This is a genomic window from Pseudomonas sp. 05N36 (genome assembly GCF_056397385.1).
Window position 1 is genome coordinate 1 of the sequence record NZ_JBFTNH010000012.1, and the last position, 57,671, is coordinate 57,671.

A 57,671-nucleotide genomic window follows, 5' to 3' on the forward strand; every position below is an offset into this window, starting at 1 on the left:
CTGATCCCATCCCGAACTCAGCAGTGAAACGATGCATCGCCGATGGTAGTGTGGGGTTTCCCCATGTGAGAGTAGGTCATCGTCAAGATTAAATTCCGAAACCCCAATTGCGAAAGCAGTTGGGGTTTTGTTTTGCCTGCGAGAAAGTTCGTACGGCAACATCGGACAGCTCCCGGCTGTCACAGTCACCTGACAATGCTAAGGTTCGGCCCTAGCTTTTGCATTTCTCCAAGGAAGCCCTTATGGCGGACGCCTCGTTCCTCAGTGCTGGTTTTATGGTGGTTCACGGCAACCGCCTGGACGAACTGCGTAGCCTGGTGGTCAGCTGGATGCGGCGTTATCCGCTTGCCCCCCTGGAAAATGAAATCGCTCTGGTGCAGAGCAATGGTATTGCCCAATGGCTGAAGCTGGCATTGGCCGAAGACCCTGAAGATGACGACATGGGCGGCTGTGGCATCGCTGCGGCCATTGATGTGCAGTTACCCGGCAGCTTTATGTGGCAACTTTATCGATCAGTGCTCGGGCGTGATGAAATTCCAGCGAAATCATTGCTGGACAAAGCCCCTCTAACCTGGCGATTGATGCGCCTGTTACCAGAGCTGATCGATCAACCACATTTCGAACCACTGCAACGCTTCCTGACTCACGATACCGACCTGCGTAAACGCTATCAGCTCGCTGAGCGGCTTGCGGATCTGTTTGACCAGTATCAAGTGTACCGGGCGGACTGGCTGGAAGATTGGGCAGCGGGTCGCCATCAACTGCGTAACGGTAGAGGTGAGAGCAAACCGCTCACACCGGCCAACTGCTGGCAGGCTGAGTTGTGGCGTGCGTTGTTGCTGGATGTCGGTGAGGAAGGCATGGCGCAAAGCCGTGCAGGCGTTCACCAACGCTTTATCGAGACAATCACTGGCCTGGACACTGTACCTAAGGGATTACCTTCACGGGTGATAGTTTTTGGCATTTCTTCGCTACCTGCTCAAGCCCTGGAAGCACTCGCAGGATTGGCTCGCTTCAGCCAGGTTCTGCTCTGCGTGCACAACCCATGTCGTCACCACTGGGCCGACATCGTCGCCGATAAAGACCTTTTAAGGCATCAGTACAAGCGGCAGGCGCGCAAGACCGGCATGCCGGTCGTACTTGACCCTCAAACCCTGCATCAACATGCTCACCCGCTGCTGGCAGCCTGGGGTAAGCAAGGGCGCGACTACATCAACCTGCTCGACAGTTATGACGATCCCAACAGCTATCGATCAGCTTTTCGCGATGGACGTATCGACCTTTTCAGCGAAAGCCAGCCATCGAACATGCTCAATCAATTGCAGGACGACATCCTTGAGTTACGCCCGCTGAATGAAACCCGCCTGCTCTGGCCTGCGGTCGATCTGAAGCAGGACGAGTCGATCCGTTTTCACATTGCCCATAGCGCACAGCGTGAAGTGGAGATACTCCACGATCAGTTGCTCGCGCGCTTCAGCGCTGATCCGCAGTTACGCCCACGCGATGTGATAGTGATGGTTCCGGACATCGACAGTTACGCTCCACACATCCGCGCCGTGTTTGGTCAACTTGAGCGGGAGGATCGGCGCTTTATCCCGTTTACGCTGACCGACCAGGGCCAGCGTGGTCGTGACCCGCTGCTGATCGCGGTCGAGCATTTGCTCAAACTGCCTGACAGCCGTTTCCCGGTCAGCGAGATTCTCGATTTGCTGGACGTTCCTGCATTGCGCGCCCGATTTGGCGTAGAGGAGCGTGACCTGCCGACCTTGCATCGCTGGATCGAAGGGGCTGGCGTTCGCTGGGGTATGAACGCGCAACAGCGTGCCGGTCTTGGTTTACCTGATGAGCTTGAGCAAAACAGCTGGCGTTTTGGTTTGCGTCGCATGCTTCTGGGGTATGCCGTTGGCAGTGGTCATTCCTGCGATGGCATCGAACCTTACGATGAAATTGGCGGACTGGATGCGGCACTGATCGGCCCATTGGTAGCTTTACTCGATGCTTTGCAGATCGCTCACGCGGAACTCACGCAACCGGCATCGCCCGAGCAATGGGGCGTGCGCCTGCAAGCGTTGATGCAGTTATTTTTTCTGGCCAGTAATGAGCATGACGACTATCTGCTGGCCCAACTCGAGTTGCTCCGCGAAACCTGGCTGGAGACTTGCGAGTCGGTTGGTTTGCAGGACGAATTGCCACTGACAGTGGTCCGTGAAGCCTGGTTGGCCGGTCTCGATCAGGGGCGTTTGTCCCAGCGCTTCCTGGCCGGCGCAGTAAACTTCTGTACGTTGATGCCGATGCGGGCAATCCCGTTCAAGCTCGTTTGCCTGCTGGGTATGAACGACGGTGATTATCCGCGTGCGCAGCCGCCACTGGATTTCGATCTGATGGGCAGCGATTACCGCCCCGGTGATCGGTCTCGGCGAGAGGATGACCGCTATCTATTGCTCGAAGCCGTGCTCTCGGCGCGGGACCAGCTTTACATCAGTTGGGTCGGGCGCAGTATTCGCGACAACAGCGAGCGCCCCGCATCGGTATTGATCGGTCAGCTGCGCGACCATCTGGCTAACGGCTGGAAAAACACCGACGGCACTAAAGAACTCCTCGAGGCGATGACCCAGGAGCATCCGTTACAACCCTTCAGTGCCCGTTATTTCCACGAAGGCGATCAATTGTTCAGCTATGCCCGGGAATGGCAGCTGTTGCATGAGCAACATGACAGCACTCAAACCTTGGAGGTGCTTGATGCCTATGTTCAGGAAGAACCGCTGAGTCTTGGTCAGCTACAGGATTTCCTGCGTAATCCCGTCCGGCATTTTTTCAGTCAGCGTCTCAAGGTGTTTTTCGAAGCGGCTGAAGCGCCTTTGGCAGATGAAGAGCCCTTCGTGCTCGATGCACTGCAACGCTACAGCCTGAGCGACAGCTTGCTTGAAGCTGCGCTGGCTAGCCCCGATCAACCTGAACAAGCTCTGCATGCACAGGCCAAAAGGTTGCAGGACAGCGGCTTACTGCCGATGGCCGGTTTCGGTGAGTGCTTGCAACGCGAGTTGATCGAGCCGCTACCGGATCTGCTGCAACGTTATCAACAGTTGCTGGCATTGTGGCCAACACCGCAAAACAGTGCTTTGCCGGTGACGCTCCAATTGCAGGGAGTGAGCCTGGAAGGCTGGCTCAGCGGTCTTCATCAATGCAGCGATGGCGGGCTGCTGGCTGTCACTACGATCCCCAACAGCATTGGTTCGATCAAGACCCGCAAGTGGCATCGTTTGACTCGTCCTTGGGTTAATCACCTGGTGGCTTGCGCGAGCGGCTTGTCGATGACTACGGGGTTGGTGGCCAGTGACGATACCTTGCTGCTTGCCCCTATCGAGCAAGATGCCGCGCTGAAAACCCTGGGCAATCTGTTACAGGCCTGGCAATCAGGTATGCGCCAGCCATTGCCCGTAGCGGTAAAAACGGCTTTCGCCTGGCTGGGCCAAACTGATCCGCTCAAAGCCGAGGCTGCCGCTCGCAAGGCCTATGAGGGCGACGGTCAGACCACCGATGGCGAGCGCCGCGAAAGCCCTGCACTGGCTCGCCAGTTTGCCGACTACAACGCCTTGATTGCCGACGAAACCTTTGTCGATTGGTGTGACGCGCTCTACCGTCCGCTGATCGAAGCCCCATGGCGCTCATTGACCAGTGAGGAGTCGCACTCATGACGGCGAAAGGCCCTCTGGCATTAGCCTTCCCGCTTCGCGGTAGTCAACTGATCGAAGCCAGTGCTGGCACCGGCAAGACGTTCACTATTTCCGCCCTCTATCTGCGCCTGGTGCTTGGCCACGGTGACGAGTCTGCCGGATTTGGCCGTGAGCTCCTGCCACCGCAAATCCTCGTGGTGACCTTTACTGATGCCGCCACCAAGGAACTGCGTGAACGGATCCGCACTCGCCTTGCCGAGGCCGCGCGGTTTTTCCGCGACGAAACGCCAGCGCCCGATAGCCTGATTGCCGAGTTACGGGGGCAGTTCAGTCCCGAACAGTGGTCCGGCTGTGCGAACCGTTTGGACATCGCCGCACAGTGGATGGATGAGGCGGCCGTTTCGACGATTCACAGTTGGTGCCAACGGATGCTGCGCGAGCACGCGTTCGACAGTGGCAGTCTGTTCACCCAAACCCTGGAAGTTGATCACAGCGATCTGCTCGGTGAAGTGCTGCGCGATTACTGGCGGCTGTTTTGCTACCCGATGCAAGGTGATGCGTTGAATTGGGTTCGCAGCCATTGGGGCGGCCCGGCTGCCTTGCTGCCACGGGTACGCGGGTTGTTCGCCAGTGAGCGTGATAGCGCTGAAGGGAAAGAGCCTGCCGAGCTGATCACGGAGTGCCTGCAAGCTCGACGTGAAGCGTTGCTGGAGCTCAAGGCACCTTGGCGGCAATGGGCGCAGGAGTTGCGTGAGATCTGTCTGCAAGGCGTCGCCAGCAAGTCTGTCGACGGGCGCAAGATGCAGGCGCGTTACTTCGAACCCTGGTTCGAGAAAATCAGTGCCTGGGCCGAGGATGACAGCGTTGAGCAACTGGATATCGGCACCGGCTTCAATCGTCTGACACCCGATGGCATGGCTGAGGCCTGGAAAGGTCAGGCACCGAGTCACCCCGGCCTGGACGCCATGCCCGGCCTGAAAGCCAGTCTCGACGCATTGCCGACCCCGGACGCCGCAGTCCTGAAACATGCCGCGCAGTGGGTGGGGGCGCGTTTTGAAGAAGAGAAGCGTCGGCGTGCTGAAATGGGTTTCGACGACATGTTGCTAAGGCTCGATACTGCATTGCGAGCCGAAGGTGGCGAGCGTCTGGCGACGTTGATTCGCGAGCAGTTTCCCGTCGCATTGATCGACGAATTCCAGGACACCGACCCGGTCCAGTACCGGATCTTCGAAAGTATCTATCGTATTGAAGACAACAACCCCGAATGCGGGCTGTTTCTGATCGGCGACCCTAAACAGGCGATCTATGCCTTCCGTGGCGCCGATATCTATACCTACTTGCGCGCGCGCCAGGCAACGAGTGGTCGTTTGCATACCCTGGGCACCAACTTCCGCTCCAGTCACGGGATGGTCGATGCGGTGAACCACGTGTTCCAGCGTGCCGAAGCTCGCGAGCAGGGGCGTGGTGCGTTTCTGTTTCGTGAGAAAAACGGCGAAAACCCGGTTCCATTTCTGCCGGTTGAATCTCAAGGCCGCAAAGAGTCTTTGCAGATCAACGGTCAGGCCGTACCCGCCTTGAACATCTGGCAGCTGTCCAGCGAGCAACCATTGTCCGGTGTTGTGTACCGACAGCAACTGGCTGCGGCTTGCGCCAGTGAAATCACGGCATTGCTCAATGGTGGTCAGCAGGGGCGTGCGGGGTTTGTCCGGGATGCAGAGGATCTACAGGGGTTGCTCCCGGCAGATATCGCGATTCTGGTACGCGATGGTAAAGAGGCCCAGGCGGTACGCAACGAGTTGTCCGTGCGAGGTGTGCGCAGTGTTTATCTATCGGACAAGGACTCGGTGTTCGCGGCCCAGGAGGCTCACGACCTGTTGAGTTGGCTGAAGGCCTGCGCCGAGCCGGATGTCGAGCGACCGCTGCGTGCCGCGCTGGCCAGCATCACCCTGAACCTGTCACTGACAGAACTTGAGCGCTTGAACCAGGATGAGCTGGCCTGGGAGAAGCGCGTCATGCAGTTTCGCGAGTATCGGGTGATCTGGCGCAGTCAGGGCATTCTGCCAATGTTGCGCCGGTTGCTGCACGATTTCGAATTGCCTCAGGCCTTGATTGCTCGAAGCGATGGTGAGCGGGTCCTGACCAACTTGTTGCATCTCTCGGAGCTGTTGCAACAAGCCGCCGCCGAGCTCGATGGCGAGCAAGCCCTGATCCGTCATTTGTCCGAGCATCTCGCGCTGTCCGGGCAGGCCGGCGAAGAGCAGATTCTGCGTCTGGAAAGCGATGAGCAACTGGTCAAGGTAGTGACCATCCACAAGTCCAAAGGCCTTGAGTATCCGCTGGTTTTTCTGCCGTTCATTTGTTCGGCAAAACCGGTGGACGGCAGTCGCTTGCCGATGCACTACCACGACGCGAACGGGCAAGCCCAGATAACGTTGAGCCCAACCCCTGAGTTGATTGCCCTGGCAGACGATGAGCGCCTGGCTGAAGATTTGCGTCTGCTCTATGTGGCCTTGACCCGAGCCCAGCATGCTTGCTGGCTGGGTGTCACCGACCTCAAGCGCGGCAATAACAACAGCTCGGTGCTGCACCTGTCGGCATTGGGCTACCTGCTGGGTGGCGGCGAAAAGCTGGCCGAATCGACGGCGCTGAAGCGTTGGCTGGAAGACTTGCAGCAAAACTGCAGCACATTGAGCTATGGCGAGATGCCTGAAGCCACAACCGAACGTTTTCTCCCGCCACGCAATGAGGCAACGTTGCTCGCACCGCTGATACCGAAGCGCAAGGCGGCCGAGAACTGGTGGATCGCTTCCTACAGTGCGTTGCGCATTGGCGATAGCCTGAGCGCTGGCAGCGACGAAGCGCCGGAAAGCCCGCAAGCGCAAAAGCTTTTCGATGACGAGCGACTTGATCCCGATGCGCCACGCGAAGTGCTCGCCAGCGGTGGTGATATCCATCGCTTCCCGCGCGGGCCGAATCCCGGGACTTTTCTCCATGGATTATTGGAGTGGGCGGGCGACGAAGGTTTCGCCGCAGACCCGAAATCCATCGAAGACGCCATTGCGCGCCGCTGCAACCGCCGCGGTTGGGAGGGCTGGATCAATACCCTGCGCGACTGGCTGCAGCACTTGTTGCAAGCGCCGTTATGCATCGGTGCCGAGCAACCGCCGGTGGTGTTCGAGCAACTGACCGAGTACCGGGTCGAAATGGAATTCTGGTTTGCCAGCCATAAAGTCGATGTGTTGAAGCTCGACGAACTGGTGCGCCAATACACCCATGCCGGCGCTTCTCGTGTCGTTGCCGAGCCCGTACTGCTGAATGGCATGTTCAAAGGCTTTATCGACCTGACGTTCGAGCACGCCGGGCGTTACTACGTTGCGGATTACAAGTCCAACTGGCTCGGTGCTGACGATTCGGCCTATACCGAGCAGGCCATGGAACAGTCGATGCTCGATCATCGCTATGACCTGCAATACGTGTTGTATCTACTGGCACTGCATCGCCAGCTCAAGGCGCGACTCGCCGATTACGACTATGACCGGCACATGGGTGGCGCCTTGTACCTGTTTCTGCGCGGCACCCGGGCACCTGGCCAAGGCGTGTATTTCACCCGTCCGCCACGGGAATTGATCGAACGTCTGGACCGGTTGTTCCAGGGAAAACCAGAACCCAAGCCTGAACCGGCCTGGGAGCAGGGTGTATTGCTATGAGCCGTTCCTTTGCCGATTTGTTACCCACGCCGTTGACGGCCGAGAGCCTTGCGCAACTGACGCCGCTGAGCCGTGCCGATGACCTGCTGCTGTTGCTTGAACGCTGGGTCGAGCGTGGCTGGCTTCGAGCCTTGGACAAAGCCTTTGTCGCCTTCCTCCACGAACTGGCGCCCGATGGCGATCCGCTGGTGTTGCTGGCAGCAGCCTTGACCAGCCATCAACTGGGACACGGGCATGTGTGCCTCGATCTGTTCGAGACGCTCAAGGAGCCGGACTTCGCGCTATCCCTGCCGCCGGAAGGCGATCTGCAGACCGGAACCCTGTTGTTGCCATCACAATTGCTTGAAGCATTGGAGGGCGCTCACTGGTGCAAGGTCCTGGCATCCAGCAGTCTTGTGGCACTGGCTGCCRATGGGGGCGACGAAGCAATGCGGCGTCCGTTGGTGTTGTCCGGCAAGCGACTGTATTTACGCCGTTACTGGACGTACGAACGGCGCATCGACAGTGCGCTGCGCCAACGACTTATCGTCCATGAACCAACACCCGATGACCTGTCCGAACGCCTGAGTGGCCTGTTTGGCCAGGCCAGTTCCAGCGCGCAGATCGATTGGCAGAAACTCGCCTGTGCCCTGGCCACCCGTGGTGCATTCAGCATCGTTACGGGCGGGCCTGGAACCGGTAAAACCACCACGGTTGTGCGTTTGCTGGCGCTGCTCCAGGCGCCAGCCGTGGAGGCGGGCAAGCCACTGCGGATTCGACTTGCCGCACCCACGGGCAAGGCCGCCGCGCGGCTGACTGAATCCATCAGTCAGCAAGTTCAAACACTGCAAGTCGCCGAGAGCGTCAGGGACAAAATCCCCTCTGACGTGACCACGGTCCACCGTCTGCTCGGCAGCCGGCCGGGCACCCGGCATTTCCGCCATCACGCCGGTAATCGCCTGCCGCTGGATGTGCTGGTGGTCGACGAAGCCTCGATGATCGACCTGGAGATGATGGCCAATCTGCTTGATGCGTTGCCGACGCATGCCCGGTTGATCCTGCTCGGTGACAAGGATCAGCTGGCGTCGGTGGAAGCAGGTGCCGTACTCGGTGATCTGTGCCGCGATGCCGAGGCCGGTTGGTACAGTCCGCAGACCCGCGATTGGCTCGAGGCCGTCGGTGGCGAAAAACTTGGTTCCAGCGGTTTGCAGGAAGACACCGACGCCCGTCATCCGCTGGCCCAGCAGGTCGTGATGCTGCGTCACTCGCGGCGCTTTGGCGAAGGCAGCGGCATTGGTCAACTGGCACGCTGGGTCAATCAGCAGCAGGCCGATGAGGCCCGCAAGCTGCTGGCTGCCCGCAGTCATGCCGATCTTTTTTCGCTGGCTCTCAAGGGCGAGCAGGACAGGGCGCTGGAGCGGCTATTGCTCGAAGGCCAGGGCGAAGGTCCGCAGGGGTATCGACATTACCTGAGCCTCTTACGCAACCAGCGTCCGTCCTTCAACTCACCTCCCGACGATCCATGCTGGGTCGAGTGGGCGCGCAATGTCTTGCAAGCCTTCGACGCTTTCCAGCTGCTGTGCGCCGTGCGCAAGGGGCCATGGGGTGTCGAGGGGCTGAATCAGCGGATTACCGGTGCGTTGCTCAAGGCGCGGCTGATCGACAGTGATCAGCAATGGTACGAAGGGCGTCCGGTACTGATGACCCGCAACGATTATGGTCTGGGCCTGATGAATGGCGACATCGGTATCGCCCTGAAATTGCCTGAGCGCGATGGCCTGGAGGGCGGACGCCAGGTGCTGCGCGTCGCTTTTGCGCGTAACGATGGTCAGGGCGGCGTGAGGTTTGTACTGCCCAGCCGACTCAATGACGTGGAAACCGTCTACGCCATGACCGTGCACAAATCCCAAGGCTCCGAATTCGCCCACACGGCGTTGATCCTGCCCGATGCGCTGAACCCGGTGCTGACCAAAGAGCTGATCTACACCGGAATCACTCGCGCCAAGGACTGGTTCAGCCTGATCGAACCACGTACCGGGATTTTCGAAGAGGCCGTACGACGCAAGGTCAAGCGCTTGAGCGGGTTGATGCTGGAACTGGGGTGAGCGGGTGCAGTGCGGTGGCGAGAGGATTTGACCTTTCGCCATCAAGACCCGGCCTGCTCCGAGGTCTACTCCGCTGCCAGCGCCATTTCGGTCTGGGCGGTCAGGCCCATGAAGCGTCGAACACGTTCGCCGGTCTGCTTGTTGCGTATGGCATACGGGCTGGCATCCAGCTGAATATTCCCGTTTTCCATGAAAATCACCCGATCGGAAATCGACATCGCGAAGTCCATCTCGTGGGTCACGATCAGCATGGTCATGCCTTCTTTGGCCAAATCGCGGATCACGTTCAAAACATCGCCCACCAGTTCCGGATCAAGGGCCGAAGTAGGTTCGTCGAACAGCATGATCTTCGGCTCCATGGCCAATGCCCGGGCAATCGCTACCCGTTGTTGCTGACCGCCGGAAAGCTGATGCGGGTATTTGTGCGCGTGGGCCAGCAGTCCGACCTTGTCCAGCAGTGCATAGGCGCGTTGTTCACTCAAGGGTTTTGCGCCGCCGTGGAAGCGCGGCGCCAGAGTGATGTTGTCGAGAATGCAGCGATGGGGAAACAGATTGAAGTTCTGGAAAACCATCCCGATATGCCGCACGCCACTACGAACCCTGGCGCTGTTGGGGGTGTCGTTGGAGCCGATGAAGCTTTCGCCGAAAAGCATGATCTCGCCCTGATCAATACTTTCCAGTCCATTGATGGTGCGAATCAACGACGTTTTACCTGAGCCTGACGGGCCGATGATCGAAATCACCTGGCCACTGCCGACAGTCAGGTCGATGCCCTTGAGCACTTCGTGATTGCCATAGCGCTTGTGGATCTTCTCCAGTTGTAGCACCGGTACCGCACCGCGATTGACCGGGAGGTCGGCAGTGCTGGTCAGCGGTTGGGATTGGGCCTTGAGTTGGCTCACGGCGGTTTCGTCGAGGGTTTGCGGCTTGCGTTGGTTCAGATCCAGATGGCGTTCCAGTCTTTGCAAAAACCAGCCGAACACGCTGACGATAAACACGTAATACACCGCTACCGCTGCAAGGGTTTCCATGACCAGGAAGTTCTGCGCGTACAGGCGCTGGCCGACGGTCAGCAGTTCGGTCAGGGAGATCACCGAAATCAGCGACGTCAGTTTCACCACCGTGATGTATTCGTTGATCAAGGTCGGCAAGGAAATGCGAAAAGCCTGAGGAATCACGATCAAACGCTGCAAACCCAGGAAGCCGATACCCAGCGCGCGTCCGGCCTCTTTCTGACCCTTGGCGACCGAAATCAGGCCACCGCGATGGATCTCTGCCATATACGCCGCTTCGGTGATCACCAGCGCGAACAACCCGGAGTAGAACGGGTTGGACAGGACCGAGCCGGTCATCGGGAATAACTGCGGCAGGTTGTAGACGAAGACCACCAGCACCAGCAGCGGAATACTGCGGAAGAACCAGATATAAGCCGTCGCCGGAAGTCTGAGCCAGGCCGAAGTCGACAGTTTGGCCGAGGCCAGCACAAAGCCCAGCAGCATGCCGATGAACCAGGCCAGGGCACTGAGTTCGATTACGGTGACGCAGGCTTGCCAGAAGGCGGAGTCTGCGAACAGGGAGAAGAAATACGTCCAATCGAATTGCATAAGTACCTCGAACCGCATTGAAATCTTCGCGGGTAAGCCGCTCCCGCATAGGGAGCGGTACTTTTGTAGGCGCGTGCTGGCCCGCGAAGGGGCGTCGCCTTAGTTGGACGCTTCTTCCAGGTTGTACTTCTTCAGGATAGCTGCGTAGTCACCGCTTTTTTTCGCCTCATCAAACGCCTTGAGCAGCGCCTGATAGGTCTCGTCATTGCCTTTCTTGACGAAGATGCCGAGGGTTTGCGGATAGACCAGATGCTGGGAGGTGATCACTACACGGCCGTTGGTGTGTTCGGCGATCATCTTCGCTGCGCCGGCGATTTCCATTTGGGCCTGGATATTTTTCGATAGCAGGGCCTGGGTCACTTCCGGTGCCGACGGGAACTCGCTGACAGTGATGGCGCCCTTGTTGTTCGGCACGCAATATTCGGTCGAGAGTTTCTTCAATTGAGCGACCCAGGTGGTGCCTTGCTCCAGTCCGACTTTCAGGCCGCAGAGGTCCTCTGGGGTTTGCGCATTCAGACCGCTGTCTTTCGGTGCCATGATTGCCGCGCCCGTCACCGCGTAGCCAATGGTCATGGCTTGAGTCTGACGCTCTGGCGTGATGTACATGCCGGAGATGATCGCGTCGTAGTGCCCGGAGTTCAGGCCGGAAATCAGATTGGGGAACTTGGTATCGACGAACTCCGCCTTGGCTTGCATCTGCTTGGCCAGGGCTTGAGCCAGTTCCGGATCGGAGCCGACGATATTCTTCTGGCTGTCATAGGATTCGAACGGCGGGTAGGTGATTTCCATGCCGATTTTCAACTGACCCGGTGTGGCGGCGGAAGCCATGCTGGCAGTTGCACAAAACAGGCTGGCGGCGAGCAGGGACAAACGGGCAGCACGGTTATTTTTGTAAAGCATTTTCGGTGACTCCGATTAGAAAGTAGTGGCCGACAGCAATGATCAGGACGGTTGCGTCTGATTTTTCAGGTGCCCGAAGCTCGAAGGCTTACGCGCCTTCTCCGGCAACGTGATTTCTCCGTTTTCCACCCGCTTGCGCAGGTATTGGTAAGTCTGCAGCGCCTGGCCGTACATGTGTTCGCCAATGGCGATCTGCTCATACTCTTGCCCGGTCTTGGCGAAACCTGGCAGGGGTTTGATCTGGGTATGGAAGTCGCAGGCATAGAACAGCGGGAAGGAGTAGCGCTCTTCGCTGACACTGCGGACACGGTGAGCCGTTGCAACGAACGCACCCGCGGTCATGACTTCGAGCATGTCGCCGATGTTCACCACGAACGCCCCTGGAACAGGCGGTGCATCGATCCACTGGCCAAGATTGTTCATCACCTCCAGCCCGGGTTTGTCAGCCAGCAAAATGGTGAAGCACTCGTAGTCGGTGTGCGCACCAATCCCGGGTGCATCCTGAGCCGTGCCGTCGAACGGGTAGTGGATCAGCCGCAGCTTCGAGGGCGGCCGGGTGACCATGCTGTCGAAATAGTCTTCCTCCAGGCCCAATGCCAGGGCGAAGCCACCGAACAGCCGTCGACCGAGGGCGAAGATCGCGGCGTAGTACGCCTGTACGGCTTCCTTGAAACCTGGCAGCGACGGCCATTCATTCGGCCCGAGCAGCGGCGTGTTAGCCAGCACCAGCGGGTCGTTTTCCGGAACTTCGAAGCCGATGTCGAAAGCTTCCTTATGATCCGGTTTGCCCTTGGCGTAAACCTCTTCACCTTCCGGGACAAAGCCCTTGTGGGTCTTCGAGGTGCCGATGTAGTGCTGCATCTTGGTGTCCAGGGGCTGATCGAAATAGTCTTTGGCTGCCTGGCGCAGGTTGGTGATCAACTGCGGATCGATGCCGTGGCTGGTGATGTAGAGGAAGCCGACGTCACTGGCGGCCACCCCGAGCTGTTCTGCAACGACCAGCCGATGTTCCCGTTCGATGCTGAACAGGCCGGCGATATCCACCACCGGAATGCTCTTGAAGTTCGCTTGGGGCGTAGTGTTATTGATCTGCTCAGACATGTTGCAAGCACCTCACGCGAGGGTTGAGTAATTGAAGCGATCGAAGTGTTCGCGCTCTGTGTTGGCCATCCAGATATTCAGCGACCATAGGTCGGCGACCGGCACATTGGTGAAGGGCAAGTGGTGCAAATAGCCGTCGGCACCGAACTCAGGCGTCAGGGTGCTGACCTGATAGCCGCGAGCCTGTTGGGAGTGCCAGATGGCTTCCCAGTGCTGTTGATGGAAGGCCAGTTCCCGGGCGTATTCCGGGGCGGCGGGATGGGGAACCTGCGGGCCTTGGTCATAACCGACCCGGGCCTGGATATGGTGCACGCGCTCGACGAAGGCACTCAGGTCGTCCGCCGGATCATTCAACAACCGCTCGCACGTCACGACCCAATGGCTGATATCGCTGGTGAACCGCAGGTCGGGTAGCTGCCGGATCAGTTCAAGCGTTAGCCAAGGGTTGAACAGTGAACGTGAGCGATGGGTTTCGAAGCTGCAGAATTGCCCGTGCTTGCGTGCCAGCGCCATGGCCTGGCCGAAGAACTCCACCTGCTGCGCCAGCGGCCAACGGTCATTGCCGGCCAGGACATTGACGAAGCGTGGATTGAGCTCGGCAGCCCAAGCGAGTTTTTTGTCCAGATCAAGAAGGTGTTCGGTGGGCGGCGCTGATTGTTCCGGCAGCACGTCATAGGCGGTAAACACGGTGCTGATGTAAGCCAGTTCATTGGCCTTTAGAAAGGCGCCGAACTCGGCTCGCTCGCGGACTTCCAGCGGCAGGCGAGCTTCCATGCCATCGAAGCCGGCGTTCAACAACTCATCGAGTGCCTGGGCCTTGCTCGCGCTATAGCCCCAGAGGGTACGGAATATTTCCAGTTTCATCGGTGAACCTCCACGACGCCTTCAACTACTCAAGGCTCGACGCCGGCGCATGACCGAATCGAGCTGTTATGGCAGTAGCAAAAGGTTTTCATGAGTCGGGTCTCGGTGGATCCGTTCTCACTTACGTCGCTGTCAGCTTTTATTGTTATTAGGACCGCAGTGCGGTTACAGGTCACGTTGGTGCCGATGGTAGGCATGGGGTGAAACAGAGAAAAATAGGAAACCCCAAATTGTTACTTCAGGATTTTATAAACAAATAGGCGCCTATCAATGCTCGCTGTTTTCGTGAGCGTTTCACCGGATATGCTATCGTTGCGGCATCATCCACGACGATCAACGAGAGTTCCCGCATGAAGCTGGCTGTCTGGACGACAGAACGCATTGCTGGCTGGAAGCAGCTACTGCTGGCCGGCCTTTTCTGTTTGTGGGGCTTCCCTGTTTTCGCCGAGCCGCAGGCGCTAGTGAGCATGGCTGATCAGCGCGCCATGTCGGTCACGCAAGTGGTGTTGGGAATCCTCAGCTACGCTCGCTGGCCAGTGGAGCCAGCGCAATTGCGGTTATGCGTGGTCGGTCCCACCGAGTACACCGACGATTTGCTCAAAGGCACCACTCAAGCCACGGGGCGTCCGGTGGTCGTTCGGCGACTGTTGGCCAATTACCCGGCGATCGCCAGCGAGTGTGACGCGGTCTATATCGGCAAACTGACCAATGAAGAGCGCAGCACGCTCTTCGCTTCATTGGCAGGCCATCCGGTGCTGAGTATCAGCGAGGGCGGCGATCAATGCACGGTAGGCAGCCTCTTTTGCCTGCGGGTCAGTGACAATCAAGTCTCGTTTGAGGTCAACCTCGATTCGGTAGCCCGCAGCGGTGTACGCATTCACCCCAGCGTCTTGCAACTCTCGCGCCGTAAAGCGGCGGCCCCATGAGCCTGTTCAGGTCCGGTAACCGCCCGACTCTGCAATCGGTCATTGGCCGTGGACACCTGATTGTCGCGTTGGTTGGGGTGGCCATGGCCAGTCTGTCCCTGACCCTGCTCGGGGTACTGGCCTTGCGGGTGTATGCCGATCACAACCTGCAGCTGATTGCCCGTTCGATCAATTACACCGTGGAAGCTGCGGTGGTGTTCAACGACAGCGCGGCGGCGACCGAAGCGCTGGCGCTGATCGCATCCACAGAAGAAGTGGCCGATGCCCAGGTGTTCGATGAAAAGGGCCAACTGCTCGCTCGTTGGCAGCGACCGGAAACCGGTCTGGTTTCCGAGCTGGAAATGCAGATCGCCCGAGTACTTCTGGAAAAACCGATCAATATGCCGATCCACCATCAAGGTCAGGAAATCGGCAGCATCCTGCTGACCGGGCATGGCGGCAGCCTGATGCGCTTTTTGCTCAGCGGCCTGGCCGGAATTGTCGTGTGTACGGCAGTCAGCGCCTGGGTCGCGTTGTATCTGGCACGCCGTCAACTACGCGGGATTACCGGCCCACTGCGCAGCCTGGCCGAGGTCGCTCACGCCGCGCGCCAGGAGCGGGCCCTCGATCGTCGTGTGCCGCCAGCACGCATTGCCGAACTCGACAGCCTGGGCAACGACTTCAATGCCTTGCTCGATGAACTGGAGTCCTGGCAAACCCACCTGCAAAGCGAAAACGAAACGCTGGCCCACCAGGCCAGCCATGACAGCCTCACCGGTTTGCCGAACCGGGCGTTTTTCGAAGGTCGGCTGATCCGTGCATTGCGCAACGCCAGCAAACACGATGAACGGGTTGCCGTGCTGTTTCTCGACAGCAACCAGTTCAAGGGTATCAATGACAACTTCGGTCACGCCGCTGGCGATGCGGTGCTGATTGCCGTTGCAACCCGAGTCCGGGCGCAATTGCGTGAAGAGGATCTGGTCGCGCGCCTGGGCGGTGACGAGTTTGCTGTGCTGTTGACGCCGTTGCACAACACCGAAGACGCCGAACGAATTGCCGAAAAGATCATCGCCAGCATGGAGCTGCCGGTTCAGTTGCCGGGCGATACCCAGGTGGTGACCTCACTCAGCGTTGGCATCGCCATTTACCCCGATCATGGCGCCACGCCGGGTACACTGCTCGATGCCGCCGATGCGGCAATGTATCAAGCCAAACGTCTCGCTCGAGGCGGGCAATATACGGCAGGGTCGGAGCACCTTGTCGCCAACGTTCAAACCAGGAGTTAACAGCCTTGTTTTCACTGACCCAGCGTTCCCTGCGATTCTTTACCTTTACCTTGCTCATGGCCGTGCTGGCAGTGAGCGGTTGCCAGACCGCACCGCAAAAAGGCCTCAGCCCGGCGCAAATCGTGGTGCTTAAACAGCAGGGTTTCGAATTGACCGAGGAGGGCTGGGCCTTCGGTTTGTCGGGCAAGGTGTTGTTTGGCAGCGACGTTGATCACCTGAACCCGCAAAGCACCGAAATCGTCGAGCGAATCGGCAAGGCGCTGCACGGTGCCGGCATTGAGCGCGTGCGGGTCGATGGCCACACCGACACGTCGGGTAAAGAGGCCTATAACGAGCAACTTTCCCTTCGCCGCGCCAAGAGTGTCGGCGCGGTGCTGACCAGCGTTGGCCTGCGCGAGGAGAACATTCGGCTGCGCGGCCTGGGCAGCGCCGAACCGGTGGCATCCAACACCACCGTCGCCGGACGCACCGAGAATCGCCGGGTATCGATCGTGGTGAGCGCTGACTAGTCAGCGAAGTGCATCGTTCGGGTTTCCCCCATCAATAGCGCCTGATTCTGTTCGGTCACGGCGCGGATGCGTTTGCAGGTCATAAGCCGAGTGTGTCCCGGTTACTATCGACGTGCCTTAACTCTGATTCATTCGATAGACCATCGCGCTCCAGTAACGGTTGCCATTGCGTTTCTGGAGAGTCCATCCGGCAGCCTCCAACTGCTTGGCGATCATTCGATTCATGAAACCGTGACCGAGCAACAGGACCGGTCCTGCGCTCGCAAGGGATTGAAGTTGTTGAGCGGCCTCGGTGGCCCGAATCCTGGCCTGACGGACAGACTCGACCGTCCCTGAGAAGCCGCATAACCATGAGACTCGAAGGATAAATGCCCACGTAAACGGTGAAAGACGCAGCAGTCTCCAGCGGCCATGGGGCAGCTGCGCCTCGCAGAAAATCGCGTCTACCAATGTCGGCTGAAGGCCCAGCGCCCGAACGGATGTCAGAGCCCGAGGCGCACTGCTCGATACGACCACTTGGGCGGTAGCGGCCAGTTGCACACTCGCCTCTGGGGCGGGCTGGTCGATGATTTCGGATAGGTTGTATTGCTCGATCCAGCGTTTCATATCAAGCGCTGAAACCTTGTTGACCACGGCCAGATTCGGCTGCCCATGGCGCATCAGGATGATCTCCCTGCTCACTGTGCTTACGTCCTTGTCTTACTGCCCCAAGAGTGCAGAGAATGCACCCGGCGGGCATTTGATGTCACCAGCTGCGTACCAATCCCTGCCACAAAACCTGGCAAAGGCCTGCTGACTTCATTACGAAGGGCTGTCAGTCGGCGAAGTGCATCGTTCGGGTTTCCCCCATCAATAGCGCCTGATTCTGCTCGGTCACGGCGCGGATGTAGTCCCACAACAACGTGATTCGCTTGAGCTTGCGCAAGTCCTCGCGGCAGTACATCCAGAATTGCCGGGTGATATTGATTTCCTCCGGCAGCACCGGCAGCAATCGTGGGTCCTGAGCCGCCAGGAAACACGGCAGAATCGCCAGCGAGCGGCCTTGCTGCGCGGCGACAAATTGCGCAATGACGCTGGTGCTGCGCAGGTTGGCGCTGGCGCCGGGCAGCACATTCGCCAGGTACAGCAGCTCCGAGCTGAATGCCAGATCGTCGACATAACTGATGAACTGATGCTTGCCCAAATCTGCCGGGCGGCGGATGGGTGGGTGTTGGTCGAGGTAATCCTGGGTTGCGTACAGCTGCAGACGGTAATCACAGAGTTTGCAGCAGACGTAAGGGCCGTGCTCCGGGCGCTCCAGGGCGATGACAATGTCTGCCTCGCGCTTGGACAAGCTGATGAAGTGCGGCAGCGGCAGGATATCCACCGAAATCGCCGGATAGGCATCGACGAAGTGGCTGAGCTGCGGGGTGATGAAAAAGCTCCCGAACCCCTCGGTGCAGCCCATCCGCACATGGCCGGATAACGCCACGCCCGAGCCGGACACCTGCTCGCACGCCATGTGCAGCGTGCTTTCTATGGATTCGGCATAACCCAGCAAACGCTGGCCTTCGGCGGTCAAGACGAAGCCATTGGTCCGTGATTTTTCGAACAATAACGTCCCCAATGCGCCTTCCAGCGAACTGATCCGCCGTGACACGGTGGTGTAATCCACGGCCAGGCGTTTGGCGGCGCTGCTAGCCTTGCGGGTACGGGCGACCTCGAGGAAAAACTTCAGGTCGTCCCAGTTCAATGAGCCTAACGATGTGATGTTTTTTTGCATGTTGGACCGGATTTTATGTGCGTTCTTATTAGAAGTTTGCACATCTATACTCCAAAAACAGTCCGACAACCAATTCGCGACACACGCCTCATCACAAGGCGACTTTTCTCGCCTTGGCTCCCTGCATAACAACAAGTCCAGGAGACCGTCATGAACGCATCGCTCACGCCAGAAACCACTGTGCAAAAGGTCAAGCTGTTGATCGACGGCCAATGGGTCGAGTCCCAGACCACCGAATGGCACGACATCGTCAATCCGGCAACCCAGCAAGTGCTGGCTAAAGTACCGTTCGCTACGCCTGCGGAAGTCGACGCGGCGATCAGCGCCGCTCATCGCGCTTTTCAGACCTGGAAGCTGACACCGATCGGCGCGCGGATGCGCATCATGCTCAAGCTTCAGGCGTTGATTCGCGAGCACTCCAAGCGCATCGCCGTGGTTCTCAGCGCCGAGCAGGGCAAAACCATCGCCGATGCTGAAGGCGATATTTTCCGTGGCCTGGAAGTGGTCGAGCACGCGTGCTCCATCGGCAGCCTGCAAATGGGCGAATTCGCTGAAAACGTCGCGGGCGGTGTTGATACCTACACCCTGCGCCAACCGATCGGTGTCTGCGCCGGTATCACGCCGTTCAACTTCCCGGCGATGATCCCGCTGTGGATGTTCCCGATGGCCATCGCCTGCGGCAACACCTTTGTGCTCAAACCGTCCGAACAGGACCCGATGTCGACCATGCTGCTGGTGGAACTGGCCATCGAGGCGGGCATTCCAGCCGGCGTGCTCAACGTGGTTCACGGCGGCAAGGATGTGGTGGACGCGCTCTGCACCCACAAAGACATCAAGGCTGTTTCGTTCGTCGGTTCAACGGCAGTCGGTACTCACGTCTACGACCTGGCCGGCAAACACGGCAAACGCGTGCAATCGATGATGGGCGCCAAGAACCACGCGGTGGTGCTGCCCGATGCCAATCGTGAGCAAGCCCTCAATGCGCTGGTCGGTGCCGGTTTCGGCGCTGCAGGTCAACGCTGCATGGCCACCTCGGTGGTGGTGCTGGTGGGCGCGGCCAAGCAGTGGCTGCCAGACCTCAAGGCCCTGGCGCAAAAACTCAAAGTGAATGCCGGCAGTGAGCCGGGCACTGACGTTGGTCCGGTGATTTCGAAACGGGCCAAGGCGCGGATCCTTGATCTGATCGAAAGCGGCATCAAGGAAGGCGCAAAACTGGAGCTCGATGGTCGTGATATCACCGTCCCCGGGTACGAAAAAGGCAACTTTGTCGGCCCGACCCTGTTCTCCGGCGTGACCACCGACATGCAGATCTACACCCAGGAAATCTTCGGTCCGGTGCTGGTGGTGCTGGAAGTCGACACCCTCGATCAGGCCATTGCGCTGGTCAACGCCAACCCGTTCGGTAACGGCACCGGCCTGTTCACCCAGAGCGGTGCGGCGGCGCGTAAATTCCAGAACGAAATCGACGTTGGCCAGGTCGGCATCAACATCCCGATCCCGGTGCCGGTTCCGTTCTTCAGCTTCACCGGCTCGCGGGGCTCCAAGCTCGGCGACCTCGGTCCGTATGGCAAGCAAGTGGTGCAGTTCTACACTCAAACCAAGACCGTCACCAGTCGCTGGTTCGACGATGACAGCGTCAATGACGGTGTGAACACAACCATCAATTTGCGTTAAGGAGCCGGACATGAAAATCGCTTTTATCGGTCTCGGCAACATGGGCGCGCCGATGGCGCGCAACCTGATCAAGGCTGGCCATTCGCTGAACCTGGTCGACCTGAACAAAGCCGTACTCGCAGAACTGGCGCAACTGGGCGGCACTATCAGCGCCACGGCGCGTGAAGCAGCGCAAGGCGCAGAGCTGGTGATTACCATGCTGCCGGCCGCTGTCCATGTGCGCAGCGTCTGGCTGGGTGAAGACGGCGTGCTGGCCGGGATCGCCAAGGGCGTTCCTGCTGTGGATTGCAGCACTATCGACCCACAGACCGCCCGCGATGTCGCCGCTGCTGCGGCCAAGCAAGGTGTGGCCATGGCGGATGCGCCGGTTTCCGGTGGCACCGGCGGCGCTGCGGCCGGGACGCTGACCTTCATGGTCGGCGCCACGCCGGAGTTGTTCGCCATCCTGCAACCGGTATTGGCGCAGATGGGCCGCAACATTGTGCATTGCGGTGAAGTCGGCACCGGGCAAATCGCCAAGATCTGCAACAACCTGTTGTTGGCGATTTCCATGGTCGGCGTCAGCGAAGCGATGGCCCTTGGCGATGCCTTGGGCATCGACACTCAGGTGCTGGCGGGGATCATCAACAGTTCGACCGGTCGTTGCTGGAGTTCGGAGATGTACAACCCGTGGCCGGGCATTGTCGAAACAGCACCGGCATCGCGTGGTTATACCGGTGGTTTTGGTGCCGAATTGATGCTCAAGGACCTGGGGCTGGCGACTGAAGCTGCGCGTCAGGCGCATCAACCGGTAATGCTCGGCGCGGTGGCTCAGCAGCTGTATCAGGCGATGAGTCAGCGTGGTGAAGGCGGCAAGGATTTCTCGGCAATCATCAACAGCTATCGCAAACCCTGATAGGGGGGGCGGGACTGTGGCGAGGGAGCTTGCTCCCGCTCGGCTGCGAAGCAGTCGTCAATCCTGAACACGCGGCGTATCTGACAAGTCGCATTGGCCTCATGGGTCCGCTTCGCGAACCAGCGGGAGCAAGCTCCCTCGCCACAAAAGCCGCGCTCGCCACAAATATGGCGTAATCCGTCGATACTTTCCGAGAGCCCACGTCGGGTGGACTCTCGGTTTTTTATTGCTGAATCAGGCGAAAACGAAGTACTTGCGTACGGTCTCGACCACTTCCCACGTACCTTTCATGCCCGGCTCAATGACGAAAATATCGCCCGCGCGCAGATGGATCGGTTCCATGCCGTCCGGAGTGATCACGCAGTAGCCTTCCTGGAAGTGGCAGTATTCCCACTTCACATACTCCACGTACCACTTGCCCGGTGTGCAGATCCAGGTGCCCATGATCTTGCTGCCGTCTTCGCTGGTGTAGGCGTTGAGGTTGACGGTGTGCGGGTCACCTTCGAGTTTTTCCCATTTACAGGCATCAAGCACCGGCAGTGGATGGGTATCGCGAAGAACGGTAATGGGTTTGGACATGCTGACTCCGAGCGTTAGGCAGGACTGAAGTCGCACCCTATAGCGCCCGGCTCGGTGTCAGTTGTCTGTGCTCGACATTCAGCTGTCCAGAAACGCGCTATCGATCAAACCTGCTCAAGCGGACAGTCAGATTGAGCCTGCTTCAGGCTGGCTTCGAACTCAGTCAATTGCACGTATTGGCGGGCCAACGCTGTAATTCTGTCCGCCAACTCCTGCTTTTTATCGGCAATCGCCTGATGCGCCAGATGCCACGGCAGTGCCTGCCCGTGTTGACCCTGAAGCACCGCCTGCAATTCCTTGAGCTTGAACCCCAGTTGCTGAGCACATTTGATGAAGGTCAATAGCTCGACGCTCTGCTGATCATAGAGGCGGTATTTGCCTTGGCGTCGCGCGGGTGGCAGGAGGCCGATCTCCTCGTAATGGCGAATGCTTTTGACGGTCGTGCCCGACAGTTGCGCGGCTTTGCCGATAAACATGAAAAATCCCTTTTGTGAGTGTCTCCGTTGATGCGCGCGATTATCCGCGAGACTCAGCCAGCACCGATAGCCTGCGCTTGCATGAGCCAGCGTTCCCTTTGATGCTCACTCGATCCAAGGATCGGGCCGAAGGTCAGGGTTTTTAACGGCGTGATACCGCAGAACGCCAGTGTGGTTTTGCGCATCTGATGCAGTCCGGGCATGCGGTAGATCCAGCGGTAGTACCAGGGCGGGGTATCCATGGTCACCAGCAAGTCGGCCGTGCGCCCGTGCAGGAGTTTGTCCGGGAAGGCTTTGCCCTGGCGGTACTTGAAGGCGAAACCGGGAAGGAATGTTCGGTCGAAAAAGCCCTTGAGTAGCGCCGGAATCGCCCCCCACCAGATCGGATAGACAAAGGTCAGGTGTTCCGCCCAGATGATATCCGCCTGAGCTTTCAGCAGATCGTCTTCCAGCGGCTGAATCTGTTGATAGCCCTCGCGCAATATCGGGTCGAACCTCAAGGTTCCCAGGCGTAACTCACGGACCTCATGCCCGGCGTTTTTTGCCGCCTGTACATAGCGGTCGGTGAGGGCGCCGCAGAAACTGTTGCTCGATGGATGGCCGAGAATGACCAGTATTCGTTTGCTCATCACTTCGTCCCTGGGTAGCAAAACGATAAGGATAAAGTCGGCCCCTTGGGGGAGAGTCAAGCGTCGCCCAGGTGCCTGTTTCGGGCATTGAAATTTTCACCCGCTAAACTTCAGGTTCTTGGCATTAAGTGCGAAACATTTGGGCGTTCCCGACGGATTTCGCAAGAATCTTCACAGGCATCACTCGTATCATTCACGCGAGAGTTGCCGAGAGCTATGCAATGAAAAAAACAATGTCGTGGTGGGATATCAGCCCGCCCTTGAGCACCGCAACGCCGACGTGGCCGGGTGATACGCCGTTTCAGGAAGAGCGTGTCTGGACCTTCGGGCCTGAATGCCCGGTGAATGTCGGCCGCATCACCCTGTCTCCCCACACCGGCGCCCATGTCGATGCACCGTTGCATTACAGTGCCGAAGGTGCAGCCATCGGCGATGTATCGCTGGATGTCTATATCGGCCCGTGTCGCGTCTTGCACTGCCTGGACAGCGGTCGCCTGGTTCAGCCCGGGCAACTGGAAGGACGCCTTGCCGATCTGCCCGAGCGCGTCTTGCTGCGCACTTATCAACAGGCGCCGTTGACGGCCTGGGATCCGGACTTCACCGCTGTGGCCAAGGAAACCGTCGACCTGCTGTCGAGCCTTGGCGTGCGGCTGATCGGTATCGATACGCCGTCACTGGACCCTCAACAGTCCAAGACCATGGATTCGCACAACGCAGTGGCCCGCCATGGCATGGCGATCCTAGAAGGCATCGTGCTCGATGACGTGCCGGAAGGCGACTATGAACTGATTGCGCTGCCGCTGCGGTTTGCCAACCTGGACGCGAGCCCGGTCAGGGCGATTTTGCGTCCTCTGAATAAACCGCCACTTGAGGAGCCTGCTCAATGAGCCAATGTCCCTATTCTTCGTCAAATCAGCCGGAAGAATGGCATAACGCCGAGCTGAATTTTTCCGACTCCATGAGCTACGGCGATTACCTGGATCTGGGGAAGATTCTCAGCGCTCAGCACCCTCTGTCGCCGGACCATAACGAGATGCTGTTCATCATCCAGCATCAGACGTCCGAGCTGTGGATGAAGCTGATGCTGCACGAGCTCAAGGCCGCTCGCGAACACGTCAGGCTGGGCGAGTTGCCGCCGGCGTTCAAGATGCTGGCGCGGGTCTCGCGGATTTTCGATCAACTGGTGCATGCCTGGACGGTGCTGGCGACCATGACGCCGACCGAATACCACGCGATCCGGCCGTTTCTGGGCCAGTCATCGGGCTTCCAGTCGTTCCAGTACCGCGAGATCGAATTCATCCTCGGCAACAAAAGTGCAACGCTGTTGCGTCCGCATGCGCACCGGCCGGAACTGTTGGCGGAGCTGGAAAAGGCGATTGCCACACCGTCGCTGTATGACGAGGCGATTCGCTTGATGGTCAGCGCAGGGTTGGCGATTGATCCGCAGCGCTTCGAGCGCGACCCGGCCAGCCCGACCGCTTATGACGCCTCGGTCGAAGCTGCCTGGCGTGTGGTCTACACCGACCCTTCGCGGTATTGGGATCTTTACCAGTTGGCGGAAAAACTGATCGACCTTGAGGACTCGTTCCGTCAATGGCGCTTTCGCCATGTCACCACGGTTGAGCGGATCATCGGCTTCCAACCGGGTACCGGCGGCACCGAAGGTGTGGGTTATCTGCGCAAGATGCTCGATACCGTGCTGTTTCCGGAGTTGTGGCGCGTGCGCTCGACCCTCTGATCCGAAATACAAAAAGCCCCGGCATTCGTCGAATGCGGGGGCTTTTGCATTTGGGCGGACGATCACCGATTCATGACCTGTATATCCCTCTGCGACCACCTGTCGGCACTGTAATTTCTGACAGTAGCCAAACGCAGTGTTTCAGCATTAGCTGTCGTGAAGACCAAGGATGACGACAGGCCATGCCGGTTCAGGCGTTCACCGTACACTGCGACACCCCGACGCTGACCGTTACCGGCTCGCGTGGTTTGACGCTGCGTTCAGTCGGCTACTGCCGCCGTGCCCTCGCAGAACCCGTCGAAGCGCGCATCAACCACAGCACTTATGACCCGGCCGGGCGAGCGATTGCCCAGCGGGATCCACGACTGATGACGGACACTTCGGCTCCCGCCAACCTGAGCACGGTTTATTCCCTGTCCGGCAAGGTGTTGAGCACGATCAGCGTCGATGCCGGGTGGCGCGTCAATCTGGTAGGCGAAGCGGATCAGTCCGTGCACAGCTGGGATGGCCGGGGCAGTCAGCGCTGGACTGAATACGACGATCAGTTGCGCCCGCAGGCGGTGTTTGAACGGGCGGTCGATGGTGAGCCGTTGTGTTCGGAGCGTTACGGCTATGGCGGTGTTGATCCGGCATTCGCCACGCACAACCAGTGTGGGCAACTGATTCGTCACGATGATCCGGCGGGTCGGTTGTTGTTCGCGGAGTTTGGCTTGAGTGGCGGGCTGCTGGAGCAGACGCGGGATTTTCTGCGGGAGCTGAAGTCCCTTGACTGGCCTGAGCTTGTGGAAGATCGTGAGAAGTTGCTGGAATCGGTGGCGGGTGCAACCACCCGTTCGCGCTTCAATGCGTTGGGCGAGACGCTCGAACAGACCGACGCCAAAGGCAACCGGCAGGTGTTCAGCCAGACGGTCGCCGGCCAGTTGCGCGAAGTTCGCCTGCAACTGGCGAAAGACAGGGCGCCACCCCCCCTGGTCAGCGCCATCCAGTACAACGCCCACGGCCAGACCGAGCGGGAAACGGCGGGCAACGGGGTGATCACCGCGCTGGAATACGACCGTGAAGATGGTCGCTTGATCCGGCTTCAGGCCGCACGCGGCAACACCATGCTGCAAGACCTGCGCTATGCCTACGACGCGGTGGGCAACGTACTGAGCATCGAAGACGCCGCCTTGCCGATTCGCTTTTTCGCCAACCAGCGGATCGAGCCGATCAGTTGGTATGACTACGACAGCTTTAATCAGTTGATCGCAGCCACCGGCTGGGAGGCGGGGGCTGCCAATCAAGGTCCGTCTTCATCCACCAACGCCGATCCCGCCGCGGTGGGCCATTACCGCCAGACCTATCGCTACGACGCCGGTAACAACTTGTTGGAACTGACCCACGTCGGCCCGCAAAGCCACGGCCATCGTCTGGTCGCGGCGGCGCACAGCAACCGCTGCCTGCCAGTGCGCGAGGGCGTGGAGCCAGGCGAGGAGGACTTTCGTAAGGGCTTCGACGCCAACGGCAATTTGCTCAACCTGCAACCGGGGCAGTCGTTGAGTTGGGACCTGCGCAATCAGTTACAGGAAGTCCGACCGGTAGAACGCGATCAAGGAGACGATAGCGAATGCTATGTCTACGGCACCGACGGCATGCGCGTGCGCAAAGTCCGTTCGACGCACACCCATGCCCGGACGCTGATCGCCGAGGTCCGTTATCTGCCGAATCTGGAGTTCCGTACCCACAGCGGTACCGGCGAAGTGCTGCAGGTGATCAGCGTGCAGGCCGGACGCAGCAGCGTGCGGGTGTTGCACTGGGAGTCGGCGCCACCCAAGGACATGACCAACGATCAATACCGTTACAGCCTGAATGATCACCTGGGCTCCTGCGCACTGGAGCTCGACAGCGCGGGCGAGGTGATCAGCCAGGAGCGTTATCACCCCTTTGGCACCACCGCGTGGTTTGCCGGAAGAGGGGAGGTTGAGGCGAGTTATAAAACGGTGCGGTATTCGGGGAAAGAGCGGGATGCGACGGGGCTTTATTACTATAGGTTCAGGTATTACGTGGGGGGGGGCAGCGCTGGTTGAGTCCGGATCCTGCGGGAAGTGTTGATGGAGTTAATCTGTATCGAATGGTTAGGAATAATCCCGTCAGCTTGGTTGATAGCAACGGTACAGATAGCGAGGTGCCCAATCAGGTTAATTGGGTATGGTTAGGTGGCCCTTTACCCATTGATGCGGCGATGAACATCAATAATTTTGTGGATGCAGTCCCGGATTACAGCGCCACGCTCTGGGTTGACAGTCAAGCTTGGTCTAGTGGACACGCGGCTGCACTCGAGAATGTAAGTCAACGGGTTCGTATCGCTAATGTTTCGGATGCTTTTCATGGGGTGAATCCAAAGGTGCATGCAGCGTTTGAACGGGAACGTTCGGGGCCCTTGAAAAATTATCCGGCTGCCAGCGATATAGCGCGACTCGCAGTAATGTCAAAAGGCGGGGTTTATTCAGATGTAGACGTAGAATTGGCGCAATCTTTTCCGAAATCTTTGAGTGCACCAGAAGGGTTGTTGTTATATGTGGACGAAAACGGCAATTTCGGAAATGCAATTTTGGCTGCTGGCGAAGGCTCTCCCGTTGTTGCTCGAGCGCTGTCCAGCATAGCCAAAGAGTACTCGAGTCCAACCTCTAGCACCTGGATGAAAAAGCGAGCTTATCCAGAGGCAGTTGAAATGGCCGCTCAGAGGAAAGAGAAGGCTGCTTATTTACAGAATATGAAAAGTGAAATGCTGGCAATGGTCCCAGCAATCAACACAAGCTCATCTTTCGAACGTACGTCGTTACTGGCTCTGCTCGCCGAACGGAGAACCGATTACGAAGCGGCAAAAAGTATGGAGCCAGAGTCCTTTTCACGTTCAACTCGAGTCGACGAAACTGTAAGGATTACGGGGCCGGGGGTGATTTTTTTCGCCTTATCTGACCCGAATGGATCCTACACTTTTGAGCCCGGTCAATTTAAGCCAATCGACGGTAGCGGTGAAGCCATGTTCCGCCGGCCGACTTTGCTGCGACGGGCATCGGTTAGTTAGTCTTGAGCAACGACGACCCCATCTGGCTGAAAGACAAAAGCCCCGGCATTCATCGAATGCCGGGGCTTTTTGTCGACTGGCTGAAGGCTATTAAGCGACCGACAACGCGCGAGTCCGTGCAACCCGAATCCGGTAGAACACGAACAGGATCAGCACCCAGACCGGGATCGCGTAGACCGACGCACGCACCCCGGGAATCAACAGCATCACGTAGATGATCATGGCCATGAACGCCAGGCACAGGTAATTGGTGTACGGCGACCAGAATGCCTTGAAGCCCGGGACGATACCGCGTTGGCCCATGGCTTTGCGAAACTTCAGGTGAGTCAGGCTGATCATCGCCCAGTTGATCATCAACGAAGCGACCACCAGCGCGAACAGCAACTCCAGTGCTTCATTCGGGGCGACATAGTTGACCACCACACACAACATCGTGATCAGTGCCGATACGCCCAGCGCCAGTAACGGTACGCCCTGTTTGTTCAGCTTCATCAGCGCTTTGGGTGCATCGCCCTGTTCTGCCAGGCCGTAGAGCATCCGGCTGTTGCAGTAGACGCCGCTGTTGTAGACCGAGAGTGCCGCGGTCAGCACCACGAAATTGAGGATTTGCGCTGCGGTGTTGCTGCCGATCAAGGCGAAAATCTGCACAAACGGACTGCCGCTGTAGGCGTCGCCGGACGCGCCCAGCGTCTGAAGCAGTTGGTCCCATGGGTACAGTGACAGCAGCACGGTGAGTGCGCCAACGTAGAAGATCAATACGCGGTAAACCACCTGGTTGATCGCCTTGGGAATGACTTTCCTCGGTTCGCTGGCTTCGGCGGCAGTGATGCCCACCAGTTCCAGGCCGCCAAAGGAGAACATGATGAACGCCATCGCCATCAGCAAACCGTTGGTGCCATTGGGGAAGAAACCGCCGTGGCTCCACAGGTTGCTCACCGAGGCCTGCGGGCCGCCGGTGCCGCTGACCAGCATGTAACAGCCGAGGGCGATCATGCCGATGATTGCCACGACCTTGATGATGGCGAACCAGAACTCCATTTCACCGAAGACTTTGACGTTCATCGTGTTGATCAGGTTGACCAGTACGAAGAACACCGCCGCGCTGACCCAGGTGGGGACCTCTGGCCACCAGAACTGCACGTACTTGCCAACGGCTGTCAGCTCGGCCATGCCCACCAGCACATACAGCACCCAGTAGTTCCAGCCGGACAGGAAGCCGGCAAAACTACCCCAGTAGTTGTGTGCGAAATGACTGAAGGACCCGGCGACCGGCTCCTCGACAATCATCTCCCCCAGTTGGCGCATGATCAGAAAGGCAATGAAACCGGCAATGGCATAGCCGAGGATCATCGACGGGCCGGCCGATTTGAGCACGCCGGCGGAGCCGAGAAACAGCCCTGTACCAATCGCGCCACCCAGTGCAATCAGCTGGATATGCCTGTTTTTCAGCCCCCGCTTCAGTACGCCCTGTTGCAGTTGTTCATCCGCCATCTGGATACCTTCTAGTTGTTATGGTCAGGCTTTGTTGCAGGTCGACAGCTTATTCAATTGGCACGCGTTTGTGAGCCTCAAACGTTACTTTCAGTGAACTTTTCGTAATACAGCTGCACGTTGTCCAGGGTTTGATCCTGCAACCAGCTCTTGATCGACTCGACCATCGGCGGCGGCCCGCAGACGTACATATCGACTGCGGCATCACGCAGTTCGCTGGCCTCGAAATGCTCGGCAATGTAGCCGCGTTTCCCCTCCCAGCCCGGTGACGGGTCGCTGACCACCGGCGTGTAGCGAAAGCCTGGAATGCGTTGAGCATAGGCACTGATCCGTTCGCCTTCGCACAGATCGGCCGCATCCCGTACACCGTAGTACAAGTGCACAGGCTGCTCGCAACCGCGCGCGACGATTTCGTCGAGCATCCCCAGTAGCGCGGACAGTCCGGTGCCGCCGGCCACCAGGATCAGCGGCCGGGCGATGTGGCGAAGATAAAACGCACCCAACGGTGCTTCCAGAACGATTTCATCGCCGACCTGGCAGCGATCACGAATGTAATTGCTCATCACCCCGTCGGGTAACAGGCGAATCAGAAATTGCAGCTGATTGCTGCTGCTCGGGCGATTGGCAAAGGAGTAGGAGCGCTTGCTCGTGGTCCCCGGAATCAACAGGCGAGCGTATTGCCCCGGCAGGAAATCCAGTGGCTGGGTGGCCGCGCCCAGATCCAGATGGAGGATCGCGGTGCTGGCCGAGACCTGACGTACATGCGTGACCGTACCGCGGAGCTGTTCAGGCCCCGCGGCATTGCACAGGCTGGAAGCGAAGTCGAAATAAAACGCGGCGTCGGACTTCACCCGGGTCTGACAAGTGAGCATCTTGCGTTGTTGCAGGTCGAGGCTGGAGAGGGCTTCCTCATCCACATAATCCTGGCTGTAGTCGCCGGATTCGCAGCGGCCCTGACAGGTTCCGCAGACACCTTCGCGGCAATCCAGCGGAATATTGATGCCGTTGCGCAGGGCCGCATCGAGCAATATTTCGTTGGCCTGCACGGGAAAAAACAGTGTTTTGCCGTCGGCAAAACTGAACGCGACCTTATGGTTCATGCCCCGGTCTCCATAGTTTCAGAGGTGGTAGAAATCGAGCACCGAGTTGATGGTGTCGTTGAGCAGCAAGACGTGTTTGCGGGTAATCACCCAGCTGTCTGCGTGAGGCTTGAGGCGATAGGTCGCGTTCCCGTAGAACTGCTCGGAGGTGGCCAGGCGATAAAACAAGGTGTGCCAGTTCAGCCGCACCTCCAGCTCACCGCTCTTGAGTTCGCTGATCCGCACGTTGTTGATCAGGTGCAGGGTGCGCGGCATCGGCGTGGCCGAGGCAGCCTTGCCGGTGCGCAGGCGGAATACACGGTCTTCCAGGCCCGAGCGGTTGGCGTAGTAGATCAACGACATTTCGCGTTTGGGATCGCGGGTGTAGACGTGTTCGGAGTCCCATTGCGGCAGGTGAAACTCACTCTGCTCGTCGAAGAGCTGGATGTAGGCGTCCCAGTCCTTGGCGTCGCAGAGTTCGGATTTACGGTAGAAAAACTGCTCGATCTGGTACTGCAATTGCGGATTCATGTTCACACCTCACGTAGCTTCAGGGATTTCGCGTCCAGGCCGTCGAGCAGGAATTTCTGCCAGTTGCTGTGCTGGTTGACGTAAAGCCCTTCGTGGGTGAATTCGGTACCGGTCATGGCCGGAGAAATGCCGATCGACTCGCTGTTGGGCGTGGCGCCGGTTGCCCACTGGTGGCTGCCGCGAGAAATATCGCTCCAGCGTTCCAGCCGCGCCTGGAAACCGCGCTGGGCTTCGCGAAACTCCACCAGGTCATCAGGGGTGCCGAGTCCCGACACATTGAAGAAGTCTTCGAACTGCCGGATCCGGTTTTCCCGATCCGCGTCCGACTCGTTTTTCACACCCAGGCACTGGCTGATGATCTCGGTCTTGTTCCAGGCCACCGGGCGGATGATCCGTAGCTGCGAGCTGATTTGATCGAGGAAAAACAGGCTGGGGTAGATGTTCAGGTTGCGCAGCCGATGCATCATCCATTCGGCTTTTTCCTGGCCGTGCTCCTCGATCAGGCGCGGCATGATCGTCGCGTAGCCGGAACGCACCGTCGGGTTGGGCATGTCACTGAACAGCACGCTGTGACCGTTATTGAAGGCGAACCAGCCGTCGTCGGTATTGGCGTCGCCGGCCCCCAGCTTGCTGTAGTCGAGCGTGCCGCTGGCGCGGGTGCCGTTCTCGTTGTCGACCTGCTGGCGGTGTTGCACCGTGGCCACGTAGTTATAGTGGACCGTGCTGACGTGATAGCCGTCCAGGCCGTTTTCGTTCTGCAGTTTCCAGTTACCGTCGTAGGTGTAGGCCGACTTGCCGGGCAGTACTTCCAGTTCACCGGTGGGCGATTGGGCGACCATCATGTCGAAGAACACTTTGGCATCGCCGAGGAAGTCTTCGAGGCTGTTATCCGCATGAACATCGAGGCTGATGAACACGAAGCCCTTGTAGCTCTGGATGCGGGCTTTTTTCAGGCCGCGTGTGGCTTTGTCGAAACCTTCCGGGTATTCGCCGGGGGCCTTGACCTTGACCAGGCGTCCATCGCTTTTGTAGCACCACGCGTGGAACGGGCAGGTAAAGGTCGATTGGTTGCCTTTGCCGACGCGGGTCAATGTGGTGCCGCGATGCTGGCAAGCGTTGATCAGCGCATTGAGTTGGCCGTCACCGTCACGGGTGATAATCATCGGCTGGCGCCCGGCGCGCAGGGTGACGAAGTCGTGATTGTTGGCCAGTTCGCTTTCGTGGCAGGCGTAGATCCAGTTCTTCTCGAAGATCAGCTCCATCTCCAGATCGAACAGTTGCGGCTCGGTAAAAATATCCCGAGCGATGCGGAATACGCCTTCTGCCGGACGGAAGTCCAGGCAGCCTTCAATGAACGCTTTCCACTGCTCGACGCTTTTTTCGCCACTCATGGGTGTGCACCTTTTTTATTCGGGTCAATCGGTGCACTCATTAGAGAGAGTGGGGCGGGCAGGGGTCTATCCGGTTTGTCGACGAAGGCAGTCCACAAAGTTCGGTGGCCGCTGGCTGCACTGCCCCTGTGGCGAGGGAGCTTGCTCCCGCTGGGTTGCGAAGCAGCCCTAAAGTCGGCAATCGCAATTTTTCAGATAGGGCGCATCCGAAGGTTTTACGACTGCTGCGCCCGAGCGCGGACCGGTCGGCGGGAGCAAGCTCCCTCGCCACAAGTGCCTCCCACTGCGATCTTTGCGGGTAACACCCGCTTGTATCAAGGTGGGCAACTAATACTCAAGGCGTTGCACCATTCGATGAACGGCCGCCCTTGTTTGCAACATTGAGGTACTGTCTTGGGCAGCCTTGAGCGTTGTTTGAAGGTGAGCCCCGGTCCCTGAACAGCTGTGTTATCCACTTAGTCGATGATTGCTATCCACTGGCTGGGTGCCGGCATTGAGTGGTCTGGAACTTGCTCGGCTCAAGTCAGAGGTGCGCCGTCAGAGCGTGCTGAAAAAATATTGCCGTGGGTGCGCCGTGATGAGTAGCAAAGCCGATCCGCAGTTTCGCGATATTCGTATTGATCACTATGACCTTGAGGGCGCGCGGACCTGGATGTCAGGGATCTGCGGGCCGCACCGTCTCGAAACCGCGACGCCCGAACGGATCCGTTTTCATCACACGGCCAATGTGTTCAAGTCGATGGCCACGACCCTGGGCACTATCGAATACGGCACTGACGTGACCGTCGATATCGAAGACGCCGAGCATTTCAGCAGCTACAGCCTCAGCCTGCCTTTGGTCGGTGAGCAGGAGCTGAGCAAGAATGGCACGCTGCTCAAATCCAATCGCGATCAAGGCGTGATCATCTCCCCGAATGAAAACCAGATGCTGGCGATCTCCGGTGACTGCCGCAAGGTCCAGGTGGTGATCACTCGGGCGGCCATGAGCGAATCCCTTGAAGGGATGTTGCAGCGCCCACTCGATGTACCACTGCGCTTCGAGCCGGTGATGGATGCGGTGGACGGTGCGTCGGCCTCGTGGTGGCGCATGGCGCGGTATTTCATCGGCGAACTTGAGCGCAGCAGCACGCTGTTTGAGCAGGTGGTCTTCACGCGGGACATCGAAAGCTCGTTGATCAAAGGCCTGATCCTCGCCCAGCCGAACAATTACTCCGATGAGCTGCGGGACGTGTTGGGGGTGAAATTGCCGCACTATCTGGTCAGGGCCAAACAGTACATTCACGACAACGCTCGCGAAGCCGTGCACCTGGAAGACATCGAAGCGGCGGCCGGGGTTTCGCGGTTCAAGTTGTTCGAGGCATTCAGGAAGTACTTCGCCCTGTCGCCGATGGCCTATCTGAAAAAATACCGCTTGAATGCGGTGCGCCAGGACATTCTCGAGCAGGGGCTGGCGCGCAATATCTCGGAGATTGCCATGGGCTGGGGGTTCACCCACATGGGGCGTTTTTCTGCCGAGTACCGCAAGTTGTTCGACGAAGCCCCGAGCGCCACCTTGCAGCGCAACGAGGCCCGGCGCATGCGCGGGCTTTGACGCAGAGGCAGTCGGTAACGGCTTATTTGCGGGCGACCAGATCCAGCAAATCGTCGCGTTCCTTGATTTTCTGCAGGACGATTTCCGAGCGAATATCGGTCACCCCCGCCGTGCGATTGAGCTTGTTGACGATGAAATCCGAGAAGTGTTTCAGGTTGCGCGCCTGAACCCGCAGCACATAGTTGCTGGCGCCGGTAATCACGTACGCAGTGGCGACTTCCGGCCACTCTTGCACCTTCTTGATAAAGGTCTCGTGCCAGTCCTCGACGTCCTGTCGCAACGACACATGGACGATAGCTTCCAGCTCGATGCCCAGCCGTTCGGCGTTCAGCACCGCGCGATAGCCGGTGATGATTCCCTCACTTTCCAGCAGCCGCAAACGCCGCAGGCAAGCCGACGGCGACAATGCGACTTTCTCCGCCAATTCCTGATTGCTGATACGCCCGTCCTGCTGCAAGTAATGCAGGATTCGCAGGTCTGTCGAGTCGAGGGTCATGGTTTGAATAAATCCGCGATTTTTGGAGTTGGATTCGAATTATCTTCGAGATAACTACTATATGGCGGTCCACTTTGCACGAAAATTCTCCAAGGCTTCGTTCATTATTTGCTCATTGTGCCGGCGCAAAAATGCCCAAAACACGGCGGCATGTCATCTAGAGAACAGGACCGACAATGATCATAAGAAACGATTGCCTGGCGCTTGATGCGCAAGACCCTTTGGCTCATTTGCGCCACCAGTTTGCGCTCCCCGAAGGGGTGATTTACCTCGACGGTAATTCGCTTGGCGCGCGTCCGGTTGCGGCGCTTGAGCGTGCTCAGGCGGTCATCGCCGAGGAGTGGGGCAATGGCTTGATCCGCAGTTGGAACAGCGCGGGTTGGCGCGACCTGCCGGAGCGTCTGGGCAATCGGCTGGCGGGGCTGATTGGTGCCGGTGAGGGCGAAGTGGTGGTCACCGACACCACCTCGATCAACCTGTTCAAGGTCCTCGGCGCGGCCTTGCGTGTGCAGGCCACGCGGGCGCCGACGCGGCGGGTGATTGTCAGTGAGTCGAGCAACTTCCCGACCGACTTGTACATCGCCGAAGGGCTGATGGACTTGCTCCAGCAGGGCTATAGCTTGCGTCTGGTCGATAGCCCTGAAGAGCTGGCGCAGGCGATTGACCAGGACACTGCGGTGGTCATGCTCACGCATGTCAACTACAAGACCGGCTACATGCACGACATGCAGACCGTGACGGCGTTGATCCACGAATGCGGCGCGCTGGCGATCTGGGACCTGGCGCATTCTGCCGGTGCGGTTCCGGTCGATTTGCGTCAGGCGGGCGCGGACTACGCCATCGGATGCACCTACAAGTACCTCAATGGCGGTCCCGGTTCGCAAGCGTTTGTCTGGGTTGCGCCACAGTTGTGCGATCTGGTCACGCAGCCGTTGTCCGGCTGGTTCGGTCATTCCCGACAGTTCGACATGGCCTCAGGCTACGAGCCGAGCAGCGGTATCGCTCGCTACTTGTGCGGCACTCAACCGATCACCTCGTTGGCCATGGTCGAGTGCGGCCTGGATATTTTCGCCCAGACCGACATGGCCAGCCTGCGTCGCAAATCCCTGGCGCTGACCGACCTGTTTATCCAGATGGTGGAGCAGCGCTGCGCCGCTCACGATTTGAAACTGATCACCCCGCGCGAACACGCCAGGCGTGGCAGCCATGTCAGCTTCGAACACCCGCAAGGCTACGCGGTGATCCAGGCCTTGATCGCCCGGGGCGTGATCGGTGATTACCGCGAGCCGCGGATCATGCGTTTCGGTTTCACGCCGCTGTACACCAGCTTCACCGAAGTCTTCGATGCGGTGCAGATTCTTGGCGAGATTCTCGATCAGAAGACCTGGTCGCAAGCACAGTTCCAGGTCCGCCACAGCGTCACCTGATCCCAGCACTGTCCGTGGCGAGGGAGCTTGCTCCCGCTGGGCTGCGTAGCGGCCCAAAAATCTTCGCAGTGTGAGTACCGATTTTGTGAGTGCTGCGCACTCAAGCGGGAGCAAGCTCCCTCGCCACAGGGTTTAGTTCGACTGTGTGATCCGGTTTATACAAACGATGTGCTCTCTAAAAAAACACAATATTCAGAGGACAGAGAAATGACCGACACCCTCGGTTTTGAAACCATCTCCAACCGTGAGCATGGCCTCAGACGCCAGCTCACCTCGGGGCAGATGAGCATGATCGCCATCGGCGGTGCGATAGGCACCGGCCTGTTCATGGGCAGCGCCTATGCCATCGGCTACGCCGGACCGAGCGTGCTGCTCAGCTATGCGATTGGCGCGATCATCACGTTGCTGTTGATGGGCTGTCTGGCAGAAATGACTGTGGCCCATTCGACTTCGGGTTCGTTCGGCGCGTATGCCGAGTTCTATATCAGCCCGCTGGCCGGGTTTCTGGTGCGCTATGCCTATTGGGCGGCGATTGTGCTGGCGGTCGGCACGGAAGTGACGGCGGTGGCAATGTACATGAAGTACTGGTTCGCCAACGTGCCCGAGTGGATCTGGATCGTCTCGTTCTCGAGCATTCTGATCGTGCTCAACGCCATCAGCGTGAAGACCTTCGGCACATTCGAGTACTGGTTTTCGACCATCAAGATCGGCGCGATTGTCGGCTTCATCATCCTCGCGGTGTATGTGGTGTTCGGTTCGGGCAACCCGGAGTACGGCGTGCATCACTACACCAGCCACGGCGGATTTTTCCCCAATGGATTGCAAGGGATGTGGGTGGCGGTGATCGTGTCGATCTTCAGCTACCTGAGCGTGGAAATGATCGCGGTGGCAGCCGGTGAAGCCGAGGATCCGGAGCGGGCGGTGAAGAAAGCCTTTCGCGCGACCATCGTGCGGCTGGTGGTGTTTTACCTGCTGACCCTGGCCCTGATGCTGGCGATTGTGCCGTGGGTTCAGGCGGGTCATGCGCAGAGCCCGTTCGTCACCGTCATGCAAACCATCGGCATTCCCGGCGCCACCGGGGTGATGAATTTCGTGATTCTGATTGCCGCGTTGTCGGCGATGAACAGTCAGCTCTACATCACCACGCGGATGATGTTCAGCCTGTCCCGTGGCGGTTACGCGCCCAAGGCGATGGGCGCGTTGAGCAAGAGCGGAATCCCGCTCAACGCCTTGCTGCTGTCGAGCTCGGGCATTGCGCTGGCGACGCTGCTGAACGTGATGTACCCGGAAAGCTCCTTCACCTTGATGATGGCGATCTCCATGTTCGGCGCGATCTTCACCTGGTTCATGATCTTCCTCACGCACTACTGTTTCCGTCGCTATCACGAGCGCCACGGCGAGCGGAAACTGTCGTTCCGCATGCGCCTGTTCCCTTACACCACGCTGTTGGGGCTGGTGCTGATGGGCGCGGTGATGATCACTACGTACTTCACTGAGGCGTTCAAGATGACCTTGGTGTTTGGTGTGCCGTTCCTGCTGATCCTGTCGTTGGTCTACGGGGTGTTCTTCAGAAAAGCCAAGGCATTGGCCGGCACTCTCGACAATGTTCCGGCCCCATAAGAGCCGGCGGCCACCTGCTGATCAGCGGCTAGCAGATGACGGGCTGAGCATGTCGATACGGCGGATATCGAAATCGCGTTCCAGGTAATCCATGCGGTTCTCGAAAAACTGCTGCATGTGCGGCAGGTTCGAGTGCACGTCCAGATGGGCCCGGGATTGCCAGATCTCGTAGAAGATAAACAGCGTCGGGTCTTGCTGGTCGCGCAGCATGTGGTACTCGATGCAGCCAGGTTCGGCGCGACTGGGTTCGACGTAAGCGCGGAACAGGGCTTCGAAGGCGTCGGCTTTTTCCGGGCGGGTTTTGGCGTGCAGGATGAAACCGTGTTGCTCGCTCATGCAGAACTCCTCAAGTAAGGGTTGAGAAAATCCTACGGCAACAATCAGCTAGTGATTTATGCGTTTTGCTCAAATGTATTTTGCCGGCTTCGGGCTTATTCATGGGAAGGGTCATCGATACCCTGCCGCCATCACATTTGAAACTTCTCGATCCCGCGACTTATCCACAGCGTGGTGGATCGGACCCTGATGAGGCTTTCCATGAAAAAAGTTCTGTTGCTCAACGGTGGCAAGAAATTCGCCCACTCCGATGGTCGCTACAACGCCACCCTGCACGAAGCTGCCTTGGGCGTGCTGGATCGCGGCGGTGTCGACGTGAAAGTCACCCACATCGACGAGGGCTACGACGTTGCTGAAGAAGTCGCCAAGTTTCTCTGGGCCGACGTGATCATTTACCAAATGCCGGGCTGGTGGATGGGGGCGCCGTGGATCGTGAAAAAGTACATCGACGAAGTCTTCACCGAAGGCCACGGCAGCCTCTACGCCAGTGATGGCCGGACCCGCTCCGATGCTTCGCAGAAATACGGCAGCGGCGGCCTGGTGCAGGGCAAGCAGTACATGCTGTCGCTGACCTGGAACGCACCGCAGCAAGCGTTCGACGACCCGACCGACTTCTTCGAAGCCAAGGGCGTGGATGCGGTGTACTTCCCGTTCCACAAGGCCAACACCTTCCTCGGCATGAGTGGCCTGCCGACCTTCCTGTGTGTCGACGTGATGAAGCGGCCGAACATTGAAGCCGACGTCGCGCGCTACGAACAGCACCTCAAGCAGGTGTTCAACTTGCCGGCGTAACCTGCGTTATGCCCCGTATCCGGCTACTATCAAAGCTGTTTTGATTTAAGGGGCACACGTGAAAGCCAGATCCGATGAGTTGCAGATTTTCGTCTGCGTGATCGAGTGCGGTTCGATTTCAGCGGCAGCCGAACAGGTCGGGCAAACGCCCTCGGCGGTCAGCCGCACGCTGTCGCGTCTGGAGGCCAAGCTCGAGACCACATTGATCAACCGCACCACGCGGCGCATGGACCTGACCGAGGAGGGCAAGTACTTCTTCGAACAGGCCAAGCTGATTCTCGACCAGATGGACGAGCTCGAAGAGCGTCTGTCCTCGCGCCACAAGACACCTTCCGGACGGCTGCGGATCAACGCGGCGTCGCCGTTCATGCTGCATGCCGTCGTGCCCTATATCGATGAGTTCCGCGGTCTGTACCCGGACATCCAGCTGGAACTCAACAGCAACGACCTGATCATCGACCTGCTGGAGCAAAGCACCGACATTGCGATCCGCATCGGACCGTTGGCAGATTCGACCCTGCACGCGCGCTCGCTGGGGAGCAGCCCGCTGCACATCCTCGCCAGCCCCGCATACCTGGAAAAACACGGTACGCCGACTACGGTTGCCGAATTGGCCGACCACTCGCTGCTGGGCTTCACCCAGACCGAAAGCCTCAATCACTGGCCGCTGCGCCATGTACACGGCGACCGCTGGCAGATTCAGCCGAGCCTTAGCGCCTCCAGCGGAGAAACCCTGCGGCACCTGGCGCTGGAGGGGCAGGGCATTGTGTGTCTGTCGCACTTCATGACCATTGATGACATCAAGACCGGACGGCTGAAGTTGCTGCTGGCGCAGGCCAACAGCGGCTACCGCCAGCCGATCAACGCGGTGTACTACCGCAACTCACAACTGGCCTTGCGGATTCAATGCTTCCTGGACTTCATCCAGGGCAAGCTGGCCGGTTACGCGAACGAGGTGTTCGAAGGCTGATCCTTGTCATTGTGAGCAGCGGTCGGTGTTCTTGTTTTGTCGCATGAAAATACTCACCGCGCATTTTCATTAATCACGACACGGCATATCTGTAAGCGACATTTCTTGTCTCTATACGAAAATTACTTTCATCAGGTTTGAAAGCTGCTCCTCTAAATGATTTATGGGTTTCACAACACATCGACGTGACCCTTTTCGAGGAGTACCGCATGGCACTGTCCTTCGGCTATTGGCTGCTGGTTTATGCCGCTATCGCCATCATTGCGCTGATCGTTCTGATCGCCCGTTACCGACTCAATCCGTTCATTGTCATTACGATGGTTTCCATTGGCTTGGCGCTGCTCGCCGGAATGCCGCCGTCGGGAGTGGTGGGCGCGTATGAAGCGGGTGTCGGCAAGACCCTGGGGCACATCGCGCTGGTGGTGGCGCTGGGCACGATGCTTGGCAAGATGATGGCCGAGTCCGGTGGTGCCGAGCAGATGGCGCGCACGCTGATCGAGCGCTTCGGCGAGAAAAACGCGCACTGGGCGATGGTTTGCATTGCCTTTCTGGTGGGCCTGCCGCTGTTCTTCGAAGTCGGTTTTGTGTTGCTGGTGCCGATTGCCTTTACCGTGGCGCGGCGGGTAGGCGTGTCGATCCTGATGGTGGGCTTGCCGATGGTTGCCGGGCTCTCGGTGGTGCATGCGCTGGTGCCGCCGCATCCGGCGGCAATGCTCGCGGTGCAGGCCTATCAGGCTTCGGTGGGGCAGACGTTGCTCTACGCGATTCTGATCGGCATCCCGACGGCGATCATCGCTGGTCCCCTGTACGCCAAATTCATCGTGCCGCGCATCCGGTTGCCCGCGGAAAACCCGCTGGAACATCAATTCATCGACCGCGAACCACGGGACCGCTTGCCGGGTTTCGGCATCACCATGGCGACGATTCTGCTGCCAGTGGTGCTGATGCTGATCGGCGGCTGGGCCAATCTGATCTCCACGCCGGGCAGCGGTTTCAACCAATTCCTGTTGTTCATCGGCAACTCGGTGATCGCCCTGTTGCTGGCGACGTTGCTGAGCTTCTGGACCCTCGGTCTGGCCCAGGGTTTCAACCGCGAATCGATCCTCAAATTCACCAATGAGTGCCTGGCGCCCACCGCCAGCATTACCTTGCTGGTGGGCGCCGGCGGTGGCTTGAACCGGATTCTGGTGGACGCCGGGGTGACTGACCAGATCGTCGGACTGGCCCATGAGTTTCACTTGTCGCCGTTGTTGATGGGCTGGCTGTTCGCGGCCTTGATGCGGATCGCCACCGGTTCTGCGACCGTGGCCATGACTACCGCGTCAGGCGTTGTGGCGCCGGTGGCCATTGGTCTGGGCTATCCCCATCCGGAGCTGCTGGTGCTGGCGACAGGTGCGGGCTCGGTTATCTTTTCTCATGTCAACGACGGTGGCTTCTGGTTGATCAAGGAGTACTTCAATATGACCGTGACCCAGACTTTCAAGACCTGGACGGTGCTTGAGACTTTGATCTCGCTGGTCGCGTTCGGCCTGACCCTTGGTCTTTCCTATGTGCTTTGAACAGCAGGTGCGGTAAATGGACATCCTCTATCAGATTCGCGCGCGTCAGGATTCCTTCAGCGCCGGTGAAGGGCGGATTGCCCGGTTGATGCTCGACGACGTGGGCTTCGCTGCGTCAGCGAGCCTCGACGAACTGGCACTGCGAGCCGAGGTCAGCAGCGCGACACTCTCGCGGTTTGCCCGCAGCGTCGGTTGCCGAGACCTGCGCGATCTGCGCCTGCAACTGGCCCAGGCCAGCGGGGTCGGCAGTCGTTTTCTCGACCCCGCGGGGACGCCGGAACAGTCGGCGTTTTATCGGCAGATCGTCGGCGATATCGAGTCGACGCTGCGTCAACATTTGTCAGCGTTCGATGAGTCGCGTTTCGCCGACGCGGTGAAATTGCTGGGCAAGGCGCGGATGATTCACGCGTTCGGCATGGGCGGTTGCTCGACACTTTGCAGCGATGAACTGCAAGTGCGGCTGGTGCGCCTCGGCTACCCGATTGCCGTCTGCCATGACCCGGTAATGATGCGTGTGACCGCCGCATCCTTGGGCGCGGAGCATGCGCTGATTGCCTGTTCACTGACCGGCATCACCCCGGAACTGCTGGAGGCTGTCGAGTTGGCGAGCAGCTACGGCACGCGCATTCTGGCGATTACCCTGGCCGACTCGCCGCTGGCACAATTGGCCGATGTGTTGCTGCCGCTGCAAAGCGCCGAAACCTCGTTCATCTACAAACCGACGGCGGCGCGCTACGGCATGCTGCTGGCCATCGACGTGCTGGCTACCGAGCTGGCGCTGGCAAATCCTGAAGACAATCAAGAACGTCTGCGGCGGATCAAGCTCGCCCTCGACGACTACCGTGGCGGCGATGATCATCTGCCGCTGGGAGACTGACATGCAGTACCACACGCTGATCCGCAACGCCCTGATCATCGACGGCAGCAACACGCCGGGTTATACCGCCGACGTGGCGATTATGAACGGGCGTATCGCGCGTATCGGTGATTTGCAGGAGGCCAGCGCCGATGAAGACATCGACGCGGCCGGACGGGTGCTCGCGCCAGGCTTCATTGACGTACATACCCACGACGACACAGTGGTGATCCGCCACCCGCAGATGCTGCCCAAGCTCAGCCAGGGCGTGACCACGGTGATCGTTGGCAATTGCGGGATCAGCGCCTCGCCGGTGAGCTTGCGCGGTGATCCGCCGGACCCGATGAACCTGCTCGGTACGTCCGCAGCCTTTGTTTATCCGCGTTTCAGTGATTACCGTGCAGCGGTCGAAGCGGCCAATCCGACACTGAACGTGGCCGCATTGGTCGGCCACACGGCACTGCGCAGCAACCACCTCGATGACCTGTTTCGCACCGCGACGCCGAGCGAAATTGCGGCGATGCGCGAGCAACTGCGCGAGAGCCTGGAGGCGGGTGCGTTGGGCTTGTCCACAGGGTTGGCCTACGCCAGCGCCTTCTCGGCATCTACCGATGAAGTCATGCAACTGACTGAAGAGCTGACAGCTTTCGGCGCGGTCTACACCACCCATTTGCGCAGCGAATTCGAACCGGTGCTGGAGGCGATGGACGAGGCATTCCAGATCGCTCGCCACGCGAAAAGTCCGCTGATCATTTCCCATCTCAAATGCGCTGGCGCCGGCAACTGGGGGCGCAGTCCGCGGTTGTTGGCGTCCCTCGAACACGCAGCGAAAACCCACCCGGTAGGCTGCGATTGTTATCCGTATGCGGCGAGCTCCTCGACCCTGGACCTCAAGCAGGTGACGGACGCGTTTCGCATCACCATCACCTGGTCGACACCACATCCTGAAATGGGCGGCCGCGACCTGATGGACATCGCCGCCGAGTGGGGCGTGCCGTTGCTGGATGCGGCACGTCGCCTGCAGCCGGCCGGGGCGGTCTATTACGGGATGGACGAGGCGGATGTGCGGCGCATTCTGGCCCACCCGTTATCGATGATCGGTTCCGACGGTTTGCCGGAAGACCCGTTCCCGCATCCGCGTTTGTGGGGTGCATTTCCACGGGTACTGGGGCACTTCAGTCGGGATCTCGGATTGTTCCCGCTGCACACGGCGGTGCACAAAATGACCGGGCTCTCGGCGGCGCGGTTCGGCCTGAAAGAGCGCGGCGAAATCCGCGAAGGGCATTGGGCGGATCTGGTGCTGTTCGACCCGTTGCGTGTGCGTGACGTGGCAGATTTCAACGACCCGCAACGTTCGGCCGAAGGCATCGACGGCGTGTGGGTCAATGGGGTGCGCAGCTATATCGATGGTCAGCCGAATGGACGTCGGGAAGGGCGGTTTTTGGCGCGTGAAGGAACTCTCGGTTCAGGCTTCAGGTAACAGCGATCTGTGGGGCTGGTCACAATGGTGGCACTGTGCAATTAAAGAATGCCTTCCCCAAGCCGAAGCGCTGTCATGCAACCCACTTAGAGTGGGGCCTTTCAGTTTGGGAGTAGCGCAATGAGCTTCGGTAAAACCACCCCGATCCTGCGGATCTTCGATGAAGCCAAGGCGCTGGAGTTCTACGTCGACTTCCTTGGTTTCACGCTCGACTGGCAGCACCGTTTCGAGGCGAACTTCCCGCTCTACCTGCAGGTGTCGCGAGGTGAATGCGTGCTGCATCTGTCCGAGCACCACGGCGACGCAACGCCGGGTTCGGCGCTGCGCATCGAGACCGATGAGCTGGAAGTGTTCCAGCAGCAATTGCTGGCCAAGGAATACCGCTTCGCTCATCCACAGATTCAGGCCATGCCCTGGGGGAGCCAGGACATGACCATCAGCGATCCGTTCGGCAATCGGTTGGTGTTTACCAATGCGATTTGTGCTTGAGACCGCTGGGCGGTCTATTGAGTTGTATGAGCGGGGGGTGTGCTAGGCTCAATCAATGATTTCATTGATTGCAGGAGGCATCATGGCCAGCATCACGATTCGAAACCTTGACGACCAGATTAAAGAACAACTGCGAATAGCCGCTGCCCACAATGGGCATTCGATGGAAGAAGAAGCCCGTTTGATTCTGGGAAGAGCATTGGCCACTGTTGATCGGGCAGGAGGGCTTGGTAGCCGGATCCGCAGCCGGTTTAGCGCAAGCGGTGGGGGTGAACTCGATTTGCCTTCGCGCCAGGAGAAAGCGACAGCGGTGGATTTCTCCGAATGATAGTGCTCGATACCAATGTTCTTTCTGAGTTCATGCGGGCTGAGCCCGATATACACGTGTTGGCCTGGGTCGACGCACAACCGGCGATGGATCTGGCAATCAGCGCGGTTACCGTCGCAGAAATTCTCCATGGCATTGCCCGGCTGCCATTCGGTAAGCGTAAACAGAAACATGAAGCGCATGCGATGGCGATGTTCGAAGAGGACTTTGCCGGAAGAATATTGCCTTTTGATGCCCATGCCGCTGTCGAGTACGCGACGCTGGTGGCGGGCTGCGAAGCCAACGGCCGAGCGGCGTCGATGGCCGATGCGCAGATTGCCGCCATTTGCCGAAACCACGGTGCCTCGATTGCGACTCGCAATGTTCGGGACTTTGAGTTTCCCGGGGTTGAGGTGATCAATCCGTGGGAGGCCTGAGCGCTGGATTGATCACCTTTGCTCATCCACAGATTTGGGCCATGCCCCCCGGGGGAGCCGGTGCATGACCATCAGCGATCCGTTGGTGTTTAACAATGTGGATCAGTGTTTTATTGAGTCGGGTTATGTGAGGCCCGTCGATCTCTCGACAGGCCTCAATCGCCGACTTCAGGCAGGGTATCTGCCTTGCGATTTGTTGTATTCGTTGAGCTTGAACAGCAGTTCCCGTCCTCGTTGTATCGTGGCGCGCGCGACGTTTATCTGACCTTGCAGTGATGCACGGCTGATGAGGCTGGAGTTTTCAATGCCCAGGTGACTGGCAACTCGATCCTGGGCTCGTCCCAATCTGCCTTTCACGCCTTCGGCATAGAACTGGTCCATTCCTAATTCATCAAATGCTGCGTTGATGGCATGAGCGTCTTGCTCCAGATAGCCATCAAGTTTTATCAGGCCGTCATTCAAACGCTCGATTTTCTGTCCGGGGAGGCCGTTGAGGGCCTTGGTTGCCTGAGTTGAGGATTCAAAGTTGGGAATCCATGCCCCTTTGACTTCGAGTATTTTCGTCAGGATAAAACTGGTCCCCATCAACGCCCATTTTTTCTGTCCTTTCGGGTATCGAGGATTCAGATCTTTGTTCTTTGCGTGTTCCAGCTTTGCGTTCACGTTATGGAAAGCCGTCCGTCCCACATACTCTATTTCGTCAGGATCGAGTTGTTCGGATTGGGGATACATCGCGACGGGAAGATGCTGAGTTGCATTCACTTTGCCGGCAATCGCATCGATGGTTAAAGACGTGGTGACCAGGGCACCCACGACACCAACCGGACCAGTCGGCGCGGCCAATAAACCGGCCCCCAGTGACATCAAATGCCTCACTGCGTTATAGGCGTAACTTTGAAACAGTCTTTTTACGATGTCTCTTTTTCTCGTGCTGTTGTAGATCTGATGATTCAGCGTACCGACCCTTTTGTTCAGCTCGCTTAAAATGCCTGAGTAATTACCCAACGCTTCCTTGATGTTGGATTCCACTTTGTTATGACCGTGATGATCGGTGTAGCGCAGCGGGTTGTTCCCCACCATGCAATACAGATTCAACCCGTCAACCGCTCCCGCCGGATCAGGACTGATCCAACGCTGTAACCATGGCGCGTAATACCGGTGTCCGTAGTAATACAACCCACTGGCATCACGCTCCTTGCCGGAATATCGAATCGTTTTGTAATCGGCCTCCACAGCCGAACGGGACGCCGTCCACGCCGTTCCACCATAAGGCAAATAACTTTCCTGACTGATCAGCCATGCCTGGTCGTCGAGCTCCAGTGAGCTGGAACCCAGATGGTCATCAAGGCTGTAGCGTATTTGATTGGCCGCGATACCGGCCGGTCGGCCTTGGGTCCAGTGCAGGTAGCGAACGCTGCAGCGACCGGCTTGCAGGGTGATGACTTCCAGTCGCTCGTGAGTGCGGGTGCGGATTTCGAGGCCCGGCAGATAGCGAACTTCTCGGGTGTGAGTCACCGACGCTGCATGCGTAGTTTGAATCTTGCGTACACGTTGACCGCTGCTGTCGTAGCTGTAGCGCTCAATGTCATCGCGCCCGTCTTCACGCTGGATCAGCATGACACTGGCGAGTTGATTGCGGGTGTTCCATTCCAGCGCCTGACCCGGTTGCAGCGCGTGCAGGTTACCGTTGGCATCGAAGTTTGCTGCGATGTCAGGTGTTGAGTCGCCCTTGTTCCAGGACTGGAGACGATTGTTTGCGGCGGCAATGTTCAGGGTCCGGGTGTAGTTATTACGATCGCGAACATGGCGCAGTTCGGTCAGGTTGCCCCCGGTGTCGTACGTGTAGAGCTCGGTAAAGTTGAACAATTGCCGGGCGTCGATCGGTGTTCTGCTGGAGCTGGGAAGGTGAGGTTGGCTATTGGAGCCTGCCGCTTCACGGCCCGTCGCGCTGGTCAGTTGGTAGAGGCTGTCGTAGGTGTAGGTGCTGATGGCTTCGACTCGCTGGTTGCTGCCAAATTGCACTGGCTGGGTCTTGTCCTCGATCTGCGTCACATTGCCCACTGCGTCATAGGTGTAGTGCAAGTCCTGCAGGGTGCTGCCAGACACGGACGCGCCGAGTGAGGTCAAGCGGCCGCTGGCCGGATCGAACAGGGCGCGGCTGGTAACCCCGTTTCCGGCAGTCTGGGATTCCACTTGGCCAAACGCGTTGTAGACCAGATCCTTCACGATGTTTTTTTCGATCACGGCGTCTTTTGTTTTCAGGCTCACGGACTTGAGTTGACCCGCAACATCAAACGCGAAGCGTTGTTGGTGCTGACCGGCATCGATTTGCTGGATCATTTCTCCCAGCGCGTCGTAGCGCCAGATCGTTTTATGGCCATCCCCCTCTTCAAGCAGAACATCGCGATCCTTCGCGTCTGCCGGCCAATGTGGCTGCCGGGGATCGATGAGGAAGCGCCGTGTCTGGCCAGCAGGTTTGGCGCAGAGTGCATAGTCATGGATGAGCAGGGTACCGGCGCTGTCATCGTGACGGGTCAGTGCACCACACAGGTTGCTCGCCGCAGCGGCTGACGAATTATCGCCATAGCTGAAGCGTTCTATCACGCGCAGATCCTGGCCAGCTGCTTGCTCCTGGATGTCGGTCGGCCGTAGCTGATTGTCGTAGCTCGTTTGCCAGTGGCTGCCACGCTGATCCCAGCTGCGCAGTGTCTGTCCGGCGTCGCCAGGCAGACTCAGGCGCCACCCGGCATCGACACTGTCGACCAACAACGCCTTGCCGGACAGGCTGTAGACGGTGGTCAGATTGGCCTTTGGCATTTTGCCAGACAGTCGTGGATCCCACTGCGCAACCAGGTGTCCGGCAGTGTCGTGGTCCTGGCGGGTAATACGTGCTTGAGGGCTGTCGTCTGCGCTGCGGCGCCAGTAAGCGATGTGCCGCACAGGCAGGCCACGGCTGTCGATGGCGTTGATCGTGGGGGTTTTGCGGTGTAGGCGTACGTTCATGCCTCACCTCCGGTTGTCGGGAGTGGTTTGGGCATGACCTCTTCGAGTGTGTCGTTCTCGTCTTCATCCACGGTGTACCAGGGATGACGGGTTTGCCGCCGCAGACAGGAAAGATCACCCTGTTTGGCGAGTCGCGTGTGAGTCGGTCGCCCCAGTGCATCGTAAAACTGCAAATCGCAGTGGCCGAACTTCCGAAAGGACACATCGTTGATGTAGCGGTGCTGATCGGCGAAGTAAGGACGGTAAGTTCGGATCGCCAATCCCTTGTTGTTGTATTCGACACGTTCACTGACGCGCCAGCGCTGCGCGGCGTTCTGTTGCTGCGGTATTTGGCCGTTGAGCGTCAGCTCTCCGTTGTTGCTGACGACGTAGGCTGTTCCTGACTCGACCTTGAGTTTTTGTTGCAGAGTCCGGCCAAAGCCGTCACTGGAGGTCACGGCGATTCGGATTTGCCTTTGGTTGTCATCGGGATAACGATCGGCGGTCAGTGCCGCAATGTGCACCGGCTCGCGGGCCGAAATGTCGAGTTCGGCCTTCAGTTTCGCTTCATCGGCCGAGAGTGTCTCAAGGTCCGCCAGACGACGCCGAATCGAGGCACAGATATGTCCGCTCGGCAGTAAGTCGCCGTTGGCTACGCAACGGGTCAGCCAGTCGGTGTCCTTCAGAGCGGTGTCCGAGGCGCGCCCCATCCAGCTAAAGGGGGCGTAATAGATGGCAATGGCGGCGTCTTTCAGAGCGTCTTCTTTGTTGGTGATCGCCTCGCTCGGACTGGTGAATACCGGTCGTCCGTATTGGGCAACAGGTTTGAAACCTGTGAGCTTGTTACCCTCGCTGCCATAAAAACTGCTGGCCAGTATCTGGCCAAAACTGTCGTAGAGGCCTTCTTGAATGTTCCCGTTCGGATCGGTGATGCGTCGGGGCGCAAGCGAGCGGTAATCGTAGGCGGCCTGGGTGACGCAGCCATCGGGCAGTTTGACCGCGGTGATGAGGCAGCCGTACTTGTCGTGGCTGATCTCGGTCACGCCCTGGCTTGTGCTCGGTTGGAGGGTTTTTATTTTGTAAAAACCCTCCAGTGTGGTGTAGGTCGAGAAACCGCTTTTGACTGACCAGAGCTTTTTGGGGGACGTGGACGTCGGGAGAAAATCGGTCATGCGGTGATAGCCACTTCGTTCAAGCAGTTTTCCCTTGGGGCGAGTTGCTTGCGACAACACATCGAAGGCTTTCAGGGCTGTTTCATGAGCATCGCGCCACCATTGCTGTTGGTCGGCATCGCTGAACGGCGGGGTATCACTGTCGGTTTTACGTCGGGCGTAGTGGACGCTTACGTTGTGGATCAGTGCGCCGAACCTGTCGTGCTGCAGATTGAAGCTGTGCTGGCATTGCGGATCATCGGCAATGCCCTCGTACTGGTAACTGATGGACTCCAGTGGCAGCGGCAACATCAGGGCGTAGCGCTGGCGACTGTCTGGCACTTGCAGCAGACGGACCTGATAGCGGTTTTCCTGAACCGAATAAAGCGTTCTGGTTTTCAGGCGTGTATCGATTCCGAGGATCTCGCTGCGCAGTAAATGACCACTCAGGGCGCGCGCCATTTCGAGGGTTGTCGCAGTATCTGACTGAAGCGTTCGAGCAAGTACAACGTTTGAGGTGTCAGGGTTCCTGGGCTGTTCGAGGCGAGCCACGCAGGATGACTCATCAATTGCTGTAGCGTGCTGCTGTTCAGGTGCAGCCCCTTGCAGGCTACGGCAGCGCTAAGGACCTTTGCCAACGACTGGGGTATTTTTCCTGGCGAGAAATTTTTGATCTCCGTGACGACTGTCATTATGGAGGTTTCGCCCATCGCCATCACGCTGGGGACGTATTCGGCGGATAGGTCCGCGATGTCATGCAGCAGCGTTTCCACCAGGCGCTGTTGATGGTCAGCAGAAGGATTGGTGTCAGCTCGAAATGTCTCCAACCGTCTCTCCAGCTCAAGGGGGAACGGTGGGTCGTCCTTCGTTGAACTGAACAAGCGACACCATTGCAGCACATCACGGTTGTTTTGCTTGAGCCAGTCAACCGCCCATTCCATGGCCATCAATACATCAAGTATGTCGGTTGAATGATTATAGGGGGCGCTCAATTTGCCTTTGGCCAACAGCTCGCAGAATGCTTCCCCTCCCAGCGTTCGCGCCATTTCTGCGCATTCGACAGGCGACAAGCCAAACATCTGTGCGATGCGGGCCTGGCGGTAAAGTGAAGACACCGTGGGTAAGTCGTGTTTAAGCGAAGAAAGGTGTTCTTTGGTCTGTGCCGCGAGCCGTAACAGCGAGTCTTGCGTGACGGTCAGCCCCAACCCCGCACCGAGGTAGTTGAGGCTCGGTTGCGATTTGGGGGCTTTGATATCAATGTCCTGTCCCTCGTTTTGCAGCAGAGGATTCGGGAGCAATTGAGTGCGGTTAAACACTTGATCGAACAACGGAGCACGATCACCGCACGCGGATGTCGGCATGTCGTGCAGTAGCGAAGCAAACTCCTCGGGCGCGATGCCATAACGCTGATTCAGGTATCGATACACCCCCAGGACGCGGACAGTATTGGCGTTGAGCAACAGGGAGTCAGTGCCGTCCGAGCGCATGGCGTTGACGATCAGAGTATCCAGTTCGGCAACGGGGATACCGGTCCAGCGCTGCAGCCGGACCATCCGCAGCGAGAGATCGAAACAATTCACAGGAAAGAATTTGAACGTCAGGGGGGGCGTCGTATCCACTATGGTTTTGTTGCGAGCTGACTTCGCGGCGATGTACTCGCATCCATAGAATTTACGATGGACCCCTGGGCTGTTGGTTGAGTTTTTCGGACGGTGTTTACCCTGCGCCAGCATCTGATCAAGCTGCTCCATCGTCAGCCCGGTGAGTTCCTTGAAGCGCTCAACGCTAAGCCTTGGGTCGGAGACTTTAGTACCGTAAGCCTTCACCTCTATATCGTGGTCGAGTGGCTCGATCAGTATCTTCTGCTGCTCCGGGCTCAGGCCGGACATCAGTCTCTGAGCCTCGGCAGGGGGCTTCGAAATGCGTCCGTATTCCGAATGTTCGAGCGAAAACGGCAGTTTCAGACTGACCTGATAATTCAACTCGCCCAGCGCGGGTTTATCTGCACCCAACCCAAGCAAGCACTGGTGATGATGAAGGTCATAGGGCAGAGAGAGCGGGTAGCGCTCGCTGGCCAATACTTCGTCAACGGACTTCGTGTTGTTGGTTTTTTTCAGGTGTTCCTGGACATGACTGCTCAAGGCGTCATTGACGATGCTCAGCATCGGCTTTGCCGCGAAGGCACTCTGGTGATCCAGCATCAGGTTCTTGAGGTCTGGACGCCTCTTCTCCAGAGTGATCCTGTCGGGGTGTGTGGACGATTTTTCCAGTTGTCCGGCAAACAGATACAGCGCTCGCAGATAGGCCACTGGCGAGTCGATTGCAGCGATATCACCGTCCTTGCAAAACTGCTCCCAATTCTCGTTGAACAATGCTTGATAGGTGGCGGGCGCTGACGTCGACTCGGTACCAGCGCTGCGCCGAACACGTCGACTGGCATCGCCGGATGACAGCTGATGCTCCTGATACAGACGGCTGATCTGTCGGGCATAGCTCAGCGCGTTGCCATACGCCTGCTCGGCGTTTGCGTCGGTATGCCTGGCGAGTTCAAGGGTGAACTCCTCTTTGGTCAGGCGCACGATGTCGAACACCGACTCAAAACCCATGCGCTGCATGGCTGTCTTGAAGTCGGCTTTTGTCTCGTCTTCGTTGCCTGGGGAGTCAATCAACCTGTGTAACAGCGAGTCGTTGCCTACGTCCATGTGTTGTCATTCTCCTGTTCGAACGGAATGTTCTTGGGCAGAAGAAAACGTACAGGAGTCAGTCTGGAATCGCGGTAGGTTGGCTGGGGATTGGGCTGTATGAAAAAGCAATCCGTTGTTCGGATTTATCGTCGAGAGAACGCCGGTATTCAGCCCCCATACCCGTTGCAGGAAAGGGGCTGAATAGGCGCGTTACGGGCCGAGAGTATTGAAGGTTGGCAGGTCAGACGCGGAAGTGGCTGACCATCATCTGCAACTGATTACCCAGCCGTGCCAATTCAACGCTGGACGCGGCAGTTTCATCACTGGCGGCGGCCGTTTGCTCGGAGACGTCGCGCACGTTGATGATGCTGCGGCTGATTTCTTCGGCCACCGCGCTTTGCTGCTCGGCAGCGGCAGCAATCTGCTGGTTCATCGACTGGATGTTCGACACCGTGCGGGTGATGTTTTCCAGTGACACACCGGCCTTGCGGGTCAGCTCGACGCTGCTGTCGGTCAGGCTGCGGCTGTTGTTCATCACCGCGGCCACTTGTTGGGTGCCGTTCTGCAAACCGGCGACCAGGCCTTCGATTTCTTCGGTGGATTTCTGCGTGCGCTGGGCCAGGCCGCGCACTTCGTCAGCGACCACGGCGAAACCGCGACCGGCCTCACCGGCGCGCGCAGCTTCAATGGCGGCGTTGAGCGCCAGCAGGTTGGTCTGTTCGGCCACTGCCTTGATCACGTCCATGACGCTGCCGATCTTGTCGCTTTCCTGTTGCAGCATGGTCATGGCTTCGGTGGAACGCACCACTTCACTGGCCAGGCGTTCGATCTGGGCGATCGCTTCGTTGACCACTTTATCGCCTTCGCGGGCTTCACCGTCTGCCGCTGCTGCCGCTTGCGACGCCTCTTCGGCGTTGCGCGCGACTTCCTGCACGGTGGCCGTCATTTCGTGCATGGCGGTGGCGACCTGATCGGTTTCGATTTTCTGGCTGTTGACCCCGGCGCTGGTTTCTTCTGTCACGGCTGACAGCTCTTCGGCAGCGCTGGCGATCTGGGTGACGCCATCGCGGATGCCGCTGATCAAGTCGCGCAGGGTGACGCCCATCCGTGCGATGCCTTGCTGCAACACACCAAGTTCGTCGCGACGGGTGACGTGGATGTCATGGGTCAGGTCGCCGCCGGCGATGCGTTCGACCACCGCCAGGGTTTCGCGCAGCGGGCGGGTGATCTGACGGGTGATGATCACGGCCGCGAGCACGCCGACCAGCAACGCCAGCACTGTGCTGATCAGTTGCAGGGTGCGTGCCTGGGTGCTTTCGATGTCGCGGCGATCCAGCTGGATCTGATACAGCGCATCACTGCGCGCAACGATGTCATTACCCTGGACGGTCATTTCCTGACGAGCCAGAACCGCTTCGCTGTTAGCTGCCTTGAAGGCCTGTAACGCACTGCGGTAATTCAGCAGGGCGCTTTGCAGCTGACGCAACGCGTCTTGCTGGGTGTCGGCGAAATGCGTGTTGAGTGCTTTCAGGCTGGCGATTGCCGCGTCGAGTTGGGCAACCGCTTTTTGCTCGGTGGTCGGATTACTGTCGGCGGTGTAGCCGCGGACTTCGTAGCGGGCGAGCTGAAACTGTTCCTTGGCCTCGGTAATGGCCAGGAACTGCTCGAAGCGTTGATCGCTCAAGGGCATCTGGCGCACGCGGGTGTCGATATCACCGATCAGCGTGTTGGCGCTCTCGGCATTCTCGCCCATGGCCTGACGCGCGCTGTTCCCGGTTCGATAAGCGTTACGCATTTTGTTCAACGACTGCTGGTAGGCGTCGATGACCGCGCCCTGTTCCTTGAGCAGTTTGAGGTTTTCCGGGCTCTTGAAGCTCGATACCAGCGATTGCTGCTGGGCCTTGAAGCCGTCGAGGGCCGTTTGCACTGTCTGTGCCACGGTTTCGTCACCGTTGGCCAGCATGTACTGCAAACGGGTAACCCGCAGTTTGGTCAGCCCTGCGTTCAGCTGAGTGATGTCGCTCATCCAGTTACTGCGGTCGATCAGCCCACCCAGGCTGGTCCAGCCGGTCAGGGCGAGAATGCACGTAAGGGCCAGCACCAGGCCGAAGCCCAGGCTCAGCTTCAGGTTGACGCTGATGTTGGCGAACCAGCTATTCATCAAAAATTCCTCCAGGAACGTTGTGCTTCTTATCATCAGTTGGCTGGAAGATTATTTTTTTTGGAGGCCAGCAGAATGTATTCGTAGAGGGCGTATCGGCGGCAGGCGCGATAGCTGAAACGTTTTTCGTAACAAGAAAATACGGGGCATGCTTGTCGGTTGAGCATTTTTTCACATTCATTTCACTGGGTACTTACGCATCGACTTTTAATGTTGCCCGTACAATGGGGTATTCGTGTGTCCGAGGCGGTATGAAGGTGGAGTCGAGATTGGGTCTTGCGGGTATCAAGCGTTCACTGAACAGGGGGGGGCTCACTCGCGCTAGATACATTGCCCTGGCACTACTGGCATCGCTCGTTGTTATCGCGTTGGCATTCTGGCTGCTGCGTCCCGTCGGTCCGGCGGACCTGGCCCACGGCAACATCGCCGGGGACAAGGCCCTGATGGCCAGTTGGGCCAAGGGCGATACGATTGTGCTGATCCGTCATGTTGAGCGATGCGACCACTCCACCGCCCCTTGCCTGGACAGTGCCGATGGCATTACCGAACGTGCGCGTGCGGTAGCTACCGGGATTGGTTCGCAATTTGCCCACCTGGGCCTGACTGACGCCGACATCTACAACAGTCCGTTGACGCGGACCACGCAAACGTCGCGCTATATGTTCAATACGCTCGGCAGTGCCCAGGATTGGCTCTTCAACTGCAAAGGCACGATGCTGCGTGATGTGCTGGCGCACAAGGTCGCCGGCCGTAACCTGGTGCTGGTCACCCACAGCGAGTGCATGGTGGAGCTGGAAAAAGAACTGAAGTTGCCAGCACCGACCCCAGGGTATGGCGCGTCGCTGTTTTTTACGCTGGATACCGCGCAAACCCAGCCCAAACTGCTGGGGCTGATCGAAGCCTCTGACTGGCAATCAGTCGATATCAAGTAAGCCACCCCAAACACAACCAGGCACAGGGGGTGGGCTGATACCCAACGTCGCTACTTTCCCCGGACAATAAAAAACGGCACCTGTATCAGGTGCCGTTTTTTTGTTAGCTGTTTTAGAGGGTGACGAAGTAGTACACCTGACGGCCCACCAGTATCTGCTTCACTATTTTCAACGGTGCAGTGGGTTCTGTATCGCCGGCTAGCAGCGCCACATTGTTTGGGGAGGCGGCGAGAAACGCCGTCAGCTCGGCGTCGGTCTCCAGGTCCTTGAGCAGGCTATGGGTGTAGAACACGGTCGCCCCGGCGGTCCGTTCGTTCGCCTTGAACAGCGCTACTTCCTGACCGTTGGCCTGCATTGTCTGGATTTGATCGGTCAATGGCAGGAACGACTCTTTGCGGTCAGCACGTGGGAACGCCCATTGGGCCGCTGACAGATAAGCGACGATGAACAGACTGATAATGCCGATCGCGATACCACGACGGTTACGGGCGATTTTACCGACCAGGGTCGATGCTTCGGTGTGCTGGCGCAGGCGCTCGAACAGCACGGCGGCATATTCCGCCGCGATTACGGCTGCGGCCGGTGTCAGTGACATCAGGTACACAGTGCGCTTGCTGGATGCCAGGGTCAGCATCAGGAATTGGGCAAGCAGCCACACCGTAAAGAACAACAGGTAGCGATTGTTTGCCAGGCTCTTACGGAAATGCCACAGACCCAGATACACCAGGATGTTCCACGGCAGGAAGGCTTCCGGCAGTTTGGTCAGGTAGTAATAGAACGGCTCATAGTGACCGGCCTGAACGAACGAACCGCTGAAGCGACCAACGCTGTTGGTCAGCAACACTTCGGCCAGTGCCTGCGAGCCGCCGCGCTGATAGAGCATGAAAAGCCAGATCAGCAAGGGGATCAGCCCGAGCAGGGTCGCCAGTGCCGGGCCTATCCAGCGCGCAAGGCTCAAGCGTTTGTCGATCAGGCTCTCGGTCAGCAGATAGAAAAAGATCACCACGCCCGGCATCGCCAGACCAAGCACGCCTTTACTCAACGTGGCGATGGCGATGCCGACAGCAAAGAGCAGCCAGCTGCCCAGGGCGCCACGCTGTTCGGCTTGTTGGCGATGGGCCTGATAGAACGAAAGCAGCGCCAGGGTTACGCCGAGGCTCAGCAGCGCGTCTTCACCGACACCGCGAACGTTGCCCCAGTAACTGGCCATGGTTGCCAGCATGATCCCGGCGACCAGGGCGATGGTCGTTGGCCGGCCGAACCGACGCAGCAGGGTGTACAGCAGCATCACGCTGAACAACCCGGCGAAGGCCGATGCCAGCCGCACCGCCCATGGCGTGCCACCGAAGGCACGAATCGCCCCGGCATCGAGCCACAGACTCAGCGGCGGTTTCTCCAGAAAAGGCTGGCCAAACAGGCGCGGCGTCACCCAATCGTTATCCAGGTGCATTTCCATGGCGATCCCGGCAACCCGGGCTTCGGTGGAACCTTGCAACTGGTGATTGCCGAGGGCGAAGAAGAACAGCAGGCAGGTGAGTAGAAACAGGAGTGGGGCAGGGCGTGACATAGGCATCAGGCTACCGAAGGATGAGGGCCGAGAGTAAAACAGGACTCGAAAGTATACGAGGCCACTTCTTAACAAAATGTGAATTGAAAACAGTACGCATAAGAACGACCGGTTTATAGCTCAGTAGAACCGAACCGGTCACCCTTTGAGTTTTTCGAGGTGCACGTCTAAGGCAGATGATCGGCGGCAAAGTCAGTTTCCGAACGGGCCTGTAGTTTGCCTTTGCGGCAGGCTCGTTGAAAACGTTCGAAGTCGCGCTCGTTCTGCTCGGAATAGGCCTTGGCGTACTTGAACAGTGCATTGGCCATGACCTCGCTCTTGCCAATGTAACCGCTGATTTGTGCAGCTTGACCGGAGGCTTTGGCGTGGGCGCGAGCCAGGGCTTTGCCACAGATGTGGCCATACGCGGAAAACGTTTCGGCATCGAAGGTTTCCAGCTCTGCCGATATTTTCATGTCCCGCAGCTGGCGCACATAGAAGTGCTGGCCGTTGGGGCTGGTGGTCCAACCGAGGAACAGATCGCTGGCCGACTGCATCAGGCGCTGGCCTTCAACCACGCGCTCGCCGTTATGGCGTATCCGCGATTTGGCTTTGACGTAATCGGCAATCACCGAACGGCGTGCTTCCTTGATCTGTAGAAACAGCGGTCGCTCCTGATCGTCGGTCAGCAGAGCAACCAGGCAGCGTGTCCCGACGCTGCCCACCCCAACGACTTTGAACGCCAGGTCCTGGACCTGGAAGCGTGTCAGCAAATCGCGACGATCGCCCATCAGCGTGGCTCGGTAATCGTGCATGAGGGCGTCGTACGGTGGTCGCCAATCGTCCACGCGCATCCAGTCATCATTGGCGTCCAGTAGCGTGGAATCTTTGTGCAGGTGGAAGATATGTGGCGGATCATCACGGATCAGCAAGCGGCCGTGTTTATCGCGCTCGCATATCTTGGGCAGCAGTTCGGCATGGGTACGATGCTCGGCTTTGTTAATGGCATTTTTCACATGCTCCAGCGTGCTGGTGGAGGGCTCCTGTTTGAGCAGTTCGTTGTAACCGAGGGCGTCGTACCAGATTTCCATGGCACTTTGTTCGGCACATTCAGCCATGCTCTCTTGATAGGCAGCGACCACACGGCGACAGATGTCTTCCTCCACTGACGCACCGTGGCGTAGGTCGCGAACGGCGACCACGAAGCTTGCCACCAGCCGTTTCAGGTCCCATTCCCAGGGGCCGGGGTGAGCCTCGTCGAAGTCGTTGACGCTGAACAGCAGGTTGCGTTCCGGCGTGCCAAAACCACCGAAGTTCATCAGGTGACAATCACCGCAAATGGTTGAATGCAGCCCCATGTCCGGCGTCCCGGACAGGTCGTGAGCGTGCAGCAGGGCGTTGCCACGATAGAAGGCGAAAGGCGAAACCAGCATGCGCCCGAAGCGCAACTCGTTCAGCGAGCGGATTCGCCCTGCACTGGAGGCTTTGATCAAGGGCACTGGGTCGCGATCGGTCTTCCCGTGCAGCGCCTGATCGTTACGGGAACACTGCTTGCGCGCATCCTTGCCCTGCTTCAGACGGTCTTTGAGGGTGGTCATGGGGTCCCTTTCGAGGTGGGCTGAAAGACTGGCGCAGACAGGAAAGGCGCCACTGGGCGAAGCCTAGGGCTCGCTTGAAAGCTAGCAGGAATCCCGCTGTTAGCCAGTCTTTGCGTTGGCTGACAATATCGAGCGGGTCGATACGATGGCCTAGTTGTCGCCTTGGCGAGCCCACTGAAAAGCCGACTAGTCTTTAACCCATCGATGGGCTTGCCGAGGTGTTAGGAGGCGTGTGCTTTCGTTGCTGATCGCGTGGTTGCTGGCATTCCTGATTGGTTGGGTTTCGCAGCGGATGGGTATGTGCCTGGTCA

At 58.5% G+C, this 57,671-nt stretch carries 45 protein-coding genes, 1 rRNA gene and 3 pseudogenes (1 of these 49 running past the window's edge); 27 read left to right on the forward strand and 22 right to left on the reverse strand.

What is annotated here, in order from left to right:
* From rrf to recD, 4 genes are all read left to right on the forward strand, one after another.
* Positions 1 to 88 (forward strand): 5S ribosomal RNA (gene rrf, locus AC1DIH_RS15990); the annotation flags it as partial.
* A gap of 154 nt (positions 89 to 242) precedes the next feature.
* Complete coding sequence (gene recC, locus AC1DIH_RS15995) at positions 243 to 3,695, forward strand: exodeoxyribonuclease V subunit gamma (protein WP_477772422.1); 3,453 nt, start codon at positions 243 to 245, stop codon at positions 3,693 to 3,695.
* Complete coding sequence (gene recB, locus AC1DIH_RS16000; RefSeq protein ID WP_477772423.1) at positions 3,692 to 7,381, forward strand: exodeoxyribonuclease V subunit beta; 3,690 nt, start codon at positions 3,692 to 3,694, stop codon at positions 7,379 to 7,381. Before recC ends, recB begins: the two co-directional genes overlap by 4 nt.
* Positions 7,378 to 9,465 carry an exodeoxyribonuclease V subunit alpha gene (gene recD, locus AC1DIH_RS16005; protein WP_477772424.1) on the forward strand — a complete coding sequence of 696 codons (2,088 nt, stop codon included), beginning with the start codon at positions 7,378 to 7,380 and terminating at the stop codon, positions 9,463 to 9,465. Before recB ends, recD begins: the two co-directional genes overlap by 4 nt.
* A 65-nt stretch (positions 9,466 to 9,530) precedes the next feature.
* Here recD and AC1DIH_RS16010 read toward each other — a convergent pair whose 3' ends face one another.
* From AC1DIH_RS16010 to AC1DIH_RS16025, 4 genes are all read right to left on the reverse strand, one after another.
* Positions 9,531 to 11,069 carry an amino acid ABC transporter permease/ATP-binding protein gene (locus tag AC1DIH_RS16010; RefSeq protein ID WP_477772425.1) on the reverse strand — a complete coding sequence of 513 codons (1,539 nt, stop codon included), beginning with the start codon at positions 11,067 to 11,069 and terminating at the stop codon, positions 9,531 to 9,533.
* Positions 11,070 to 11,168: 99 nt separating this feature from the next.
* On the reverse strand, positions 11,169 to 11,969 hold the full coding sequence (locus AC1DIH_RS16015) for an ABC transporter substrate-binding protein (protein WP_477772426.1): 801 nt from the start codon (positions 11,967 to 11,969) through the stop codon (positions 11,169 to 11,171).
* A gap of 42 nt (positions 11,970 to 12,011) precedes the next feature.
* Complete coding sequence (locus AC1DIH_RS16020) at positions 12,012 to 13,070, reverse strand: isopenicillin N synthase family dioxygenase (protein ID WP_477772427.1); 1,059 nt, start codon at positions 13,068 to 13,070, stop codon at positions 12,012 to 12,014.
* A 12-nt stretch (positions 13,071 to 13,082) separates the two neighbouring features.
* A complete protein-coding gene (locus AC1DIH_RS16025; protein ID WP_477772428.1) occupies positions 13,083 to 13,934 on the reverse strand; it encodes a sugar phosphate isomerase/epimerase family protein in 852 nt (283 codons plus the stop codon).
* A 350-nt stretch (positions 13,935 to 14,284) separates the two neighbouring features.
* Between AC1DIH_RS16025 and yfiR the strand changes: the two genes are divergently transcribed.
* From yfiR to yfiB, 3 genes are read left to right on the forward strand one after another with little or no spacing between them, the layout of a single operon-like run.
* Positions 14,285 to 14,860 (forward strand): regulatory sequestration protein YfiR, encoded by a 576-nt coding sequence (gene yfiR, locus AC1DIH_RS16030; RefSeq protein ID WP_477772429.1) that lies wholly within the window; start codon positions 14,285 to 14,287, stop codon positions 14,858 to 14,860.
* Entirely contained in the window at positions 14,857 to 16,125 is a 1,269-nt protein-coding gene (dgcN, locus tag AC1DIH_RS16035) for a diguanylate cyclase DgcN/YfiN (protein ID WP_477772430.1), read from the forward strand. Before yfiR ends, dgcN begins: the two co-directional genes overlap by 4 nt.
* 5 nt (positions 16,126 to 16,130) lie before the next feature.
* Positions 16,131 to 16,634 carry an outer membrane lipoprotein YfiB gene (yfiB, locus tag AC1DIH_RS16040; RefSeq protein ID WP_477772431.1) on the forward strand — a complete coding sequence of 168 codons (504 nt, stop codon included), beginning with the start codon at positions 16,131 to 16,133 and terminating at the stop codon, positions 16,632 to 16,634.
* A 117-nt stretch (positions 16,635 to 16,751) separates the two neighbouring features.
* On the opposite strand, the gene AC1DIH_RS16045 is transcribed toward yfiB, so the two are convergent.
* Both AC1DIH_RS16045 and AC1DIH_RS16050 read right to left on the reverse strand, forming a co-directional pair.
* Positions 16,752 to 17,315 carry a histidine phosphatase family protein gene (locus tag AC1DIH_RS16045; RefSeq protein WP_477772432.1) on the reverse strand — a complete coding sequence of 188 codons (564 nt, stop codon included), beginning with the start codon at positions 17,313 to 17,315 and terminating at the stop codon, positions 16,752 to 16,754.
* 133 nt (positions 17,316 to 17,448) lie between these two features.
* Entirely contained in the window at positions 17,449 to 18,396 is a 948-nt protein-coding gene (locus AC1DIH_RS16050) for a LysR family transcriptional regulator (RefSeq protein ID WP_054594129.1), read from the reverse strand.
* 150 nt (positions 18,397 to 18,546) lie between these two features.
* Here AC1DIH_RS16050 and AC1DIH_RS16055 point away from each other — a divergent pair, with 150 nt between their 5' ends.
* Both AC1DIH_RS16055 and mmsB read left to right on the forward strand, forming a co-directional pair.
* Positions 18,547 to 20,070, forward strand: coding sequence for a CoA-acylating methylmalonate-semialdehyde dehydrogenase (locus tag AC1DIH_RS16055; RefSeq protein ID WP_054594128.1), 1,524 nt, complete (start codon positions 18,547 to 18,549; stop codon positions 20,068 to 20,070).
* A 10-nt stretch (positions 20,071 to 20,080) separates the two neighbouring features.
* The gene (gene mmsB / locus AC1DIH_RS16060; RefSeq protein ID WP_477772433.1) at positions 20,081 to 20,965 is read left to right on the forward strand and encodes a 3-hydroxyisobutyrate dehydrogenase; all 885 of its coding nucleotides are present in this window, start codon (positions 20,081 to 20,083) and stop codon (positions 20,963 to 20,965) included.
* 234 nt (positions 20,966 to 21,199) lie between these two features.
* Here the strand turns inward: mmsB and AC1DIH_RS16065 are convergent, their stop codons facing one another.
* The 3 genes from AC1DIH_RS16065 to AC1DIH_RS16075 all read right to left on the reverse strand — a co-directional run bounded on the left by AC1DIH_RS16065 (position 21,200) and on the right by AC1DIH_RS16075 (position 22,649).
* Entirely contained in the window at positions 21,200 to 21,544 is a 345-nt protein-coding gene (locus AC1DIH_RS16065) for a cupin domain-containing protein (RefSeq protein ID WP_019691702.1), read from the reverse strand.
* 104 nt (positions 21,545 to 21,648) lie between these two features.
* The gene (locus tag AC1DIH_RS16070) at positions 21,649 to 22,020 is read right to left on the reverse strand and encodes a MerR family transcriptional regulator (protein WP_477772434.1); all 372 of its coding nucleotides are present in this window, start codon (positions 22,018 to 22,020) and stop codon (positions 21,649 to 21,651) included.
* 53 nt (positions 22,021 to 22,073) lie between these two features.
* Positions 22,074 to 22,649 carry an NAD(P)H-dependent oxidoreductase gene (locus AC1DIH_RS16075; RefSeq protein ID WP_477772435.1) on the reverse strand — a complete coding sequence of 192 codons (576 nt, stop codon included), beginning with the start codon at positions 22,647 to 22,649 and terminating at the stop codon, positions 22,074 to 22,076.
* Positions 22,650 to 22,870: 221 nt separating this feature from the next.
* Between AC1DIH_RS16075 and kynB the strand changes: the two genes are divergently transcribed.
* The 5 genes and pseudogenes from kynB (at position 22,871) to AC1DIH_RS16100 (ending at position 27,454) form a co-directional block, all read left to right on the forward strand.
* Entirely contained in the window at positions 22,871 to 23,536 is a 666-nt protein-coding gene (gene kynB / locus AC1DIH_RS16080) for an arylformamidase (protein ID WP_477772436.1), read from the forward strand.
* Positions 23,533 to 24,387, forward strand: coding sequence for a tryptophan 2,3-dioxygenase (gene kynA, locus AC1DIH_RS16085; RefSeq protein ID WP_216745050.1), 855 nt, complete (start codon positions 23,533 to 23,535; stop codon positions 24,385 to 24,387). The genes kynB and kynA overlap by 4 nt, the downstream gene beginning before the upstream one ends.
* Before the next feature lie 182 nt (positions 24,388 to 24,569).
* A complete protein-coding gene (locus AC1DIH_RS16090) occupies positions 24,570 to 26,453 on the forward strand; it encodes an RHS repeat domain-containing protein (protein ID WP_477772437.1) in 1,884 nt (627 codons plus the stop codon).
* Positions 26,450 to 26,494, forward strand: a pseudogene (locus tag AC1DIH_RS16095) (hypothetical protein); the annotation flags it as partial. The gene AC1DIH_RS16090 and the pseudogene AC1DIH_RS16095, both read left to right, overlap by 4 nt.
* A gap of 3 nt (positions 26,495 to 26,497) precedes the next feature.
* A complete protein-coding gene (locus AC1DIH_RS16100; RefSeq protein WP_477772625.1) occupies positions 26,498 to 27,454 on the forward strand; it encodes a glycosyltransferase in 957 nt (318 codons plus the stop codon).
* A 90-nt stretch (positions 27,455 to 27,544) separates the two neighbouring features.
* Here the strand turns inward: AC1DIH_RS16100 and AC1DIH_RS16105 are convergent, their stop codons facing one another.
* The 4 genes from AC1DIH_RS16105 to antA form a co-directional block, all read right to left on the reverse strand.
* Complete coding sequence (locus tag AC1DIH_RS16105; RefSeq protein WP_103318994.1) at positions 27,545 to 28,945, reverse strand: amino acid permease; 1,401 nt, start codon at positions 28,943 to 28,945, stop codon at positions 27,545 to 27,547.
* A gap of 77 nt (positions 28,946 to 29,022) precedes the next feature.
* Positions 29,023 to 30,045 carry an anthranilate 1,2-dioxygenase electron transfer component AntC gene (gene antC, locus AC1DIH_RS16110; protein ID WP_477772438.1) on the reverse strand — a complete coding sequence of 341 codons (1,023 nt, stop codon included), beginning with the start codon at positions 30,043 to 30,045 and terminating at the stop codon, positions 29,023 to 29,025.
* 18 nt (positions 30,046 to 30,063) lie between these two features.
* Positions 30,064 to 30,555, reverse strand: coding sequence for an anthranilate 1,2-dioxygenase small subunit (gene antB, locus AC1DIH_RS16115; RefSeq protein WP_477772439.1), 492 nt, complete (start codon positions 30,553 to 30,555; stop codon positions 30,064 to 30,066).
* A 2-nt stretch (positions 30,556 to 30,557) separates the two neighbouring features.
* Positions 30,558 to 31,946, reverse strand: a complete 1,389-nt coding sequence (gene antA, locus AC1DIH_RS16120; protein ID WP_477772440.1) for an anthranilate 1,2-dioxygenase large subunit — start codon at positions 31,944 to 31,946, stop codon at positions 30,558 to 30,560.
* 577 nt (positions 31,947 to 32,523) lie between these two features.
* Between antA and AC1DIH_RS16125 the strand changes: the two genes are divergently transcribed.
* The gene (locus AC1DIH_RS16125) at positions 32,524 to 33,537 is read left to right on the forward strand and encodes an AraC family transcriptional regulator (protein ID WP_477772441.1); all 1,014 of its coding nucleotides are present in this window, start codon (positions 32,524 to 32,526) and stop codon (positions 33,535 to 33,537) included.
* A gap of 22 nt (positions 33,538 to 33,559) precedes the next feature.
* Here the strand turns inward: AC1DIH_RS16125 and AC1DIH_RS16130 are convergent, their stop codons facing one another.
* Complete coding sequence (locus tag AC1DIH_RS16130; RefSeq protein ID WP_054594119.1) at positions 33,560 to 34,033, reverse strand: Lrp/AsnC family transcriptional regulator; 474 nt, start codon at positions 34,031 to 34,033, stop codon at positions 33,560 to 33,562.
* A 176-nt stretch (positions 34,034 to 34,209) separates the two neighbouring features.
* On the opposite strand from AC1DIH_RS16130, the gene kynU reads away from it, so the two are divergent.
* Both kynU and AC1DIH_RS16140 read left to right on the forward strand, forming a co-directional pair.
* The gene (gene kynU / locus AC1DIH_RS16135; protein ID WP_477772442.1) at positions 34,210 to 35,460 is read left to right on the forward strand and encodes a kynureninase; all 1,251 of its coding nucleotides are present in this window, start codon (positions 34,210 to 34,212) and stop codon (positions 35,458 to 35,460) included.
* A 207-nt stretch (positions 35,461 to 35,667) separates the two neighbouring features.
* Complete coding sequence (locus AC1DIH_RS16140; protein ID WP_477772443.1) at positions 35,668 to 37,080, forward strand: amino acid permease; 1,413 nt, start codon at positions 35,668 to 35,670, stop codon at positions 37,078 to 37,080.
* Between the two features lie 21 nt (positions 37,081 to 37,101).
* Here AC1DIH_RS16140 and AC1DIH_RS16145 read toward each other — a convergent pair whose 3' ends face one another.
* Positions 37,102 to 37,416 carry a putative quinol monooxygenase gene (locus AC1DIH_RS16145; RefSeq protein WP_019691724.1) on the reverse strand — a complete coding sequence of 105 codons (315 nt, stop codon included), beginning with the start codon at positions 37,414 to 37,416 and terminating at the stop codon, positions 37,102 to 37,104.
* Positions 37,417 to 37,617: 201 nt separating this feature from the next.
* On the opposite strand from AC1DIH_RS16145, the gene mdaB reads away from it, so the two are divergent.
* From mdaB to AC1DIH_RS16185, 8 genes are all read left to right on the forward strand, one after another.
* Positions 37,618 to 38,208 carry an NADPH:quinone oxidoreductase MdaB gene (gene mdaB, locus AC1DIH_RS16150; RefSeq protein WP_477772444.1) on the forward strand — a complete coding sequence of 197 codons (591 nt, stop codon included), beginning with the start codon at positions 37,618 to 37,620 and terminating at the stop codon, positions 38,206 to 38,208.
* Between the two features lie 58 nt (positions 38,209 to 38,266).
* Positions 38,267 to 39,178, forward strand: coding sequence for a LysR substrate-binding domain-containing protein (locus AC1DIH_RS16155; protein ID WP_477772445.1), 912 nt, complete (start codon positions 38,267 to 38,269; stop codon positions 39,176 to 39,178).
* A gap of 209 nt (positions 39,179 to 39,387) precedes the next feature.
* Entirely contained in the window at positions 39,388 to 40,737 is a 1,350-nt protein-coding gene (locus tag AC1DIH_RS16160; RefSeq protein WP_477772446.1) for a GntT/GntP/DsdX family permease, read from the forward strand.
* Between the two features lie 16 nt (positions 40,738 to 40,753).
* Positions 40,754 to 41,614 (forward strand): MurR/RpiR family transcriptional regulator, encoded by an 861-nt coding sequence (locus tag AC1DIH_RS16165; RefSeq protein WP_477772447.1) that lies wholly within the window; start codon positions 40,754 to 40,756, stop codon positions 41,612 to 41,614.
* A gap of 1 nt (position 41,615) precedes the next feature.
* Complete coding sequence (locus tag AC1DIH_RS16170) at positions 41,616 to 43,073, forward strand: D-aminoacylase (protein WP_477772448.1); 1,458 nt, start codon at positions 41,616 to 41,618, stop codon at positions 43,071 to 43,073.
* A gap of 120 nt (positions 43,074 to 43,193) precedes the next feature.
* Positions 43,194 to 43,562 carry a glyoxalase superfamily protein gene (locus tag AC1DIH_RS16175; protein ID WP_477772449.1) on the forward strand — a complete coding sequence of 123 codons (369 nt, stop codon included), beginning with the start codon at positions 43,194 to 43,196 and terminating at the stop codon, positions 43,560 to 43,562.
* Positions 43,563 to 43,644: 82 nt separating this feature from the next.
* Positions 43,645 to 43,890 (forward strand): FitA-like ribbon-helix-helix domain-containing protein, encoded by a 246-nt coding sequence (locus tag AC1DIH_RS16180; protein ID WP_477772450.1) that lies wholly within the window; start codon positions 43,645 to 43,647, stop codon positions 43,888 to 43,890.
* Entirely contained in the window at positions 43,887 to 44,306 is a 420-nt protein-coding gene (locus AC1DIH_RS16185) for a PIN domain-containing protein (RefSeq protein WP_477772451.1), read from the forward strand. The genes AC1DIH_RS16180 and AC1DIH_RS16185 overlap by 4 nt, the downstream gene beginning before the upstream one ends.
* 168 nt (positions 44,307 to 44,474) lie before the next feature.
* On the opposite strand, the gene AC1DIH_RS16190 is transcribed toward AC1DIH_RS16185, so the two are convergent.
* From AC1DIH_RS16190 to AC1DIH_RS16210, 5 genes and pseudogenes are all read right to left on the reverse strand, one after another.
* Positions 44,475 to 47,123 (reverse strand): RHS repeat domain-containing protein, encoded by a 2,649-nt coding sequence (locus tag AC1DIH_RS16190; RefSeq protein ID WP_477772452.1) that lies wholly within the window; start codon positions 47,121 to 47,123, stop codon positions 44,475 to 44,477.
* A 182-nt stretch (positions 47,124 to 47,305) separates the two neighbouring features.
* A pseudogene (locus tag AC1DIH_RS16195) lies at positions 47,306 to 48,922 on the reverse strand (toxin TcdB middle/C-terminal domain-containing protein); the annotation flags it as partial.
* The gene (locus tag AC1DIH_RS16200) at positions 48,886 to 51,141 is read right to left on the reverse strand and encodes a Tc toxin subunit A (protein ID WP_477772453.1); all 2,256 of its coding nucleotides are present in this window, start codon (positions 51,139 to 51,141) and stop codon (positions 48,886 to 48,888) included. The pseudogene AC1DIH_RS16195 and the gene AC1DIH_RS16200, both read right to left, overlap by 37 nt.
* Positions 51,142 to 51,364: 223 nt before the next feature.
* A complete protein-coding gene (locus tag AC1DIH_RS16205) occupies positions 51,365 to 52,228 on the reverse strand; it encodes a methyl-accepting chemotaxis protein (RefSeq protein WP_427533139.1) in 864 nt (287 codons plus the stop codon).
* Positions 52,223 to 53,320 (reverse strand): annotated as a pseudogene (locus tag AC1DIH_RS16210) (methyl-accepting chemotaxis protein); the annotation flags it as partial. The pseudogene AC1DIH_RS16210 and the gene AC1DIH_RS16205, both read right to left, overlap by 6 nt.
* 221 nt (positions 53,321 to 53,541) lie before the next feature.
* Between AC1DIH_RS16210 and pmrG the strand changes: the two are divergent.
* Complete coding sequence (pmrG, locus tag AC1DIH_RS16215; RefSeq protein ID WP_477772454.1) at positions 53,542 to 54,216, forward strand: lipopolysaccharide core heptose(II)-phosphate phosphatase PmrG; 675 nt, start codon at positions 53,542 to 53,544, stop codon at positions 54,214 to 54,216.
* A gap of 112 nt (positions 54,217 to 54,328) precedes the next feature.
* Here the strand turns inward: pmrG and AC1DIH_RS16220 are convergent, their stop codons facing one another.
* Entirely contained in the window at positions 54,329 to 55,783 is a 1,455-nt protein-coding gene (locus AC1DIH_RS16220) for an ArnT family glycosyltransferase (RefSeq protein WP_477772626.1), read from the reverse strand.
* 167 nt (positions 55,784 to 55,950) lie between these two features.
* Positions 55,951 to 57,360, reverse strand: coding sequence for a DUF2252 domain-containing protein (locus AC1DIH_RS16225; RefSeq protein WP_477772455.1), 1,410 nt, complete (start codon positions 57,358 to 57,360; stop codon positions 55,951 to 55,953).
* Positions 57,361 to 57,592: 232 nt separating this feature from the next.
* Between AC1DIH_RS16225 and AC1DIH_RS16230 the strand changes: the two genes are divergently transcribed.
* Positions 57,593 to 57,671: the 5' end (the start) of a YeeE/YedE thiosulfate transporter family protein gene (locus AC1DIH_RS16230; protein WP_477772456.1), read on the forward strand. Its footprint extends 839 nt past the window's final position; the window shows 79 of its 918 coding nt (coding positions 1-79); the start codon lies at positions 57,593 to 57,595; its stop codon lies beyond the right edge, outside the window.

Excerpts from the sequence above, each read along its gene's own strand:
- recC (WP_477772422.1), top strand. The coding sequence starts at position 243 with ATGGCGGACGCCTCGTTCCTCAGTGCTGGTTTTATGGTGGTTCACGGC.
- recB (WP_477772423.1), top strand. The coding sequence starts at position 3,692 with ATGACGGCGAAAGGCCCTCTGGCATTAGCCTTCCCGCTTCGCGGTAGT.
- AC1DIH_RS16010 (WP_477772425.1), bottom strand. The coding sequence starts at position 11,069 with ATGCAATTCGATTGGACGTATTTCTTCTCCCTGTTCGCAGACTCCGCC.
- AC1DIH_RS16015 (WP_477772426.1), bottom strand. The coding sequence starts at position 11,969 with ATGCTTTACAAAAATAACCGTGCTGCCCGTTTGTCCCTGCTCGCCGCC.
- AC1DIH_RS16020 (WP_477772427.1), bottom strand. The coding sequence starts at position 13,070 with ATGTCTGAGCAGATCAATAACACTACGCCCCAAGCGAACTTCAAGAGC.
- AC1DIH_RS16025 (WP_477772428.1), bottom strand. The coding sequence starts at position 13,934 with ATGAAACTGGAAATATTCCGTACCCTCTGGGGCTATAGCGCGAGCAAG.
- yfiR (WP_477772429.1), top strand. The coding sequence starts at position 14,285 with ATGAAGCTGGCTGTCTGGACGACAGAACGCATTGCTGGCTGGAAGCAG.
- dgcN (WP_477772430.1), top strand. The coding sequence starts at position 14,857 with ATGAGCCTGTTCAGGTCCGGTAACCGCCCGACTCTGCAATCGGTCATT.
- AC1DIH_RS16050 (WP_054594129.1), bottom strand. The coding sequence starts at position 18,396 with ATGCAAAAAAACATCACATCGTTAGGCTCATTGAACTGGGACGACCTG.
- AC1DIH_RS16055 (WP_054594128.1), top strand. The coding sequence starts at position 18,547 with ATGAACGCATCGCTCACGCCAGAAACCACTGTGCAAAAGGTCAAGCTG.
- mmsB (WP_477772433.1), top strand. The coding sequence starts at position 20,081 with ATGAAAATCGCTTTTATCGGTCTCGGCAACATGGGCGCGCCGATGGCG.
- AC1DIH_RS16065 (WP_019691702.1), bottom strand. The coding sequence starts at position 21,544 with ATGTCCAAACCCATTACCGTTCTTCGCGATACCCATCCACTGCCGGTG.
- AC1DIH_RS16070 (WP_477772434.1), bottom strand. The coding sequence starts at position 22,020 with ATGTTTATCGGCAAAGCCGCGCAACTGTCGGGCACGACCGTCAAAAGC.
- AC1DIH_RS16075 (WP_477772435.1), bottom strand. The coding sequence starts at position 22,649 with ATGAGCAAACGAATACTGGTCATTCTCGGCCATCCATCGAGCAACAGT.
- kynB (WP_477772436.1), top strand. The coding sequence starts at position 22,871 with ATGAAAAAAACAATGTCGTGGTGGGATATCAGCCCGCCCTTGAGCACC.
- kynA (WP_216745050.1), top strand. The coding sequence starts at position 23,533 with ATGAGCCAATGTCCCTATTCTTCGTCAAATCAGCCGGAAGAATGGCAT.
- AC1DIH_RS16090 (WP_477772437.1), top strand. The coding sequence starts at position 24,570 with ATGCCGGTTCAGGCGTTCACCGTACACTGCGACACCCCGACGCTGACC.
- AC1DIH_RS16100 (WP_477772625.1), top strand. The coding sequence starts at position 26,498 with ATGGTTAGGAATAATCCCGTCAGCTTGGTTGATAGCAACGGTACAGAT.
- AC1DIH_RS16105 (WP_103318994.1), bottom strand. The coding sequence starts at position 28,945 with ATGGCGGATGAACAACTGCAACAGGGCGTACTGAAGCGGGGGCTGAAA.
- antC (WP_477772438.1), bottom strand. The coding sequence starts at position 30,045 with ATGAACCATAAGGTCGCGTTCAGTTTTGCCGACGGCAAAACACTGTTT.
- antB (WP_477772439.1), bottom strand. The coding sequence starts at position 30,555 with ATGAATCCGCAATTGCAGTACCAGATCGAGCAGTTTTTCTACCGTAAA.
- antA (WP_477772440.1), bottom strand. The coding sequence starts at position 31,946 with ATGAGTGGCGAAAAAAGCGTCGAGCAGTGGAAAGCGTTCATTGAAGGC.
- AC1DIH_RS16125 (WP_477772441.1), top strand. The coding sequence starts at position 32,524 with ATGAGTAGCAAAGCCGATCCGCAGTTTCGCGATATTCGTATTGATCAC.
- AC1DIH_RS16130 (WP_054594119.1), bottom strand. The coding sequence starts at position 34,033 with ATGACCCTCGACTCGACAGACCTGCGAATCCTGCATTACTTGCAGCAG.
- kynU (WP_477772442.1), top strand. The coding sequence starts at position 34,210 with ATGATCATAAGAAACGATTGCCTGGCGCTTGATGCGCAAGACCCTTTG.
- AC1DIH_RS16140 (WP_477772443.1), top strand. The coding sequence starts at position 35,668 with ATGACCGACACCCTCGGTTTTGAAACCATCTCCAACCGTGAGCATGGC.
- AC1DIH_RS16145 (WP_019691724.1), bottom strand. The coding sequence starts at position 37,416 with ATGAGCGAGCAACACGGTTTCATCCTGCACGCCAAAACCCGCCCGGAA.
- mdaB (WP_477772444.1), top strand. The coding sequence starts at position 37,618 with ATGAAAAAAGTTCTGTTGCTCAACGGTGGCAAGAAATTCGCCCACTCC.
- AC1DIH_RS16160 (WP_477772446.1), top strand. The coding sequence starts at position 39,388 with ATGGCACTGTCCTTCGGCTATTGGCTGCTGGTTTATGCCGCTATCGCC.
- AC1DIH_RS16165 (WP_477772447.1), top strand. The coding sequence starts at position 40,754 with ATGGACATCCTCTATCAGATTCGCGCGCGTCAGGATTCCTTCAGCGCC.
- AC1DIH_RS16170 (WP_477772448.1), top strand. The coding sequence starts at position 41,616 with ATGCAGTACCACACGCTGATCCGCAACGCCCTGATCATCGACGGCAGC.
- AC1DIH_RS16175 (WP_477772449.1), top strand. The coding sequence starts at position 43,194 with ATGAGCTTCGGTAAAACCACCCCGATCCTGCGGATCTTCGATGAAGCC.
- AC1DIH_RS16180 (WP_477772450.1), top strand. The coding sequence starts at position 43,645 with ATGGCCAGCATCACGATTCGAAACCTTGACGACCAGATTAAAGAACAA.
- AC1DIH_RS16185 (WP_477772451.1), top strand. The coding sequence starts at position 43,887 with ATGATAGTGCTCGATACCAATGTTCTTTCTGAGTTCATGCGGGCTGAG.
- AC1DIH_RS16190 (WP_477772452.1), bottom strand. The coding sequence starts at position 47,123 with ATGCCAAAGGCCAATCTGACCACCGTCTACAGCCTGTCCGGCAAGGCG.
- AC1DIH_RS16200 (WP_477772453.1), bottom strand. The coding sequence starts at position 51,141 with ATGGACGTAGGCAACGACTCGCTGTTACACAGGTTGATTGACTCCCCA.
- AC1DIH_RS16205 (WP_427533139.1), bottom strand. The coding sequence starts at position 52,228 with ATGGGCGTCACCCTGCGCGACTTGATCAGCGGCATCCGCGATGGCGTC.
- AC1DIH_RS16220 (WP_477772626.1), bottom strand. The coding sequence starts at position 55,783 with ATGTCACGCCCTGCCCCACTCCTGTTTCTACTCACCTGCCTGCTGTTC.
- AC1DIH_RS16225 (WP_477772455.1), bottom strand. The coding sequence starts at position 57,360 with ATGACCACCCTCAAAGACCGTCTGAAGCAGGGCAAGGATGCGCGCAAG.